The sequence below is a fragment of the Stenotrophomonas bentonitica genome, assembly GCF_013185915.1.
In the GTDB taxonomy this organism is placed as follows: domain Bacteria; phylum Pseudomonadota; class Gammaproteobacteria; order Xanthomonadales; family Xanthomonadaceae; genus Stenotrophomonas; species Stenotrophomonas bentonitica.
Window position 1 is genome coordinate 616,907 of record NZ_JAAZUH010000002.1, and the last position, 56,834, is coordinate 673,740.

Here is a 56,834-nt window from a genome sequence, read left to right on the forward strand (position 1 = left end):
CGGTCAACGAATTCGACCCGATCCTCGACCTGATGTACGACTACTGCGACGCGATGAAGCTGGACGTGGACACGCTCATCCACGAATCCGGTGCGGCGCAGCTGGAGGTCAACTTCACCCACGCCAATGCGATGGACCTGGCCGACCAGGTGTTCCTGTTCAAGCGCACCATGCGCGAGTCGGCGATGCGGCACGGGGTGTACGCCACCTTCCTGGCCAAGCCGATGGAAACCGAGCCCGGCAGCGCCATGCACATCCACCAGAGCCTGGTGCGGGTCAGCGACGGCCACAACGTGTTCAGTGGCGACACCGGCGGCGAGGAGTTCAGCCCGCTGTTCGGGCATTACCTGGCCGGGCTGCAGAAGTACGTGCCGGCGGCGATGGCGTTCTTCGCCCCGAACGTGAATTCCTACCGGCGGCTGGTGTTCGGCGAAGTTTCCCCGAGCAACGTGCACTGGGGCTTCGACAACCGCACCTGCGGCCTGCGGGTGCCGATGGACACGCCGGAGAACATGCGGGTGGAAAGCCGCTTCGCCGGCTCCGACGCCAACCCCTACCTGGCCATTGCCGCCACCCTGGCCGCCGGCCTGCTGGGCATCCGCGAGCGGGGCTCGCCGACCGCGCCGGTCAGCGGCAGCGCCAAGGAGCTCGGCTACGAGCTGCCGCGCTCGCTGGGCGAGGCGCTGGACGGGCTGGAAGGCTGCCCGGAGCTGCGCGAGATGCTGGGCGAGCGCTTCTGCCGGGCCTACGTGTCGGTCAAGCGCAAGGAATATGAGACCTTCTTCCGGGTGATCAGCTCCTGGGAGCGCGAGTTCCTGCTGCTGAACGTGTAAGCGGCCGAGCCGCCCGATCAGGCATGGCCGGGCGGGCGCCGTGCTGGGAAAATGGCCAGTTGCCCGTTAGGCTGGCACCGTCGTGCCGGTCTGGCCGGTTCCCCCACCTCGCTCCTGACCTGTGGAGAGTCCGATGAAGCTGCGTATCCTCACCCTCGGCATGGCCGTCACCCTGCTCAGCGCCTGCGGTGGCGCCAAACAGGACGACAGCAAAGTGCTGAACGTCTACAACTACAGCGACTACATCGCTGAAGACACCATTCCGAACTTCGAGAGCGCCACCGGCACCAAGGTGACCTACGACGTGTTCGACAGCGACGAGATGGTGGAAACCAAGCTGCTCGCCGGTGGCAGCGGCTACGACGTGGTGGTGCCGACGCTGAACTTCTTCGGCCGCCAGATCCAGGCCGGGGTGTTCCTGCCGCTGGACAAGAGCAAGATCCCGAACCTGGCCAATCTCGACCCGGAGATGATGAAGCGCATCGCGCAGCAGGATCCGGACAACAAGTACGGCGTGCCGTACATGATCGGCACCACCGGCATCGGCTACAACGTGGAGATGCTCAAGGAGCGTTTCGGCGGCAGCACCGAGATCGCCAACAGCTGGGACCTGATCTTCAAGCCGGAAAACATCGCGAAGATGAAGGACTGCGGGATCACGATCCTGGATACCCCGGCCGACATGATCCCAATCGCGCTGCATTACCTGGGCGAAGACCCGCACAGCCATGATCCGGCGGTGATCCAGAAGGCGGCCGACCTGCTCAAGAGCATCCGGCCGTACGTGCAGAACTTCCACTCTTCGCAGTACGTCGGGTCGCTGGCCAATGGCGGGACCTGCCTGGTGGTGGGCTGGTCGGGCGACATCATCCAGGCCCGCGACCGCGCGGCCGAGGCGGCCAACGGCGTGACCGTGGCCTACTCGATCCCGAAGGAAGGCGCGCCGCAGTGGTTCGACATGCTGGCCATTCCCAAGGACGCCAAGCATCCGGAAGCGGCCTACGCCTTCATCAACTACCTGCTCGACCCGAAGGTCGCGGCGGCCAACACCAACTTTATCCACTACGCCAACCCGGTGAGCGCGGCCACCCCGCTGGTGGATGAGGCGATCCGCAACGACCCGACCATCTACCCGCCGGCCGAGGTCGCCGCGAAGATGTTCACCTACTCGATCAACCCGCCGGAAGTGGACAAGCTGTACACGCGGCTGTGGACCGAGGTCAAGACCGGTCGTTGACCGCGTTCTGCAGGCAGGCCTGGATGTGCGGCAGCAACGCTTCGGCGTCGCGGCCGCCGTTGCACAGGTAGCTGGAACTGACCCGCTGCAGGTTGTACAGGCCGACGAAGAACAGACCGTGTTGCGGTGACACCCCGTACTCGCCCAGCGGGTAGCCTCGGGTGTCGAACACGTTGTCCAGCTCCAGCCACGACCAGTCCGGCGCGAAACCCGTCGCCAGCAGGACCGAGCGGATGCCCTCCGCTTCAAGATCGAGCCCGTCGCGCGCGTGCTCTGGTTCCCAGTCCAGGTAGACCTCTTCGGGCAGGTAGCGCGCATCATCGGTGCGCGCTTCCACCGCACCGGCGAAATGCGCATCGGCCACCGAATGGAGGCGTTGATACTCCACCCGGGTGGCCGCGATCGCGTCGCGCACCTGCGGCCGCACATCGTTGAACCGTGCCACCTGGCCCTGCAGTGCCTGCAGGCGACCCAGCAGCACCACCCCCTGCCGATGCATCGAGAGCAGGCTGATCGAACTGCCCTTGCCGTGTTCGCCCTTGCCCGACACCAGCGGAAACTCGGCGTTGCGCGCGCTGCGCAATGCCCCCGGCACCCCGGCCAACACCGCCGGATGTTGGCTTACATGCCGGTGGATCAGCCCCGACTGGATCCACCAGTCCAGCGAGTCCCGCCCGCGCAGGCGGCGCAGGTTCATCGCCCGCGAGGCGATCGACCAGTACACGCTGCGCCCGGCCGCGCGCAGGTCCTGGGCGATCTGCGCCCCGGACTGCCCACCGCCCACCACCAGCACACCGCCCTCGGGCAGCTGTCCGGCATGCCGGTAGTCGCCCGAGTGCAATACCGAAAGGCCGGGGCAGGGCACGAACGGCACCCGCGGCAACTGTGGTCGCCGGTACTCGCCGGTCGCCACCACCACCGCCCGCGCCCGCAGCGGGCCCTTCCGCGTCTCGATCCGGTACCCGTCCGCATCGCGCGTGACCCGGCGCACCGGGCACTGCTCGATCACCGGCAGCGCCTGCTCGCCGGCATAGCGTCCCAGCAGCGTGACGACTTCATCGCCGGTGGCGAATCCCTCCGGGTCGTTTCCGGTATAGACATATCCGGGCAGCGCCGTCGTCGCATTGGGCGTGTTGGTCTGGAACGAGTCCCAGCGCCGCCGCCAGGCGCAGCCCACGGTGTCCGCTTCCAGCACCAGGTGGCGCACGCCGGCACGCACCAGGGTCGCGCTGACCGCAAGTCCGGACTGGCCGGCCCCGATCACCACCACCTCCCACGGAACGGCCCCGTCGTCATCGGCCATGTTGAATGCTTCATCGGGTGCCCACCGGGTGTGCTGCAGCATGCGTCGTTCTCCCTGTTCGATCCTTGGATGACCGGGGAATGTCGTCGTCGCTGGCGAAACGGGTCAACGCGTGGAGGACCAGAATGTGATGCCGCCAGCCCTTCTGCGGATCGAAGCCGCGCAGGTGTGTCGCCGGTCAACATCCCGCGTTTTCCCGCATGTTCCGTGATCGGAAGCGTCACTCTCTCCAACGTTTTTGGACCCTTCCATCCGCCGCTGTAGGGGCAGCAGGTCAAGGGGGTATAACCACATGTTGAAGAAGGGTGCAGAAGTCGACCTCCCAGTGACGTGACCTGCTCGCTCTAAAGATTCCTCGGGTTGTCTGACAGACGACCAGTCGCCAGGCGGTTAGCGTCATGTGTTCGTGTGCTGAGACTGAGGGTCGTGCCCTGGATTTGCGAACCGCATCTCCTTGCGAACAGGAACGGCTGCACAGAAATGATCGAATGCATTGGATGAGTGCAATTGCGATCTTTGAGGTGAGGTTGATCATGGTAGAAATCGCCCCGCTGCTCTGGTCAATTTTTGATCGTGCAGTGAGCCGCCACCTACGTTACAGGATCAAAGATATGACCTCACGCATCATTGGCAAGATCAACTTGGATTCGTACGACTTCAGTACGGACGTAGCGTTTCTGAACTCCGTTGAGAAAAGTCCGGAGGAATACGACGAATTCGCTTTCGGGTACTGGAAGAACCTATCGCTCTATAACGGGTCCGGGCGAACTGATGACACGCAGTACCGCAATTGCGACGTTGCGAAGCCCACTGAGTACATGAGTGGATGTCCGTCGATCGCCAAGATGCTCTCCGACAACTTTGATCTATCGTTGGTCAAGATGGTTCGTGCCAGGAATTTGATCTCAGGTCTCGTCATTCCGCATCGAGACTTTGTAGAGCTCGATCCCAACGTTTCCTACTTCCGCGTCTTCATTCCGATTGAACTGAACCTGGATGCCTATCACTCGGATGAGTCCGGAGTGTTCCAGATGAAGCCGGGGGAGGTCTGGTTCCTGGATGCAGCGGTCAGCCATGCAGCCGTGAACTTCTCGAGCGAGAGCAGGATGTTCATCTGTCTCGACTTCGCTTTCGATGGCGCGTTCGCAGAGGACGAGATCTTCGCTGCATCTGCGCAGGTTTCGAGCAGCTCCCGCGACATCCACGTGCTGAGGCCAAGCCTGCCGCCGAATACTCTAAGTGAGATGATTGATACCTTCACACATGGCATTGATGCCGGCACCATCAAACAGCAGATTATTGAAGCTGCGAAGGTCCACTTTCGATTCAACGTCCCAACTGAATCCTGCTATGACTGGCTGATCAAGGCAGCGTTGGCGTCCCCAGTTGCGAGTGCCGATGTTGCCGAGCGGCTCAGGGGGATGAAGAGGTATCTCCTGGAGGCCCGTGGCATGAATGAACGATTCTCTCTCGATTCGCAGTGAGTTGCTGTGGATAGGTCGAACGTCATGTTGAAGCTTGCGCCGTTTGCGTTCCTCATCATGTGGGGCAGCGGCGCTGTGTTCGTGAAGCTGGGACTTGAAGAAGTGTCAGTCTGGCCCTTCCTGGCGGTCAGGGCAGGGGGGGCCTTCCTGGTGCTCACCGCAGTCTGCATCTTTGCATTCAGGGGGCAGATTGCTGCCCGACTGTTCGGATACCCTGCCGCGGTTCTAGGGAAGCTGTTGGCGGCTGGTATTCTTCTGCAGGTCGCGTATCAAGGCGCCTTCTTTCTTGCCATCAGCGAGGGAATGTCTCCGGGCTTGTTGGCCATCATTCTTGGGCTTCAGCCCATTCTTGCTTCGCTGATCGGCCGCGAGCATGCTGGCGTCAAGGGGTATCTGCTTCTGGTTTGCGGATTCATGGGCCTGGCCGTTTCAGTTGCAGGAACACGTGAGATTGGCGGGCTGGGCCTTGCAGGTGCAGCGTTCGGTGTCCTGTCCGTCGCTTCGATAAGCGCAGGTTCGGTCCTCCAGCAGCGCGTTACCGTACACCCGCTGGCGTCCTCCTTTCACCAAAGCCTGGTTGCAGCTGTGGTTTTTCTGGTTGTGATGCTGTTCACCGATGCTCTTTGGGCGCCGGGGGCGAAATTCGTGCTGGCTGCCTCGTGGATGATCGTCGTGGTTTCCACAGGCGCAACACTGCTTCTGCTCTACATGCTCAAGCATGATTCTGCGGGCAAGGTCGGATCATTGTTCTACCTGGTACCCGCCGTGGCGCTTGCATTTGACTACTTGATGTTCGGCCAGAGCGTGTCCTTGATGACAGTGGTGGGCGCTCTTGTTGTAGTGACCTCGATCATTCTCTATCGCAAGCATCAAACAGGAGCGAGCTCGGTCAAGCGGACGTCAGGGGGCTGACCCGGACGGCCACCGGCTCGCTGGGCGGTGCGCCTGCGTCCGGGACGTTCACACAGGGTCAGCGGGTGACCGGCTAGGGTCTGGCAAGGGGGCCGGGAGGGGCAGGGTAGGTGCTCGTTGCCCCGATCCGGTATCGCAGCTGTCGCCAACGGTCGCTAAAATGGGCCATTCCCCCACCTGATGCCGCTCCCGGAGCCGCTGCCCATGCCATTTGAAGCCAAGCCGGAAGGTGAGGTCGTCCCGGTCCTGGAGCCGGGCTATCTGTCCATCCGCGCGCTGCGCAAGGAATTCGACGGCTTCGTCGCGGTCGACGACGTCAACCTGGACGTGCGCAAGGGCGAGATCTTCGCCCTGCTGGGCGGGTCGGGCAGCGGCAAGTCGACCCTGCTGCGCTGCCTGGGCGGCTTCGAAACCCCCACCGCCGGCAGCATCCAGCTGGACGGCCAGCGCATCGACGCGCTGCCGCCGTACCAGCGGCCGATCAACATGATGTTCCAGTCCTATGCGCTGTTCCCGCACATGACCGTGGAGCAGAACATCGCCTTCGGCCTGAAGCAGGACGGGCTGGCCCGCGACGCCATCCAGCGCCGGGTCGGCGAAATGCTGGAGCTGGTGCAGCTGCAGAAGCTGGCCAAGCGCAAACCGCACCAGCTGTCCGGCGGCCAGCAGCAGCGCGTGGCGCTGGCACGGTCGCTGGCCAAGGGGCCCAAGCTGCTGCTGTTGGACGAGCCGATGGGCGCGCTGGACAAGAAGCTGCGCTCGCAGATGCAGCTGGAGCTGGTCAACATCATCGAAACCTCGGGCGTGACCTGCGTGATGGTCACCCACGACCAGGAAGAAGCGATGACCATGGCCACCCGCATCGCGGTCATGGACGCCGGCTGGATCCAGCAGGTGGGCAAGCCGGACGAGATCTATGAGCAGCCGGCCAACCGCTTCGTGGCCGGCTTCATCGGCTCGGTCAACCTGTTCGAAGGGTTGATCGACGAAGACCTGCCCGAATACGTGACCGTGCGCACCCCGCTGTTCCCGGCGCCGATCTACGTCGCGCATGGCATTACCTGCTATGAAGGGCAGGAGGTGGCGTTCGCGCTGCGCCCCGAGAAGGTGATGATCGGCAAGGACGAACCGGCCGGCGACACCAACAAGGCGCAGGGCGTGATCGAAGAGATCGCCTACTTCGGCAGCCACTCGGTCTACCACGTGCGCCTGCCCAGCGGCGCCAAGGTGCTGTCCAACTTCGCCAACTCGCAGCGCTGGGCCAGCGACGGCCTGACCTGGGGCGACAGCGTCTGGGTGCACTGGCGCGACAACGACGGCGTGGTGCTCACCGCATGAACGCCACCGGCTGGAAGCGCTGGCTCCCCGGTACGCGCAGCGGCGTGATCGCCGCGCCCTACCTGTGGCTGCTGCTGTTCTTCGCGGTGCCGTTCGTGATCATCCTGATGATCTCGTTCGCCCGCACCCAGGTCGGCTCGCCGCCGTACACCTGGCTGCTGGAGTACGTGGACGGTGCGTTCTCGCTCAAGCTGCACCTGGGCAATTACGCGGCATTGGTGAAGGACAGCCAGTACGCGCTGGCCTACCTCAGCTCGATCAAGATCGCGGTGATCGCCACGCTGTTCACGCTGCTGATCGGCTACCCGATGGCATACGTGATTTCGCGGATGTCGCCGGCCGCGCGCAACGTGGCGATGATGCTGGTGGTGCTGCCGTCGTGGACCTCGTTCCTGATCCGCGTATACGCGTGGATCGGCATCCTCGACCGCAACGGCCTGCTCAACCAGCTGCTGCTGAAGATCGGGCTGATCGATGCGCCGCTGCAGATCCTGTACACGCCCACCGCCGCCTACATCGGCATCGTCTACTGCTACCTGCCGTTCATGGTGCTGCCGCTGTATGCCAACCTGGTCAAGCTGGACAACCGCCTGCTGGAGGCGGCCTACGACCTCGGCGCCAAGCCGTGGCAGGCGTTCCTGCGCATCACCCTGCCGCTGTCGCGCACCGGCATCATCGCCGGCTGCATGCTGGTGATGATTCCGGCGGTGGGCGAATTCGTGATTCCGGAAATGCTCGGCGGCCCGGACACGCTGATGATCGGCCGCGTACTGTGGGGCGAATTCTTCAACAACCGCGACTGGCCGACTGCTTCGGCGGTGGCGATCGTGATGCTGGCCCTGCTGCTGGTGCCGATCCTGCTGTTCAACCGGGTGCAGCAGCGTGAGCTGGAAGGGAAGCTGACATGAGCATGGTGCGCCGCAGCCGCTGGCTGGGCTGGACGGTCCTCGGGCTGGGCTTTGCCTTCCTGTACCTGCCGATCCTGCTGTTGATGATCTATTCGTTCAACGCCTCCAAGCTGGCCACGGTGTGGTCCGGCTTCTCCACGCGCTGGTACGGCGAGCTGTTCAACAACCGGCAGATCCTCGATGCGCTGTGGATCAGCCTGAAGGTGGCGTTCTGGACCGCCAGCGCGGCCACGGTGCTGGGCACCATGGCCGCCATGGTGATGACCCGCTTCAAGCGCTTCCCCGGCAAGACCGTGTTCGGGGCGCTGATCACCGCGCCGCTGGTGATGCCCGAAGTGATCCTGGGCTTCTCGCTGATGACGCTGCTGGTGGCGATGGGCGGCATTCCCGGCTTCCCGAGCCGCGGGGTCGGCAGCATCTGGATCGCGCACGTGACCTTCACCCTCTCGTTCGTGACCGTGGTGGTGTCCTCGCGCCTGCAGGAGCTGGACCGGTCGCTGGAAGAGGCGGCGATGGACCTGGGCGCCAGCCGGCTGAAGGTGTTCTTCCAGATCACCCTGCCGATCATCGCACCGGCGCTGGTGGCGGGCTGGCTGCTGGCGTTTACCCTGTCGCTGGATGACGTGGTGATCGCAAGCTTCGTGGCCGGGCCGAACTCGACCACCCTGCCGATGAAGGTGTTCGCCTCGGTGCGCATGGGCATCAAGCCGGAAATCAACGCGCTGGCCACGCTGATGGTGCTGGCGGTGTCGGTGGCGGCGGTGGTGGGCTGGTTCATCACCTCGCGCAGCGAGAAGCGCCGCCAGCGCGACATGCAGATGGCGCTGCAGGACCCGGGTTGACCTGCCGCGACGCTGTGTCGCGCCCGCAGGACGGTCTTCGCCAATTCCAGCAACATCCGGCTCACAAAGGCAGGCGCACACTGGCGCCCTGTCTTTCGGAGCACCGCGATGACCGTCGAAATCGTCAACCCCGCCACTGGCCTGGTGACCTACCGCCATGAACTGCTGAAGGCCGCCGAGGTCGAACAGCGCCTGGCTGCGGCCGCCGGGGCCTTCCCGAACTGGGCCGCGAACACCCTGCAGGCGCGCGGCGCGATCCTGCGCGGCATCGCCGCCCAGCTGCGCGCGCGCAGGGACGATATCCAGCAGGCGATGACCACCGAGATGGGCAAGCTCAAGGGCGAGGCGCTGGCCGAGGTGGAGAAGTGCGCGCAGGCCTGCGAGTACTACGCCGACCATGCCGCCGACTACCTCAAGCCGCAGCTGATCGATACCGAGGCGCAGCGCAGCTACGTGCGCTACGAGCCGATCGGCTGCGTGTTCGCGGTGATGCCGTGGAACTTCCCGATCTGGCAGGTGTTCCGCTTCCTGGCCCCGGCGTTCATGGCCGGCAACGTGGCCCTGCTCAAGCACGCCAGCAACGTGCCGCAGTGCGCCGACCTGATCCTGGCAGTGTGCCGCGACGGTGGCCTGCCCGAAGGCGTGTTCGACGTGCTGCACATCGACAACGACCAGGCCGCCGAGGTGCTGCGCGACAAGCGGGTCAAGGCGGTCACCCTGACCGGCAGCGAGCGGGCAGGGCGCTCGATCGCGGCCAATGCCGGCGACCAGCTCAAGAAGTGCGTGATGGAACTGGGCGGCAGCGACGCCTTCGTGGTGCTGGACGACGCCGACCTGGACAAGACCGTGGCCGCGGCGGTGAAGTCGCGCTTCGACAACAGCGGGCAGACCTGCATCGCGGCCAAGCGTTTCATCGTGGTCGACGCGATCGCCGATGCGTTCGTGGAGAAGTTCGTCGCTGCGGCGGCGGCGCGCGTGTACGGCGACCCGCAGGACGAGAAGACCACGCTGGCTCCGATGGCGCGTGCCGACCTGCGCGAGGAACTGCACAAGCAGGTACAGGCCAGCGTTGCGGCCGGCGCCACGGTGTTGCTCGGTGGCGAGCCAGTAGCCGGCACGCACGCGGGTTATCCCGCCACCATCCTCGACAACGTGGTGCCGGGCATGCCGGCGTATGAGGAAGAGCTGTTCGGGCCGGTGGCGGCGATCCTGCGCGTGCGCGATGACGCCGATGCATTGCGGGTGGCCAATGACACCACGTTCGGGCTTGGTGGAAGCGTGTGGAGTGGGGATGCAGTGCGCGGCGAAGGGATCGCCAAGCGCCTGGAGTGCGGCGCCGCGTTCGTCAATGCCATCGTGAAGAGCGACGTGCGGCTGCCATTTGGTGGCAGCAAGCGCTCAGGGTTCGGTCGCGAGCTGGCCGACCATGGCATCCATGAGTTCATGAACATCAAGACGGTTTACGTGGCGTAACGTCCGCGTCGGATCAACCCTTCATCGGTAGCGCCGGCCGTTGGCCGGCCCAGGCGGTCTACAACCATTTCGCGCGCTTGAACAACCAATACAACCCGACACACACCGCGCCAACCCCCACGATCATCGCCGGATATGCCCACGACTTGTCCAGCTCCGGCATGTGCGCGAAGTTCATCCCGTACCAGCTGGTGATCAGCGTAGGCGCGGCCAGCAGCGCCGCCCACGCACCCAACCGCTTCACCGTCTCGCCCTGCGCCAGTGTCACCAGCGACAGGTTCACGTTGAGCGCCGTGCCCAGCATCTCGCGCAGGGTATCGATCACATCGCTGATCCGCACCGCATGGTCGTGCACATCACGGATATAAAGCTTCACTTCGTCGGGGATCAGCTCGCCGGGGTAGCGGCGCAGCTGCGCCAGCACGTCCTGCAGCGGCGCCACTGCCATCCGCATCTTGTTCAGTTCGCGCTTGAGCTCATACAGGCGCACCACGGTGCTGCGCTGGTAGCTGTCGGCGAAGATGTCCTTTTCCAGCGAATCCAGCGTGTCGCGGAAATCGGTGGTGATCGGCAGGTAGTTGTCGACCACGAAATCCAGCACGCCATACAGGCAGTACGAGGCCCCCATGGTCAGCAGCTGCGGTTCGCGCTCGACCCGGGCCCGCACCGGCGCATACGACAACGATGCGCCATGGCGCACCGTGACCAGGAAGCGGGGGCCGAGGAAGGCATGGGTTTCGCCATACTCGATGCGGTCGTGCACCCGCTGCGCGGTGGTGACCACCACGAACAGCGTATTGCCGTAGGCCTCCACCTTCGGGCGCTGGTGCGCGTTGCGCGCATCGTCGATGGCCAGGTCGTGCAGGCAGAATTCCTCCTGCAGCTTGAGCAGCACCGAATCGCCCGGGTCGTACAGGCCGACCCAGACGAATCCGTTGTTGCTGGCGATCACATCGCTGATGTCATCCAGTGCGATGTCGTGACGCTTGCCCTGGTCGTCGTAGTGCACGCAGTTGATGACGCAGGTCGGGTTGGCAGTGCTTTCCATGGACGACATCCTGCGTCAGCGACCCGTGACAGCCAGGTCACGACGGCCCAGCACCCACGCCAGCGCCACATGAACCGGCAGCATCAGCACGATCCACTGCAGGTTGATCTGCGGCTGCAGGGTCAGCCAGTGCAGCACCAGCCCGAGCGCGGACAGCGCGGCCACCGCCCACAGCAGCACCCGGAACCACGCGCGCGGGGTGCGCCCGCGCAGCAGGGTGACCGCGCCCGGCAGCAGCAGCAGGCACAGCGGCGACAGCTGCAGCAGGTTGCGGTTGGCCCAGGCTGCATGGTGCGCGCTGAAGCCCCACAGGAACGTCAGCAGCGCGCCGGCAATGCCGCAGAACAGCCACAGCGGCAGGGCCAGCCCGCCGAGCAGGCGCGGCCGGCGACGCAGCGCGACCACCCCGGCGGCCAGCACCAGCCCGCACAGCAGCCAGGGCCACCAGCGGCGCGCGAATTCGGCCGGCTCCGGTGCGATCCGATGCGGCAGCAGTTCCTGTTCGGACTGCACCAGCGGGCGGCCTTCGCTGTTGCGCACTTCGCGCAGGGCCGCGGCCAGGCGCATCGGCACGAACGCTTCCTGCCAGCGCGACAGCGGCTGGTCGGCGAACGGGCCCAGGCCGATGTCGAAGCCCAGCCACATCCACGGCGCCGGCGAGGCCAGCCGCACCGATTCGCTGCGGTAGGTGTTGCCGCGCGAGCGTCCGGACAGCTGCGAATGCAGTCCGCCGCCGAGCGCACCGTCGATCGCATCGCGGACCATGGTGGCGCAGTTGGCGGTGTAGTAGTCGTAGCGATAGCGCGCGTTTTCAGGCTTCGCGCGCTCGGCGAGCGAAGCGGCGAGGGTGCGGGCCTGCTCGGGGCTGAGGTCCAGCCACTGCAGGTTGGCGCCGCGACCGCTCTCCTGGTAGTAGGACAGGTCCTGCTCCAGCGGTAGCGCAACCAGGTAATACATCATGTCGCCGCGGATGAAGCGGCTGATGAAATCCGGTTCGCTGGGATCGAAGTAGCCGAAGTTGTACGAAGTGGCCTCACCCGTGACCGGGTCGACCACCACGATGGCGTCATGCCCGAAGCGCTCGAAGAAGATCGAGCCGGGCTGCATGGTGACGATGCCGATCCGCGGCGGTGGCGTTTCGGCCACCGCAATCGACGACAGGCTGGCCAGGACCAGCAGGAACAACAGGCGGCACAACGGCCACCGCATCAGCAGGGGCCGCATGGCGTGGGTCAATCCTCGATGGAGATGTCGGGCGGCAGCACGGTCACGTGGAACGCCTGCACGCGGCGCGCGTCGGCACGGGCCACCCGGAACACGAAGCGGTCCAGGGTGAGCTCATCGCCGGTTTCGGGCAGGTGCCCGATCGCCTCGGTGACCAGGCCACCGATGGTGTCGTAGTCGTCGTCGGAGAACCCGGCGCCGAAGCGCTCGTTGAAGTCCTCGATCGGGGTCAGCGCGTCGACCACGTACTGGCCGTCGGCCTGGATCGCGATCTGCGCGGTGTGGTCCTCGGCCTCGTCGTGCTCGTCGTCGATCTCGCCGACGATCTGCTCCAGCACGTCCTCGATGGTGACCAGTCCGGCAACGCCGCCGTACTCGTCGACCACGATCGCCATGTGGTTGCGCGACAGGCGGAATTCCTTGAGCAGCACGTTGAGCTTCTTGGCCTCGGGGATCAGCACCGCCGGGCGCAGCAGCTCGCGCACGTTGGCCGGCCCGTTGTCGGCGACCACGCCGCGCAGCAGGTCCTTGGCCAGCAGCACGCCCAGGATGTCGTCCTTGTTGTCGCCGTGCACCGGGAAGCGCGAATGGCCGGATTCGACCACCTGCTTCATCAGTTCCAGGAAGGGGGCTTCCACCGGCAGCGAGACCATCTGCGAACGCGAGATCATCACGTCGCCTACGGTGAGCTCGGCCACCGAGATCGCACCTTCCATCATCCGCAGGGTGTCGGCGGCAATCAGGCCGTCGTCGTGCGCGGTGTGCAGGACCGCCACCAGCTCGTCGCGGGTGTGGGGTTCGCCGGAGAAGGCAGAGGTCAGGCGTTCCAGCCAGCTGCGCTTCTTTTCATTTTGCTCCGAGAGGGAGCTACTACTGTCGTCTTCAGACATCTCTGCAAAAAAGGCACCCGGCGAGCCGGGCGTTGGGGCCAATATAGCAGGATGCGGGCCGCTGTCAGCGCTGGTCCACCGGGGTGTTCACGGACGGGGGCAGGGTGCCGGCAGGGGCGGCCGGGGTGTCAGTAGGGGCGGGCGCCTCCTCGTCCTCGGCCGGCAGGTCCAGGCTGTAGGTGCAGCCGGCCAGGGTCTTGCCGGGGTGGGACTTAACCGTGGACAGGCTCAGGATGATCGACTCGATCATCGGCTCGCCGGTGCGCGGGTCGGTCACATCGCGGCTCACCACCTCGCGGCCGGCCATGAACTTGTCCGGGTTGTCGACCCCGTCTTCCAGCTTCAAGGCCTTGGCCAGCGGGCGCGGGTCGGCCACGTCCAGGATCGCCATGATGCTGGCGCCGGACACGGTAACCAGCTCGGTGCGCTGGTCGAACACCGTGAGCGGCGTGGCCAGGCGGAACTCGCTCATGAACTGGTTGGTCTGCGGCAGCGGTGCCATGCCGTTGGCCACCGCCTTGAGCGGGTCGGCCACTACACCGGCCACGGCGTCATAGTCGGCCACGCGCTGGCGGCACTCGATGAGGGCGGCGAGGTCCAGGCGTGGCGTTGAGGTGGCGGAGGCCTCGGGGGCGGGCGCCTGCGGAGCTGCCTTTACCGGGGAGGAGGCCAGTACGGCGGCCAGGATCATCGGGCCCAGGCAGGCGGTGCGCAGCAGCGTCATGGTCTCAGCGCTCGCCGGCATAGGGGTCGGCGATGCCGAGGTCGGCCAGGATCTCGCGTTCCAGCTGCTCCATCGCCTCGGCTTCCTTGTCGTCCTCATGGTCCCAGCCGAGCAGGTGCAGCGCACCGTGTACGGTCAGGTGCGCGTAGTGCGCGTTTAGCGCCTTGCCCTGTTCGACCGCCTCGGTGGCCACCACCGGGGCGCAGATCACCAGGTCGCCCAGCAGCGGGAACTTGACCCCCTTGGGCAGGCCTTCGGGCAGTTCGGCCGGGAAGCTCAACACGTTGGTGGCGTAATCCTTGCCCCGGTAATGCCGGTTCAGCGACTGGCCTTCCTTCGCGTCCACCACCCGGATCGCCAGGTCGGCTTCGCGGATGCGGCCCTTCAGCGCGGCGGCCACCCACTTGCGGAAGCTCACCGCCGACGGCAGCCCGGCCCGGGGCAGGGCATAGCTGACGGCAACATCGAGGCGGACGGGGCCCTTGGTCATGGCAGATTCCGGTGTTTCACGACAGAAGACGCCCATTATTACGCGCACGCGCCCACCCGCGGTAGAGCCACGCCCTGCGTGGCTGCGCCGCCGGAAGCTTCACGCGTCCGGCTTGACCTGCTGCAGATCGCGCCGGTCATACGCGCCCACGATCCGCGCCACCAGCGGGTGGCGTACCACGTCGCGCGCTTCGAAGAACGTGAAGCTCACCCCGTCGACGTCGCGCAGCACCTCGACCGCGTCGCGCAGGCCGGACTTCACGTGCTTGGGCAGGTCGGTCTGGGTCAGGTCGCCGGTTACCACCGCAGTGGAGCCGAAGCCCAGCCGGGTCAGGAACATCTTCATCTGTTCCACGGTAGTGTTCTGCGCTTCGTCCAGGATCACGTACGCGTCGTTGAGGGTACGCCCGCGCATGTAGGCCAGCGGCGCGATCTCGATGACGTTCTTCTCCAGCAGCTTGACGACTTTCTCCACGCCCAGCATTTCATACAGCGCGTCGTACAGCGGGCGCAGGTAGGGGTCGACCTTCTGGCTCAGGTCGCCGGGCAGGAAGCCCAGCTTCTCGCCGGCCTCCACCGCCGGGCGCACCAGGATCAGGCGCTGCACGCGCGATTCGTTGAGCGCGTCGACCGCGCTGGCCACCGCCAGGAAGGTCTTGCCGGTGCCGGCCGGGCCGATGCCGAAGTTGATGTCATGGGTGGCGATCTGGTGCAGGTAGCGGGCCTGGTTGGCGCCACGCCCGCGCACCGTGCCGCGCTTGACCTTGATCGCCACGTCCTGCGCTTCGTAGCTGCGATCGACCAGCTGTTCGACATTGGCCTGGTTGAGCCGCAGGTGGATGGCGTGGCTGTCGAAGGGGGTGTCGGCCGCCTCCACGTACAGCGCTTCAATCAGCGCCTGCGCCTCTTCGGCGACGGCCTTGGGACCGGTCACCCGGAACACGTGGCCGCGGTTGGCGATCTCCACGCCCAGCTTCAGTTCGATCTGGCGCAGGTGTTCGTCGAACGGGCCGGCCAGGTTGGCCAGGCGTTCGTTGTCTTCAGGGGCCAGGGTGAAATCGCGGTGTGCCAGTGCGGTCATTGCGTCCGGCGGCCGCAGTCGCAACGACCGTGCCGCGTAATGAAAGGGGACAGACAGGGTAGCGCGCCCCGGGTGAGGGTCGCTACACGCCGAACGCCCCAACCGGTAGCGACACGCCACGCGTGTCCCAGGCGGTCCATCCCCAATCGACTTCTCCACACCCACTGTGCAACAGCACCTCAGCAACCTGTGGATAGCTCCCCGCGACCTTACTGCTGCAACGCTCCCAACCCCATGGTCAAAAAATGGACACAACCGCCCCGGTTTTCCACACCGCTTGTGGGCCGTTGCTGAAGAAACATGTGGATAACCCCGCACGCCCCAACAACCGCAAGGGTTACGAAAGCGTGATCATTTAGTGACCACCGTCCACGCTGCAGTGATCGACATGACCCGTCCTTCACGTGCGCATGCGCAAGGTGACGACTTCCGCCACCGCCCTGACCGCGCCCGGGATCCGCCGATGCCTGCAGTCCGCTACCTGCCCCTGCGTGGACTCCTGCTGGCGGTCGCCGGGTGCGCGCTGGCCGGCTGCAAACCCACCCCGCCCGCCGCACTCGGCACCCTTGAATGGGACCGCATCACCGTCCCCGCACCGGCCGCCGAAACCATCGTCGGCATCGGCGTGCGCGAAGGCCAGCAGGTGGCAGCCGGCGCCGCGCTGCTGCAGCTGGAGCCGATCCGAACCGCCGCGCAGCTGCAGGCACTGGAGGCGCAGGCCAGCCAGGCCGGGCAGGCGCTCCGGGAACTGCGCGATGGCCCCCGCCGCGAAGACATCGACCAGGCCCGCGCCACGCTCGCCTCCGCCCGCGCCGAGGCGGTGGACGCCTCGGCGTACTACCGGCGCCTGCAGCCGCTGGGCCGCCAGCAGCTGATCGCCGCGTCCGACGTGGACCGTGCCCGCGCCGCGGCCGGCAGCGCGGAGGGCGCAGTGCGTGCGGCCGAGCAGGCGCTGCTGGCGTTGGAGCACGGCACCCGTATCGAGCAGGTCGCGCAGGGCGAAGCCGCGTTGCAGGCCGCGCAGGCGCAGGCGGCCGCGCAGGCGGTGACCCTGCGCAAGCTCGACCTGGTGGCGCCGCGCGCCGGCCGGGTCGACGCGCTGCCCTACAAGCTGGGCGACCAGGCGCCGGTCGGCGCGCCGCTGGTGGTCCTGCTGGTCGGAGAACGCCCGTATGCACGGGTCTACCTGCCCGAACCATTGCGGCTGAAGGTCCGGGTCGGGCAAGCCGCGCAGGTGCACCTGCAGGGCCGCGACGGCGCACTGCCGGGTCGCGTGCGCAGCATCCGCAGCGATCCGACCTTTACGCCTTATTACGCGCTCAGTGGCGAAGACGTCGCGCGGCTGAGCTGGCTGGCCGAGATCGAACTGGACCCCGCCGACGACAAGGCAGCGCTGGCCGACCTGCCGGCCGGCGCGCCGGTACGGGTCGAATTTTGAACGCCGCGCCGCTGGCGATCCGGGCGCGTGGGCTGACCAAGCGCTTCGGCGCCCTCGCCGCGGTGGACCATGTCGACCTCAGCGTGCCGCGCGCCAACGTCTACGGATTCCTCGGCCCGAACGGCTCGGGCAAGTCGACCACCATCCGCATGCTGTGCGGCCTGCTCACGCCGACCGAAGGCGAGATCGAAGTGCTGGGCCTGCGCATTCCCGAACAGGCCGAAGCGCTGCGCCGTCGCATCGGCTACATGACCCAGCGCTTCTCGCTGTTCGAAGACCTCACCGTGCGCGAGAACCTGGAGTTCCTGGCGGCGGTGCAGGACATCCCGCGCGCCAAGGCCGCGCAGCGGATCGACACGCTGCTGCAGCAATACCGGTTCGAAGACCGCCAGAAGCAGCTGGCCAGTACCATGAGCGGCGGCCAGAAGCAGCGGCTGGCCCTGGCCGGGGCGGTCATCCACGAGCCGGAGCTGCTGTTTCTGGACGAACCGACCAGCGCGGTCGACCCGGAGTCGCGGCGCGATTTCTGGGAAAAACTCTTCGACCTGGCCGACGCCGGCACCACGCTGCTGGTCTCCACGCATTACATGGACGAAGCCGAACGCTGCCATCGGCTGGCCATCCTCGACCGTGGCGTGCTGGTCGCCGACGGCAGCCCGGCCGAACTGACCGCGGCACTGCAGGGGCGCACCCTGGAAGTGCATGCCGCGCAGCCGCGGCAGGCGCAGCGTGCACTGGCCGGCCTGCCGGGCGTGCTCAGCGTGGCCCAGATCGGCAACACCCTGCGCGTGCTGCTCGACAGCGGCGATGACGCGCAGCCGCGCCTGCAGCAGGCGCTGCGCGAAGACGGGCAGGGCGCGGAGGTGGTGCGCAGCGAGCCGAACCTGGAAGACGTGTTCGTGTCGGCCACGCGCGGCCGAGAAGCACAGGCCGACGCCGGGGCCGCGCGATGAACCTGCGCCGGCTGTGGGCGATCGTGCTCAAGGAGCTGCGACAGATGCGCCGCGACCGCATCACCCTGGCCATGATCGTCGGCATTCCGGTGATGCAGCTGGTGCTGTTCGGGTACGCGATCAACCTCAACCTGCGCAACCTGGATACCGGCATTGCCGACCAGGCCGGCACCTCGGCCTCGCGCGCGCTGCTGATGGACATGGTCGCCACCGGCGTGATCACGCCGACCCTGCACGTGGACACGCCCGAACAGCTGATGACCGCGCTGCGGCGCGGGCAGGTCAGCCTGGGCATCGTGATTCCGCCGGATTTCGAACGCCGTCGTTTCGACGGCCGCGAAGCGGTGCAGGTGCTGGTGGACGGCAGCGACACCGTGGTGCAGAGCGCGGCGGTGCAGCTGGCGCAGGTGCCGCTGGACACCCAGCCGCTGCGCAATGACCGGCCGCTGCGTGCCGGGGCGTCCGGGTCTGCGGGGCAGATCAGCGTGGTGGCGTTCTACAACCCGGAGCGGCGTTCGGCGGTCAATATCGTGCCGGGGCTGATCGGGATCATCCTGACCATGACCATGGTGATGTTCACCGCGGTGGCGATCGTGCGCGAGCGCGAGCGCGGCAACATGGAACTGCTGATCGCCACGCCGCTGAGCAGCAGCGAGCTGATGGTGGGCAAGGTGCTGCCGTACGCGGCGATCGGGCTGATCCAGACCACGCTGGTGCTGCTGCTGGGCATGTGGCTGTTCCAGGTGCCGGTGCGCGGCAGCGTGCTCGACGTCTACCTGGCGGCGGTGCTGTTGATCGCGGCCAACCTGTCGCTCGGCCTGCTGATCTCGACCAAGGCGCAGTCGCAGTTCCAGGCCATGCAGATGACGATGTTCGTGTTCCTGCCGTCGATCCTGCTGTCCGGCTTCATGTTCCCGTTCGCCGGCATGCCGCGCATCGTGCAGTGGGTGGCGGAGATCCTGCCGCTCACCCATTTCCTGCGCCTGGTGCGCGGCATCATGCTGCGCGGCGCGCGCTGGTGGGAGCTGTGGCCGGAAGTGCTGGCGCTGCTGGCCTTCATCGTGGTGATGATGACGCTGGCGATTCTGCGGTTCCGCAAGCGATTGGATTGATCAGGCACCGCAGCCACGCAGGGCGTGGCTCTACCGGTTTCGGCCGATGGTAGAGCCACGCCCTGCGTGGCTGCACCGTCCGATCACGCGACCACCAACCGCCCGCGCAATGAATTGCTGTACGCCTCGGTGATCTCCACGTCCACCAATTGCCCGACCAGACGCGCCTGGCCCGGGAAATTCACCGAGCGCATGTTCTCGGTCTTGCCGGTCAGCTCGTCCGCGTTGCGGCGCGACGGGCCCTCCACCAGCACCGTCTGCACCGTGCCGACCATCGCCTGCGAAATGGCCGCGGCCTGCTCGTTGATGCGCGCCTGCAGGCGCGACAGGCGTGCATGCTTCTCGGCGTCGGTGATCGTGTCTTCCAGGTCTGCCGCCGGGGTGCCGGGGCGACGCGAATAGATGAAGGAGAAGCTCTGGTCGAAGCCCACGTCTTCGATCAGCTTCATGGTCTTCTCGAAATCCGCCTCGGTTTCACCGGGGAAGCCGACGATGAAGTCCGAACTGATCGAAATCTCCGGGCGCACTGCACGCAGCTTGCGGATCTTGGCCTTGAACTCCAGCGCGGTGTAGCCGCGCTTCATCGCCGACAGCACGCGGTCGCTGCCAGCCTGCACCGGCAGGTGCAGGAAGTTGGCCAGCTGCGGCACGTCGCGGTAAGCGTCCACCAGCGAGTCGCTGAACTCCAGCGGGTGCGAGGTGGTGAAGCGGATCCGGTCCACCCCGTCGATTTCGGCGATGGTGCGGATCAGCAGCCCCAGGTCGGCGAATTCGCCGTCGCCATACGGGCCACGATAGGCATTGACGTTCTGGCCGAGCAGGTTGATCTCGCGCACGCCCTGCGCCGCCAATTGCGCCACTTCCACCACCACGTCCTCGAACGGGCGGCTGACTTCGGTGCCGCGGGTATAGGGCACCACGCAGAACGAGCAGTACTTGGAGCAGCCTTCCATGATCGAGACGAAGGCCGAGCCGCCCTCGGCGCGCGGTTCGGGCAGGCGGTCGAACTTCTCGATCTCCGGGAAGCTGATGTCGACCTGCGATTTCCCCGATTCGCGGCGCTGGCGGATCAGCTCCGGCAGGCGGTGCAGGGTCTGCGGGCCGAACACCAGGTCCACGTGCGGGGCGCGTTTGATGATCGCCTCGCCTTCCTGCGAGGCCACGCAGCCACCGACCCCGATGATCACGCCACGACCGTTGTTCTTCAGTGCCTTCCAGTAGCCGAGCTGGCTGAACACCTTCTCCTGCGCCTTCTCGCGGATCGAGCAGGTGTTCATCAGCAGCACGTCGGCCTCGGCCGGGTCGTCGGTCAGCTCCAGGCCTTCTTCGGCGGCGAGCACGTCGGCCATCTTGGTCGAGTCGTACTCGTTCATCTGGCAACCGTGGGTCTTGATGTACAGCTTGCCGCGCACCGGGCCGGCCACCTGCGGGCGGGCGCCGGGCAGGGGCAGCAGGTCGGGGCGGGGCGAATCGGTGGCAGGCACGGCGGTGCCGGCCGAGGTCGGCAGGGTCGAAGCTGGCGTCCCGTTCATGGCGCTTATTCCAGTCGGGTGGGCGGGCGCGCGGCCCTGGGCAGGGCGGCGGAATGGGCGGGCATTGTACCGGCTCCGGGGCCAGCCCCCCGGCGCGGAACGTGACGCGGTATGTGAATGTCGCGTCAAACCCTTGGCAAGGGCCCGCGAAACGGAGACACTCCGCGCCATGAAGGGGATTCTGGGGATCGCTGCGCTGGCCTTGGCTGCGCTGACCGCTATGCCGGCCAGTGCGGGCACCCTGTACAAGTGCGTGGGTGCCGACGGCGTCCCCAATTACGTCAGCAAGCGGGTCTCCGGCGCCAGCTGCAGCGTGGTCAGCAGTTACCGGCCGGACCGCAGCGCCCCGCGCCGCTACGTTCCGCCACCGGCCCCCGCGCCCGCCGCCCCGGTGGCCGTCGCAGCGGTCGACGGCGGCAAGGCGACCAGCGCCATCACGCCCGCTTCGGCCCCGGCCCAGCCCGCCACCGTGCTCACCGCGGCCTCGGCCCCGGCCCCGGCGGCCGCACCGTCCGGTGGCAAGGCGCCGCGCGTGGTCAACGGGCAGGTCTATTCCTACATGCAGGACGGGGTGCGCCACTACACCAGCCAGCGGCCGGCGCAGCTGGCCAGCCTTGGCCAGGTCCGCACCATCCGCTACAGCTACATCGAGCGCTGCTATGCCTGCGGCGCCAACCCGGGCGTCAACTTTGGCTCGGTCCGCCTCAACACCACCGCCTTCCAGTCCGAGATCTCCGCCGCCGCGCGCGAGTTCGGGGTGGAAGAAGCGATCGTGCGCGCCATCATCCATGCCGAATCGGCCTACAACCCGACCGCGCTCAGCCGTGCCGGCGCGCAGGGCCTGATGCAGCTGATGCCGCCCACCGCGCGTCGTTTCGGCGTCACCGATTCGTACGATGCCGCGCAGAACATCCGCGGCGGCGTGCAGTACCTGTCGTGGCTGCTCAAGCGCTTCAACGGCAACCTGACCCTGGCCGCCGCCGGTTACAACGCCGGCGAAGGCGCGGTCGACCGCCATGGTGGCGTACCGCCGTACAGCGAAACCCAGTACTACGTGAAGCGCGTGGCCCAGTTGGCCGAGCGCTATCGCGGTGCCACCAGCACGGCGCAATGATGTCCGGATCCCGTCGATCATCGGACTGAATGCGTTGTGCGCAGGACTTTGCTTCCGCTATAGTCGTTCCTGATTCATTGTGGACTGGCCCCCACCGGTCTGCTGGCAGCCTCAAGCTACCTAAATCAATATCGGAGTGCCGGATGGCCAACGATGGGGTAAACGATCCAGTAAACACTGGACGTCGACGATTTCTTTCAGCAACCACTGCAGTGGTGGGAGCGGTCGGCGTCGGTTTTGCAGCAGTTCCGTTCATCAAGTCCTGGAATCCCAGTGCCCGCGCCAAGCTGGCCGGTGCGCCCGTGACTGCCGACATCAGCGCGCTGCAGGAAGGCCAGCGACTGGTCATGGAGTGGCGAGGCCAGCCGATCTGGATCGTCAAACGCTCCAAGGCCATCCTCGAGGCGTTGCCCGGGCTGGATGGTCGCCTGAGGGACCCCGAGTCCAAGGTGGCTGACCAGCAGCCGGCCTACGTGCTCAAGCAGAACCCCGAATTCCGTTCGATCAAGGCCGAGGTCTCGGTCCTGGTCGGGCTGTGCACGCACCTGGGCTGCTCGCCGGAAATGATCGCCGAGATCCGCCCCGAGCCGTTCGACCCCGAGTGGAAGGGCGGCTACTTCTGCCCCTGCCACAAGTCGCGCTTCGACATGTCCGGCCGCGTCTTCCAGGGCGTCCCGGCGCCGATCAACCTGCTGGTGCCGCCGCACCATTACCAGGACGACAGCACCATCATCATCGGCGTTGATCCGCAGGGGGCAGCGTAAGCATGGCCAACATCCTTTCCCGTACCGCCACCGGCGTCTTCGACTGGGTCAACGCCCGTGCGCCCGGCCTGATGCCGGTGTACCGCAAGCATGTCAGCGAGTACTACGCGCCCAAGAACTTCAATCTCTGGTACTACTTCGGTTCGTTGGCGCTGCTGATCCTGGTCAACCAGATCGTGACCGGCATCTTCCTCACCATGCATTACAAGACCAGCGCGGCGGAAGCCTTCGCGTCGGTCGAGTACATCATGCGCGACGTGGAGTGGGGCTGGCTGATCCGCTACATGCACTCCACCGGGGCCTCGCTGTTCTTCATCGTGGTCTACCTGCACATGTTCCGCGGCCTGATGTACGGCAGCTACCAGAAGCCGCGCGAGCTGGTCTGGATCCTGGGCATGCTGATCTACCTGGTGCTGATGGCCGAAGCCTTCATGGGCTACGTGCTGCCGTGGGGGCAGATGTCGTTCTGGGGCGCGAAGGTCATCATCTCGCTCTTCGGCGCGATCCCGGTGATCGGCAACGGACTCACCGAATGGATCATGGGCGACTACCTGCCCAGCGACGCCACGCTCAACCGCTTCTTCGCACTGCACGTGATCGCACTGCCGCTGGTGCTGCTGCTGCTGGTCGTGCTGCACCTGGGCGCGCTGCACGAAGTGGGCTCCAACAACCCGGACGGCGTGGAGATCAAGAAGGGCCCGAAGGGCAACCGCTGGTCGCCGACCGCGCCTACCGACGGCATCCCGTTCCATCCGTATTACACCCTCAAGGACGGCGTGGGCGCCGGGTTCCTGCTGGTACTGGCGGCCTTCATCATCTTCTTCGCGCCCGGCTTTGGCGGGCTGTTCCTGGAGCACGACAACTTCACCGAGGCCAACCGCCTGGTCACCCCCGAGCACATCAAGCCGGTCTGGTACTACACGCCGTACTACGCGATGTTGCGCGTGGTGCCCAACAAGCTGGGCGGCGTGATCGTGATGTTCTCGGCCATCGCCATTTTGTTCCTGGTGCCGTGGCTGGACCGCGCACGGGTCAAGTCGTACCGCTACCGCGGGGTGCTGTCCAAGGCACTGCTGGGCGTGTTCGCGGTGTGCTTCATCTGGCTGGGCGTGATCGGCTCGGGCCCCGGCACCGACGCGCATGAAACCTATGTCGGACGCGTGCTGACCTTCCTCTACTTCGCCTTCTTCATCACCATGCCGATATGGACCAAGCTGGACAGGACCAAGCCGGTACCGGACCGGGTGACCATGCATGACTGACCACTGGATTGTCCGGCTGGCCTGCGCGGCCGCCCTGATGCTGGCGAGTACCGTGGCCGGTGCCGCCGAAGGCGGCAAGACCCTGCAGGCCGGCAACGACCTGGGCGACCGCGCGTCGCTGCAGCGCGGCGCGCAGCTGTACATGAACTACTGCTCCGGCTGCCACGCGCTCAAGTACCTGCGTTACTCGCGCATGGCCGCCGACCTGGGGCTGAGCGAAGAAGAGGTCATGAACAACCTCAACTTCACCGGCGTGCCGATCGGCGAACCGGTGCCGGTGACCATGCCGCACGCCCAGGCCGAGAAGTGGTTCGGCAAGATGCCGCCGGATCTCAGCCTGATCTCGCGGGTGCGCGGCAGCGACTGGATCTACACCTACCTCAAGTCGTTCTACCTGGACCCGACCCGGCCGCTGGGCTGGAACAATGCCTTGTTCCCCAATGCCTCCATGCCCAACCCGCTGTGGGAAATGCAGGGCCTGCAGCATGCGGTGAAAGGCAAGCCGGAAGCACCGGGCGCCGATGCGCCGGTGACCGGACTGACTCTGGCCCAGCCCGGCAGCCTCGACCCGGGGCAGTATGACCAGGCGGTGCGTGACATCACCAATTTCCTGGAGTACGCCGGCGAGCCGGCCGCGCTGAAGCGGCAGCAGCTGGGCGTGTGGGTGGTGCTGTTCCTGGCATTGCTGACCTTCCTGATCTACCTGTTGAAGAAGGAATACTGGAAGGACGTGCACTGAGGTCCTGTGATTGGCGGCGTCGATCGATGTGCCTGCATCGATCGGCCTACGTCTATCGGCCTATTGGCTTTTGTGATGGGCAGTTGCACACTCGGGACCTGTGACGACTGTCGGCAATGGGCCGGCGGCGCCGATGCAGTCGACGGATATCGGCTGCTGGAGAGCCTTTGATGGCGGCGAGCGTACGCATGCGGAATACCCTGACGCTGTTTTCCTCGAACGACGACGTGCTGTGCCATCGCGTGCGCCTGGTGCTGGCTGCCAAGGGCGTTACCTATGATTTCGTCCCGGTCGACCCGCAGAACCCGCCCGAGGACCTGATCGACCTCAACCCGTACCACTCGGTGCCGACCCTGGTCGAGCGCGAGCTGGTGCTGTACGCGGCCTCGGTGGTCAGCGAGTACCTCGACGAACGCTATCCGCACCCGCCGCTGATGCCGGTAGACCCGCTGTCGCGTGCGCGCATCCGCCTGGCGATGCTGCGCATCGAACACGACTGGGTGCCGCAGGTGCAGGCGATCCAGCTGGGCAACAAGACCCAGGCCGAAGCCGGTCGCAAGCGCCTGAAGGAACTGCTGACCAGTGCGGTGCCGCTGTTCAAGGCCAGCAAGTTCTTCCTCAACCCGGAAATGAGCCTGGCCGATTGCGCCATGGCGCCGATCATCTGGCGCCTGCAGTCGCTGGACGTGCCGTTGCCGAAGGACGGCAAGTCGATCGAAGACTACGGCAACCGCATCTTCCGCCATCCCGGCTTCATCCGCAGCCTCACCGACCAGGAAAAGAAGCTGCGCGAGCTGCCGGCCTGAGAACCGTTTCGCTGCGCGGACGCGTACACTTGCGGCATGACTGAAGACACTTTCCGCATGACCAGCCACCGCCCGTACCTGTTGCGGGCCCTGGTGGAATGGATCAACGACAACGACCTGACCCCGCACATCCTGGTCGACGCCGGCATGCCCGGCGTGCAGGTGCCGCCGAGCGCGGTGAAGGATGGTCGGGTGGTGCTCAACATCGCCGAACGCGCTGTGGTGCGCCTGCATATCGACAACGACAGCGTGAGCTTCTCGGCGCGCTTTTCCGGCACCAGCTACCCGGTGCAGGTGCCGATCTCGGCCGTGCTGGCGGTCTACGCCCGCGAGACCGGGCAGGGCATGGCGCTGCCGGACGACATTCCCGGCCACGAGCCGAGCCCGGACGATACGCTCCCGCCGGACGACACCCCGACCCCGGACGACACCCCGCCCAAGCCCAGCGGCCGTCCGCACCTGCGGGTAGTGAAATAAAAAATCGCCGCCCCATGGGCGGCGATTTCGTTTCCCTATACGTCTTCGGCGCCGCTGGTATCCACGCTGCGGCGGATCTCGCTGATGCGCGCCGCCGACGGCCCCACGAACGCCACCAGCTGGTCGCCACGCAGCACCATGCGGCCGGTGTGGCGGTCGATGCCGTCGTGCGAGTACTCGAAGCGGTAGGTGCGCTCCCAGCCCAGCCAGCCGTTCTCCTTGCGGCACACGCGGATGCTGCTGGCATGCACGGCCTGGTCCAGCCACTGCACGTCGGCGGCGCGGCAGGCATTGCGGCCCAGTTCGATCGCGCGCTCGGCGGCGGCGCGCGACGAATTCCAGAACGCGTAGGCGAAGGCACCGCCAATCATCAACAGGATCAAGCTGGGCATCGGCGGCTCGGCACGGCATCGGGGTCAGGAACCTCCAAGATGGCGACGAACCGGTCGCGGATCAACCCGGCTGCGGTTCGTCCACTTTGTTGGGCGGCTGCTGCGGCTGCTGCGGCGGGGGAGGCGATTGCGGCGACTGCGGCGGCACGGGGCGCGGCGGAACCACGCGCGGGAAGGTCAGCTTCTGCGGCGGCGGGGTCGCCGGTACGCCCGGCTGGGCGGTTGCAGGCGGTGGGGGAGTGGTCGGCGCATACGCGGGTACGGGCGCCGCCGCGGGTGTTGGCGCTGGCGGGTAGCTGGGCGTGTATCCCATCGGCGAGGTCGCCACCAGCTTCAGCAGGGCCGCCCAGTCCTGGCGGTTGAAGTTGCACTCATCCTCGCGGCCCGGCGTGCAGCCGACGCCGTACGGATCGTAGGAGCGGGCCGGCGGCAGTTGGATGCGGCCGTTGCGGTCCAGGGGCAGCTTGCGCATCGCCACCGTGTTCATGACGTTGCCGCCGATCAGGTACAGGGTGTGGTCGCCGCCCATGTTGGCCGCGATCACCACCTCGCAGTGCGATTTCCAGTTCGCCACCTTGCCCCCGCTGAGCTGCTGCACCAGCCCGGCGTAGCTCAGCGTTTCGTCGCGGTCGCGCAGGTAGCACAGCAGGTCGCCGGGGGAGGGCTTCTCCTGCGCCGGGTCGGTCATCCGGTACGGGCCGCTGTTCTGGTAGGCCGCGCGGATGTAGTCGATGTGGCGCGGCGAGCGGGTAAAGCCCGGCACGCCCGCACGGCTCATCACCCAGGAGATGAATGCCGCCGACCACGGGTTGTCGATCAGGAAGGCCCGGCAGTCACTGTCGCTGTAGCGTGTGCCGAACGGCTGCATGCAGCTGGTCGCGCCGGGCTGGCTGCCCATCGGGCCCAGGGTGCCGCTGTCGCGCCAGTAGGCGACCACGCGCTGCCAGGCCGGCATGCTGTCGTCGGAGAGGTACAGCCGCTCGGCTTCGCTGACGCCGAGGTTGGCGGCGCGTCCTTCGGCGTCGATGAAGGGCCGGTACCACAGGCGGTGCTCGTTGCAGGCGGTGCGCACGATGCTGACGGCCAGCGGGCTCAGTCCATAGCGCGGTGGGATGTCGCAGACTTCGGCGGCGGCAGCGGTGCCCGGCAGCAGCAGCGCTGCGGGCGAGAGGCAGGCAAGCAGGAGCAGGGGGCGCATACGCGCTCTCCAGGTGGGGGCCCGCACAGCGTCGCAAACACGACTTGCCCGCACCGTGAAAATCCGATGCGTGCCAACCCGACTACCGCGGCGGCTCACCCAGTTTCAACGACAGATCGATCGCCTGCACATGCTTGGTCAAGCCCCCGATCGAGATGCAGTCCACCCCGTCTTCGGCAATCGCGCGCAGCCCGTCCAGGTCCACGCTGCCGGACACCTCCAGCGGAATCCGCCCGGCGGCGATGCGCACCGCCTCGCGCCGCGTGGCGGCGTCGAAGTCATCGATCAGGATCCGGTCGCAGCCCACTGCCAGCGCCTCCCGCAGCTGGTCCAGGTCTTCCACCTCCACCACCAGCGGCAGCTGCGGCCACTGCGCGCGTGCGGCCTGCACCGCAGCGGTCAGCGACCCGGCGGCGCGGATGTGGTTTTCCTTGAGCATCACAGTGTCGAACAGGCCCTGCCGATGGTTGACGCCACCGCCACAGCGCACCGCGTACTTCTGTGCCACGCGCAGCCCCGGCAGGGTCTTGCGCGTATCCAGGATCCGCGTGCCGGTACCGGCCACGGCAGCCACGTAGCGGGCCGTGGTGGTCGCGGTGCCGGACAGCGTCTGCAGGAAATTCAGCGAGGTGCGCTCGGCACTGACCAGGCTGCGGTTGCGCCCGTGCAGGATCGCCAGCACCGTGCCGGCGGAGACCGTATCGCCTTCGGCGACCCGCCACTCGATCCGTACGTCCGGATCCAGCGCCTGGTGGGTCGCGTCGAACCACGGCCGACCGGCGATCACCGCGTCCTGCTTGCACAGCAGGTAGGCGCTGTCCGGGCGGTCCGGGAGCAGGGCGGCGGTGACGTCGCCGCTGCCGATGTCCTCGGCCAGGGCGCGGGCCACGTCGGCCTGGACCTGAGCCGGGGCCGGAGGCGTCAGCGGGGCCGGGCTCATTTTTCCGGGAAGTCGGCGATCTGCGCGGTGTCGATGGCCTCTTCGGCCAGCAGCACCGGAATGCCGTCGTCCACGCGGAACACCTGCTTGCGGTCGCGGGTCAGCAACGCCTCGCGCAGCTTTTCGCCCTGCGGGTCGCCGCTGACCTTGGTCACGGCACCGGCCGCGATGGCCTTGTTCAGGGCCTCAAGGCCCGTGGCGTCAAGGAGGGACAGGGGCTGGCGGGTCTGCGGCGAGCACAGCCGGTCGATGACGTTGCGGTTCATGGGGTTCTTCGTAATGCGTGGAAGGCGGCTAGAATACGTCTTTAAGGCAGGTGACGGCCAATGACCCCCAACCAATCCGCGCCGCTCGTCGGCATCGTCATGGGTTCCCGCTCCGACTGGGAGACCATGCAGCATGCGGCGCAGAAGCTCGACGCGCTCGGTGTTCCGTACGAAGTCAAAGTGGTGTCCGCGCACCGGACCCCGGACGTGCTGTTCACCTACGCCGAACAGGCCGGCCCGCGCGGCCTGCGCGCGATCATCGCCGGTGCCGGCGGCGCCGCGCACCTGCCGGGCATGATCGCGGCCAAGACCGCCGTGCCGGTGCTGGGCGTGCCGGTGCAGTCCAAGGCCCTGAACGGCATGGACTCGCTGCTGTCGATCGTGCAGATGCCGGCCGGCATCCCGGTCGCCACCTTCGCCATCGGCAATGCCGGGGCGTCCAATGCCGCGTTGTTCGCCGCCGCCATGCTGGCGCCGGAACAGGCCGCCATCGGCCAGGCGCTGGACGCCTTCCGCGCCCGCCAGACCGAAGACGTCATGGCCCACGACGACCCGCGCCAATGACCGTGAAGACCGTTGGCATCCTCGGCGGCGGCCAGCTCGCCCGCATGATGGTCCTGGCCGGCGCCCCAATGGGCCTGCGCTTTGAACTGTTCGACCCGGCCGCCGACGCGTGCGGCGGCCAGGTAGCGCCGCTGCAGGTCGCCGCGTTCGAGGACGACGCCGCGCTGGCGGCATTCGCCGAACGCGTGGACGTGGTCACCTTCGATTTCGAGAACGTGCCGGCGCGCAGCGCGCAGTTCCTGGCCGAGCGCGTGCCGGTGTATCCCAATCCGGACGCCCTGGCCGTCGCCCAGGATCGCCTGAGCGAAAAGACCCTGTTCGCAGGACTGGGCATTCCGCTGCCGCCGTTCGCCGACATCCGCAGCCGTGATGAGCTGGCCGCCAGGGTCGGCGAGTTCGGCCTGCCGTGCATCCTCAAGACCCGCCGCTTCGGCTACGACGGCAAGGGCCAGTTCCGCCTGCGCAGCGCCGACGACATCGACGCGGCCTGGGCCGAACTCGGTGGCCAGGTGGAGCGCACCGGCCTGATCCTGGAAGGCTTCGTCGCCTTCGAGCGCGAGGTCAGCGTGGTCGCCGTGCGCGGGCTGGACGGCGAGTTCCGCGCCTGGCCGGTGACCGGCAACTGGCACGTCAACGGCGTGCTCTCGGCCAGCGTGGCGCCGGCCAACCTGTCACCCGCGCAGTACGACGCCGCCATCGGCTACGCCCGCACCCTGGCCGAGAAGCTGGACTACGTGGGCGTGTTCGCCCTCGAACTGTTCTGCCGGGGCGAGGAACTGCTGGCCAACGAAATGGCGCCGCGCGTGCACAACTCCGGCCACTGGACCATCGAAGGCAGCGAAACCTCGCAGTTCGAAAACCATCTGCGCGCCGTGCTCGGCCTGCCGCTGGGCGACACCCGCATGCTCGGCCATGCCTGCATGCTCAACTGGATCGGCGAGATGCCCGATGCCGACGCCGTGCTGGCCCAGCCGAGCGGCCATTGGCACGACTACGGCAAGCAGCCGCGCGAAGGCCGCAAGGTCGGCCACGCCACCCTGCGCGGCGATGACGCGGCGCAGCTGGCGGCGGAGATCGAAGCGGTGGGCACCCGGCTGCAGCGAGCCGAACAGGTCGCTCCAGCGGTCGCAACGCTGCGCGGGTAATTACTCGCGCAGCTGCGAGGCCACGAAGTCCCACTTGACCAGCTTCCAGAACGCCTCGAGGTAACGCGCGCGGTCGTTCTGGTAGTCGATGTAATAGGCGTGTTCCCACACATCGCACGCCAGCAGCGGCGTGCTCTGTCCGGTCAGCGGCGTGCCGGCATTGCGCGTGGCCTGGATCGCCAGCGCGCCGGACGGGTGCTGCACCAGCCACACCCAGCCCGCGCCGAACAGGCCCAGCGCGACCCGCTCGAACTCCTCGCGCAGTCGCTTGGCATCGCCGAAGTGGCGGCTCACCAGTTCGCCCAGCCGCCCCTGCGGATCGCCGCCGGCGCGCGGCCCCAGGCACTGCCAGTAGAAGGCGTGGTTCCACGCCTGCGCCGCCGCGTCGAACAGGCTGCCCTGGCTCTGCCGCACGATCTCCTCCAGCGACAGCTCGGCCAGCTCGGTGCCATCAATGCGTGCGTTGACCGCTTCCACGTAGGCCCGATGGTGCTGTCCGTGGTGCAGGTCCAGGCTGGTGGCCGACAGGTGCGGCTGCAGGGCGGTACGGTCGTAGGGCAGGCGGGGCAGGTCGAAGGGCATGGGTCGCAGCAGGGCCAGTAGGATTACAATGATCGTTACAGGGAGTCTATCCGACCGCCGAGGTGGGGTGCCCCGTTGCGCAGGGAGAGTGTGGTGGCGGTGATGCAGCAGATCCAGGCCGAAGTGGAGCGTTACCCCCTCGTGTTGTTCATGAAGGGCACCCCGCAGTATCCCATGTGCGGTTTCTCCAGCCGGGCCGTGCAGGCCTTGATGGCCGCCGGCGCGGTCGCGCTGCGCACCGTCAACGTGCTGGAGGAACCCGAGATCCGCGCCAACCTGCCGCGCTTCTCCAACCTGCCCACGTTCCCGCAGTTGTTCATCAACGGCGAGCTGATCGGCGGCTGCGACATCGTGCTGGAACTGTTCGAATCCGGCGAGCTCAAGCGCATCGTCGAAGAGGCCTCGCAGCCATGAGCGCGGTCCCGTCCGTTGGGGTCGGGACCGGGGCGCTGGCCGACCGCGTCATTCTCATTGCCGGGGCCGGCGGTGGTTTCGGCAGCGCCGCTGCCGTGGCCTGCGCCGAAGCCGGGGCCACCGTGGTCCTGCTCGGGCGCAAACCGCGCCGGCTCGACCGCGTCTATGCGGCGGTCGAAGCCGCAGGGCCCGAGCCGCTGCTGTACCCGATGGACCTGGAAGGGGCCACCCCGGACGACTACGCCACCCTTGCCGAACGCCTGCAGTCCGAACTGGGCCGTCTCGACGGCGTGCTGTACTGCGCGGCCGACTTCCCGGGCCTGACCCCGTTCGAACACGCCGACCCGGCGGCGTTTGCACGGGCGGTGCACGTCAACCTGACCGCCCCGGCCTGGCTGGCCCAGGCCTGCCTGCCGCTGCTGCGCCAGCGCGACGATGCCGCGCTGGTGTTCACCGTGGACGATCCCGAGCGGGTAGGGCGGGCCTTCTGGGGCGGCTACGGTGCGGCCCAGCACGGCCTGCGTGGGCTGATCGCCGCGCTGCATGACGAGCTGGCGCGCAGCCCGGTGCGGGTCAGCGGCCTGCAGCCCGGCCCGATGCGCACCGCGCTGCGGGCCCGTGCCTTCTCGCTGGACGAGGACGGCGTTGCCCGCGAACCGGCCGTTCACGCCGCCGCCGCCGTCGAACTGCTGTCCGCCGCCGGCGTGGCGCATCGCGGCCAGGTACTGGCCTTGTCGTAACCAGCCGGACACACCGGCTTGGCACCCTGCCGGGGTGTACCCACGAACCTTGGCTCGCTACCGCACCTGAACGGCGGAAAGTGTCGCATTTGGTCCAATTCAGCCAAATGTGAAGAAGGCGTCACGATCGCGTTGTGATGGCGTGTGTTTTGTCGCCAAACCGTCATACAGCGGGCTTATCGTGTTAATCTAGTGTTAACCGTTGCGGCTGAAACCAGCCTGCGGCAAGGGAACCCAGATAAAAGTCCATGCAGCTGCCTGAACGGCTGCTGCTTGGGCGCGCTTTTTTTCCGTCATCGCCAACTCGCATCGAGGCTACTCCCAATGATCGACCCACGCTGTCTCCGGATGTCCAAGCTCACCCTTGGCCTCATGGCTGTACTTGCTGCCGCCCCCGCCTTCGCCCAGAGCACCTCTGCCGGTGTCGGCGGCCAGGTCATGTCCGCCGCTGGCCAGCCTGTCGCTGGCGCCGAAGTCACCATCACGCACGTCGAGTCGGGCACGGTCAGCCGCGCCACCACCGATGCTGCGGGTCGTTACAACGCGCGCGGCCTGCGCGTGGGTGGTCCGTACACCATCACCATCACCAAGTCCGGTGAAGGCACCAAGACCGAAGACGGCGTGTACCTGGGCGTGAACCAGACCGGTACCGTCAACGCCGCCCTGACCGGCGACGTCGCTGCCACCAACCTGGAAGCCGTGCAGGTCGTGGCCGTGGCCGGTGGCTCGGAAGTGTTCAGCTCCACCAAGATGGGCTCGGGCACCAACATCAGCCAGCAGCAGATCGAGGCAGCCCCGTCGATCGGCGGCAATATCCAGGACCTGATGCGTCTTGACCCGCGTGTGACCTTCATCGACCGCGCCTCGGGCTCGATCTCGGCCGGTGGCCAGAACCCGCGCTTCAACTCGATCAACATCGACGGCGTGTCCGCCAGCGACACCTTCGGCCTGGAAGGCAACAACATGCCGACCCGCCGCCAGCCGGTCGCCATGGAAGCCATCGAAGCGCTGGACATCAACCTGTCCAACTACGACGTCAGCATCGCTGCCGCCGCCGGCGCCACCGTCAATGCGGTGACCAAGTCCGGTACCAACGAATTCCACGGCTCGGTCTACGGCACCTACCGTGACGGCGACTGGTTCGGCGACAACCCGGAAGGCCAGCCGTTCAAGGGCTTCACCAAGGAAGAGACCTACGGCATGACCGTGGGCGGCCCGATCGTGAAGGACAAGCTGTTCTTCTTCGCCAACTACGAAAAGTTCAAGCAGGCCGCCCCGGGCGCCGACCTGAGCGGCACCGCGCTGGGCAAGGCCAACCCGCAGTTCACCCTGGCCGACGTGACCCGCGCGCAGCAGATTGCTGAAGGCTACGGCATTGCCGCCGGTGGCCTGGAAAGCAACGGCGACACCGAGATGGAAGAGTACGCGCTGAAGCTGGACTGGAACATCAGCGACGACCACCGTGCCAACATCCGTTACAGCAAGATCGACCAGAGCAAGCTGCGCATCAACGGCATGAGCACCAGCACGGCCTCGCTGAGCTCGTACTGGTACCAGCACGACAAGACCAACGAAAGCTACGTCGCCCAGCTGTTCAGCGACTGGAGCCCGAACTTCTCGACCGAGTTGAAGGCCTCGTACCGCGAGTACTCGGCGATCCGCAACGTGTCCACCGACGCGCCGAGCATCCGCATCTTCTTCCGCGGCACCCCGACTGCGCCGACCGGCGACTCGCTGTACCTCGGTACCGAAGTCAACTCGCAGAACAACATCCTGGAAACCAAGGCGTGGAACTACTACGCTGCCGGCACCTGGACCCTGGGTGACCACGACGTCAAGTTCGGTGCCTCGTACGACACCAACGACATCTACAACTACTTCGGCGCCAACTCGTGGGGTGCCTACACCTTCGCCGGCCTGGACGCCTTCGCTGCCGGCCGCTGGAGCAGCTACAACTACAACCCGGAGCGCAGCCCGGGCTCGATTCCGGCGGACTATAAGTACAGCAACCTGGCCCTGTTCGTGCAGGACACCTGGTACGTCAACAACAACCTGACCCTGACCCTGGGTGTGCGCGGCGACCGTGCCGACACCACCCCGGCCCCGGCCTACAACGCTGCGGCCTCGCAGTTCTTCGGCCTGAACAACAGCGAAGTGCTGAGCAACAAGTTCCTGATCCAGCCGCGCGCGGGCTTCAACTACACCTTCGACACCGACCGCCAGACCCAGCTGCGCGGCGGCGTGGGCCTGTTCCAGGGTGATGCTCCGCAGGTGTGGCTGAGCAACAGCTACTCGGCGACCGGCTTCAACAATTCGGTCTACACCTTCAACGCCTACAACCCGGCGCTGCCGTTCAACCCGAGCAAGGACAGCCAGCCGGTCCCGACCACCCCGGGCCTGAACCGCCAGAACGTGAACTTCGTCGGCAGCGACTTCAACATGCCGTCGGTGTACAAGGCAAACCTGGCCTTCGACCACGAACTGCCGTGGTACGGCGTCGTGGCCTCGGCCGAGCTGCTGGTCACCAAGGTCAAGGACGCCCTGTACTACAAGAACCTGAACCTGGGTGCGGTGCAGTTCCTGGGTCCGGACGGTCGTCAGATGTACTACGCCCAGTCGCGTAACGGTAACGCCTGGTCGAACAACGATGCCCGCTTCGGCCGCAACCCGGCATACGACGCCGTGTACGAAATCGCCAACACCGACAAGGGCCGCACCTCGCAGTTCACCGTCTCGCTGGCCAAGCCGTGGGCGCCGGACAGCGACTGGTCCTGGAACATCGGTTACACCTACACCGACGCGACCGAAGTCGGCACGCTGACCAGCTCCACCGCCAGCTCGGGCTGGGGCTACCAGTACGCCTTCAACGCCAACGACGAAGTCGAAAACACCTCGCGCTACCAGATCCGCGACCGCCTGTCGGGTGCGCTGAACTGGAAGCACAAGTTCTTCGGTGACTACGAAACCCGCGTTGGCCTGGTCTACGAAGGTCGCAGCGGCCGTCCGTACAGCTACGTGTACACCAACGACGCCAACGGCGACAGCCGTTCCGCGAACGACCTGTTCTACGTGCCGACCGGCCCGGGCGACGTGCTGTTCGGCAGCCTGGTGGGCAGCACCTTCACCCCCGACGCGAACATGGAGAAGTCGTTCTACGAATGGCTGGCCAACAACCCGCAGCTGGCCAAGTACGCGGGCAGCTACGCCCCGGCCAACCAGTTCCGCACCGGTTGGATCAACACCTTCGACCTGCGCGTCAGCCAGGAGCTGCCGGGCTTCATGAAGGGCCACAAGTCGGAGATCTGGATCGACGTCCAGAACATCGGCAACATGCTCAACAAGGACTGGGGCAACATCTACGACTACGGCTTCTTTGCCGATGCGCGCGTGGCTGCCCTGCAGGGCATCAAGGACGGCAAGTACGTGTACAACTTCACCGGCGCGGACACGCCGGCGGTGGCCAACAATGACGCAGACGGCTTCGACGTCGGTGTCTCGCAGTGGTCGGTCCAGCTGGGCTTCCGCTACCAGTTCTGATGAGCTGAAGGCGTGAAGGAGTAAAGAAACGGCCGGGGAAACCCGGCCGTTTTGCTTTTAAAGGGGGCAGCAGTAAAGTTGGCAGCCTTAGAGGCAGCAAAAAGAATGGAAATGACCATCATTGAAAAGCCGGCGCGCGCGCTGCCGGTGCAGGACGCGCGGATCTACCCGCGCGGTGGGCTGGACGTGCTTTCCCGTGCCGAAGTGGCGCGCCTGCGAGACGCCTCCGGCGGCGGCATGCACGAATTGCTGCGGCGCTGCGCGCTGGCGGTGCTGACCAGCGGCAGTGCCTCGGACGATCCGCGCGCGGCGCGCGATCTGTACCCCGACTTCGACATCCAGGTCGCCCAGCAGGACCGCGGCGTCCGCATCGACCTGGTCAACGCGCCGGCCATGGCCTTCGTGGACGGCGAGATCATCCGCGGCGTGGCCGAGCTGCTGTTCGCCGTGGTCCGCGACCTGGCCTACATGGCCATCGAGATGGGCCCGGCCTATGCGGCCGAGCTGGAGTCGTCCGAGGGCATCACCAACGCGGTGTTCGGGCTGCTGCGCAACGCACGCATCCTCAACCCGGGCGACCCGAACCTGGTGGTCTGCTGGGGCGGCCACTCGATCGGCCGCGACGAGTACCTGTACACCAAGCAGGTCGGCTACGAGCTGGGCCTGCGCGGGCTGGACATCTGCACCGGCTGCGGCCCGGGTGCGATGAAGGGCCCGATGAAGGGCGCCACCATCGCCCACGCCAAGCAGCGCAAGCACACCACGCGCTATATCGGCCTGACCGAGCCCGGGATCATCGCCGCCGAGTCGCCGAATCCGATCGTGAACCACCTGGTGATCATGCCGGACATCGAGAAGCGTCTCGAAGCGTTCGTGCGCATCGGCCACGGCATCATCGTGTTCGCCGGTGGCGTCGGCACCGCCGAAGAGATCCTGTACCTGCTCGGCATCCTGCTGCGCGAGGAAAACAAGGACCTGCCGTTCCCGCTGATCCTGACCGGCCCGACCGTGGCCGCGCCGTACTTCGAGCAGATCGACCGTTTCATCCGCCTGACCCTGGGCGATGCCGCCGCCGAGCGCTACCAGATCATCATCGGCGACCCGGTGGCCGTGGCCCGGCAGATGTCGGCCGGCATCAAGCGCGTGCGCGAGCACCGCCTGGCGCAGAAGGACTCGTTCTTCTTCAACTGGTCCATCGAGATTCCGTGGGAGTACCAGCAGCCGTTCGTGCCGACCCATGAAGCCATGGCCGCGCTCGACCTGCACCACGGGCGCCCGCCGCATGCGCTGGCGGCCGACCTGCGCCGCGCGTTCTCCGGCATCGTGGCCGGCAACGTGAAGGAAGACGGCATGCGCCGCATCGAGCAGTTCGGGCCGTTCGAGATCCACGGCGACGCCGACATGATGCAGGCCCTGGACGAACTGCTGCGCGCCTTCGTCGACCAGCGCCGGATGAAGATCTCCGGCGAATACCAGCCCTGCTACCGGGTGCTGGCCTGAGCTGAACGGGCAGGGCGGACGGGGAGTCCGCCCGGCCCCCTCACCGTACGGGTGTCAACGGTTTGACGCCCGTCGCCCTTGGGCGACCGTTCGTCCTTCCGGCGCTTGCCGCTGGACGGCGGGGCGTTCATTGTCCTGTCATCACGCTGGGGAGCGTCCCATGTCTTTACGCCGGTCCAAAGGCTTCACACTCATCGAATTGATCGTCACCGTTTCGGTGGTGGCTATTCTGGCTGCGATCGCCTTTCCGAACTTCCAGAGCCTGATCCGTTCCAACCGGCTCGCCACTGCCCACAACGAGGTGATCGGCCTGGTCAACCTCGCCCGCAGCGACGCGATCCGCAACAACCAGGGCGGGGCGGTCTGCGGCAGCAGCAACGGCACCAGCTGTGACGGGAAATGGAACCTGGGCATGCTGGCCTTCAGCGACAGCGATGGCGACGGCGCCTTCAGCAACGCCGAAACCGTGCTGCGCTACACCGCCGTCAACAGTGCCCTGGTCGTGACGGGTCCTGCCAACGCCCTGATCGCCTTCGACGGCCGGGGGCGTCGCCGCAACGGCACCGATCAGGAAGTGACCCTGCGTCCGCAGAAATGCGATAGCCAGCCGCTGCAGAGCACGATGACCATCAACGCCTCCGGCCAGGTCACGACCGTGAAGGGAGACTGCAAATGATCCGTAACCCTTACCGTCCGAGGGGCCGCCAGCGCGGCTTCAGCCTGCTTGAAGTGCTGGTCGCCGTGGTGGTGCTGGCGTTCGGCCTGCTCGGCTTCGCGCTGCTGCAGACCATGAACGTCCGCTACGTCCAGAGCGCCAACTACCGCACCCAGGCCACCAACCTCGCCTACGACCTGACTGAACTGATGCGCAGCAACCGGCATGCGTCCGAGTGGTACAGCAATGCCAGCTTCGCGTCGGGAACCAAGACCGCCGCCGGGGTATGCGCGCGTCCGATCAACAACGTCACGGTGGAGCAGAACATCGCCCGCTGGCAATGCCAGGTGGTCAAGGCCCTCGGCAACAACGCCTCGGCGAATGTCACCGTGGCCGCAGGTGTAGCGACGGTCCGGGTCAGCTGGGCCGATGAGCGCTGGAGCAGGACCGCGCCGGATGCAGCGACCACCTTCGAAATCGTGACCCAGCTATGAAAGGTCCGCTCATGATCCGCAGCCGCCAGGCCGGCCTGTCCCTCATCGAATTGATGGTCTCCCTGGTCATCGGTCTCATCCTGATGCTGGGCGTCACCCAGGTCTTCCTTGCTTCCAGCCAGGCATCGCGGCTTTCCGAAGGCGTGGCCCGCGCGCAGGAGAACGGCCGTTTCGCGCTGGACTTCCTCGAGCGCGACATCCGCATGGCCGGGCACATGGGGTGCGTGAATGACCAGGCGCACTTCATCAAGGAAACGGGCCTGCCCCGCAACAACCTGGTCGCTCCCACCGGCGCTGGCAGTCCGCTGGACTTCAGCGTAGCCATCCAGGGCTATGAAGCGCCCAGTACTGCGCCAACCGATACGCTCAACGTGGGCGGCGGCAGCGTGCCGGCCGGCCTGCCCGGGACCATCAGTGGCCTGACCCCGGCGCCGATGGCGGGCAGCGACGTGCTGGTCCTCCGATTCCTGGCGCCGGAGGGCGTGCCGGTGACCGCCATCAATGCACAGAAGCTGACGCTCGAACCTGCCAATGATCGCTGGAAGCGCCTCACGGAGAACGGCATTGCCACGCCGACCATGTTTGGCATCGCCAACTGTGAGAACGTCGATGTGTTCGCCGGGAGTCTGTCGGGCAACACGATCACCGCCGGCACCGTGGATCTCACCCGCTATTCGCCGCAGCCCGAGCCGACCGTGGTGTACCGCGCCGAGTCGATGGTGTACTACATCGGCGTCGGTACCAACGGTCCCGGGCTGCGCCGTGCGCGCGCCAATTCGGCTGGACAGTACACGATCAACGAAGAGCTGGTCGAAGGCATCGAGAACCTGCAGCTGATGTACGGTCTCGATAGTGCCGGGGCGATTACCGGCGCGAACCCGCCGGTCGGCAACATCACCCTGCAGAACGTGGCTTCCGGGGTTTCGGTCGACACCAACGCCACCGGTGCCGCTGCATGGCGGCGGGTGGGCCTGGTCCAGGTGGGACTGGTCGCGCGCAGCTCCGACCGTACCGGCAACGCCAAGCCCACCGATGCAGCCGCCCGGCTCGGCGTGCTGGGCATGACCTACAACCAGGATGCCGTCACCGATGGGCGTTATCGCACCGCCTATGAAGTGAGCGTCGCCCTGCGCAATCGCCTGTTCGGGAACTGACCATGAACCGTTCGCCGCACCTCCGTGCTTTCCCGCAAGCCCGCCACCAGCAGGGCGCCGTGCTGTATGTCGCGCTGATCATGCTGCTGCTGCTCGCCCTGATCGGCATCGCCGGCATCCAGGTCGCTGGCATGCAGGAAAAGATGGCGTCCAATTACCGCGCCTCCAGCCGCTCCTTCCAGAACACCGAAGGTGCCGTGCGCAACGCGGAGGACGCTGTGGAAGCGATCACCGACCGCGAGACGCCGGCCAACAGCAGCCTGGTTGACGTCACCAGCATCACCCAGAACTGCGAAGACGGATTTGACCCGGTCCAGTGGGGCAGGGATCTGACGAATGCCAAGGCGGCCGCGCCGACGGTGCGGGTGCGCCAGATCGACCAGTGCGGTGGCCCGGGCAGCAATTCGCAGGACCAGGGCCTGCCCATCGACCAGGCCACGGCCACCTTCCAGATTACCGCGTATGCGGCCGACGACCCGGCAAACCCGACGTCGCGCTCCGTCATCGACACCATTTTCAAGCTCTGAGGAACGCGGCCATGGCTACGCGCAGATTCAAGTGGACGGCCGCCGGTTCGGCGGTGGCAGTGATCGGCCTGGCATTTGTCGGCTACAACCTGATTGCCGCGCAGGGGCAGGGCATCCTGGCCCAGAAGCCGCTGAACATTCCGGCCGATACCACGCCGGCCTTCATCATGGCCGTGGATGACTCCGGCTCGATGACCTTCCAGACCCAGTTCCCCGGCCAGGACGGCGAGGGCTGCTGGAGTACCAGTCGGCTGAGCTTCTTTGACGCCAATGGCGTGGTGAACACATCGGGCAACTGCGATTACTTCTATCTGATGCCGGGGCCCCGCATCAGCGGCAGCTACTACGGCCTGCCGCCGTTCGACTCGCTTGGTTTCGCGCGCTCGTCCCAGTACAACCCTACGTATTTCAATCCGACGGTGAGGTATGAACCGTGGAAGGATGACAAGGACGTGTCCTTCGCCCCCTCCATCCCGTCGAAGGCGCGGATCGATCCCAAGCCGACTGCGGCCACCACTACCGTCAACCTGACCAGCAATTATTACGGCACCGAAACCTTCCGTATCCAGCGTGGCATGACGTACCAGGCGGGTGCGTACATCAACGGAACCTCGTACCGCAACGCTGGCACCTGGAACAACAACATTTCAGACACGCGGGTCGAGTACTGGCCGGCGACCTTCTTCGTCAAAGTGATAAACGGCACCAGTGACCCGTACCCGCAGCTGCCAGGCGAGGCCAACGCCTATGCCGGCGCGACCCGTGTGCAGGTGAGCGATGCGTGCGGCACCGGGTGTGCGATGTGGAAGTACACGCTCCCGGCCAGCGACAGCGACGCTGGTTCAAAGAACTTCGCCAACTGGTTTACGTACTATGGCAACCGCAACCGCGCGATGATCGCCGGCATGACGCGTTCGCTGTCGAACGTCGCCAACCTGCGCGTCGGCTACTTCCGGATCAACCAGAACGGCAGCTACGACACGGCCGCCAAGCGCCTGCCGATGCGCAAGATGAGCGTGGACACCGATCGCAAGGCGCTGTTCGACGAGATGCTTGCGCTGCCGGCCAGCGGCGGTACGCCCAACCGCCAGGCGGTGTATTCGGCGACCCAGCAGTTCACCCGCACCGATGATGCAGCGCCGGTGCTGGAGGTCTGCCAGAAGAACGCGGTGATGCTGTTCACCGACGGCTTCAGCAATGGCGGCACCAAGACGGTGGGCAACAATGACCAGACCATGGGGGCGCCGTTCTCGGACAGCTACTCCGACACCATGGCTGACATCGTCAGCAAGTACTACAACAACATCAACGGCCTGCCGCCGCTGCGTCCCGACCTGACCGCGGGCCAGGTGCCGGTGCCGGCGGCGTGCAAGGGCGGAAATCCCGACAAGCAGCTGGATTGCCAGACCAATCTCCACCTGAACTTCTACGGCGTTACCCTGGGTGCGCGTGGCAATCTGTTCAATCCGGACAACCCGCAGAACGCCTACACCACCCCCGCGATCTACAACAACTGGCCGCAGTGGGAGAATGACGCGCGCAGTACGGTCGATGACATCTGGCACGCCGCAGTCAATACCCGCGGCGAGTACATCAATGCCCGCACGCCGGCGGAAATCACCGACGCCATGCGCCGCGTGCTGTCGGCGGTGACTGCCGGCTCCTCGCCGTCGGGCGGTACCGGCTTCAGCGGTGCGCGCATCGGCGCGGGTTCGCTGACGGTCGCGCCGTACTACGAGTACACCAACGAGGGCACCGACTGGTTCGGCAAGTTGACGGCCACCAAGCTGTCGGTGGATCCGACCACGCGTTCGATCGTGCAGACGCCGTTCTGGGAAGCCAGTGAGAAGCTGCAGAGCGCGGCGTCCCGCAAGATCTTCTTCACGAAGAATGGCGCGACCCAGGAGTTCACTTCCGGCAACGTGAGCCTGGGCGACATCTGCAACAAGCCCACGCAGTATCCCGACATGTCGATCTGCAACACCACCCAGGAGCTGATCGATCGCAAGATCGACGTTGCCATGGCGGTGAGCTACCTGCGGGGCGATACCACCCGCGAAGTGCGCAATGGTGGCACCCTGCGCGATCGTACCACCCGTCTCGGCGACATCGTCACGTCCACGCCGTTCGTCAGTTCGCCCAAGGACGACTACGGGTACCGCCGCCTGGCGGATACGACGATGAGCAAGGCTTACGCGGAGTACCTGAAGAAGAAGGCAGACACCGCCAACTACATGATCTACGTCGGCGCCAACGACGGCATGCTGCACGCGTTCAACGGCGGCATGGACGCGAAGGGCGACACGGTTGCCGGTGGCGGTACCGAAGCGTTTGCCTACATTCCGAACACCGCACTCGGCAACATGGCCAATCTGCTGTTCCGCGCGGAGCCGGAAAAGAAGACGTCGCAGAAGTTCCAGCACCGCTATTTCGTGGACGGTCAGATTGCCGTCGGTGACACCTACTATGGCAATGCGTGGCGGACCACCCTTGTCGGCGCCTCCGGTGCCGGTGGTCGCGGCGTGTTCGCCCTGGATGTGACCCCGGGCAATGCGTTCGCAGCGACCTCGAAGAAGTGGGAGATCAGTGATCTCGATACCACCCTGGACCCCAAGGTGCGGAACAACATTGGCTTCGTGCTGGCCAAGCCGGTGATCGTGCCGGTCAAGGTGGGCACCGACCTGAAGTGGAAGGCCATCTTCGGCAACGGTTTCAACAGCGCCAATGGCAAGGCGGTGCTGTTCGTGGTGGATATCGCCGACGGTAGCGCAACCATGATCGAAGCGGTCGAGACCGGCACGGGCGTCCCGTCCGGCACCAACGGCCTGGGCAGCATCGTGGTGATCGATCGTTGGGGCGGCACTGACCAGAAGGTGCGCTCACGCGACGGCATTTCCGACACCGTGTACGGCACCGACCAGAAGGGCGCGGTGTGGAAGTTCGACCTGCGCGACATGTCGACGCCCACCCGGCCGCTGTTCACCAGCCTGCCGTCCACCGACAAGGGCCTGACCGTGCGCCAGCCGATCACCGGCGGCATCACCACCGGCACCGGCCCCAATGGCGGCCTGATGCTCTACTTCGGTACCGGCAGCTTCTCGTTCAATGAAGACGTGCGCGACAATTCGAAGCAGACCATCTACGGCGTGAACGATACCGATGCTGGCCCGACCAGCAGCACCGTGACCCGCGCCAATCTGATGGGGCGGACCGTCAATACCTCCGGCGACTCGCGGACGCTCACCGCCATTGCGGGCGCCCCCGCAAACGCGCGCGGGTGGTACATCGACCTGCCGGTCAGTACGCTCAAGGACGGGCTCAGCGAACGCGTTGTCAGCAATCCGACGCTGGCCAACGGTATCGTCAGCCTCTCCACCTACGCGCCGCAACCGTCCACCTCGGGTGGCTGTGCCGCAACGGGCATCAACTGGTTCTTTGCGCTGACCCCGTTGACCGGTGAGGGCGCGCTGGGCCGTGCCACCCTGAACTCGCCGGGCGGTACGGGCTTCGCAGTCGGCACCGCCGGACTCAAGAACCGGAGTCCAGGCAGCGCGCCCGTGCTCAACAACACCCCGTTCGCACTTCCGCGCGTGCCGGTGGCATCGCTGAGTGGTGGCGGTGGCGGTGGCGGTGGCGGTGGCGGCGGTGGCGGCGGTGGTGGGCCGGCACCTGCACCTCCGGGCGGCGCCGGCTGCTACATGGGCTACCCCAATGGTCCTGATATCGTCTACGTCCCCTATCCGTGCGGTCGCCAATCGTGGAGGCAGATCCAGTGAGCAAGACTTCCTTCCCGCAAGGACGCCGTCCGTACAAGGTCGTCGGCTTTACCCTGATCGAACTGATGGTCACCGTCGCCGTGGTCGCTATCCTGGCGTCCATCGCGTACCCGTCCTACACCAGCCAGGTGCGCAAATCCAAGCGCGCCGCGGCCAAGGCCGAACTGGTGGAGTACGCGCAGCGCGCCGAGCGCCATCACACGCTCAACAACAGCTACTCCAGCTTCACGTTCGCCGAGAGCGGCGCCACCACGATCGCCTCGCCGCGCGATGGCAGCAGGGCGATCTACCAGGTGACCTTCAACGCACCCACCGCCAATACCTTCACGATCACTGCGGTCCCGCAGGGCGACCAGGCCAAGGATCCCTGCGCGACGATCTCGGTGAACCAGGCAGGGGTGAAGACCCCCGCCAACACCAGTGCGCAGGAGTGCTGGTAAACGCGTGGGGGATCTTGCAACGCCCTCGATGAACGTCTAGAATTCGCGTCCCCGCCCGAATAGCTCAGCCGGTTAGAGCACTTGACTGTTAATCAGGGGGTCGTTGGTTCGAGTCCAACTTCGGGCGCCAGTATCTGCAGAAGCCGCGAGCAATCGCGGCTTTTGTCGTTTCAGGGCGGGCAGTCGGTGCTGTCGCGTATCCGCGGTGCCCGGGTCCGGCCCACGTTGTTGACGATCACCTGGCCGCGCAGCGCGCCCGCCGCGCAGATGTCCACGGTCATCGGGCTGCCGCTGCTGCGGCCGTCGCGCTGGAAGTGCAGGCGCCGTCGTCCGTGGCTGGACGTGGCCCGCAGCGCCGGGTCCAGATAGCCGGGGCGGAACTGGAAAATGTCCTCTTCGGCGGGCGCAACGCTGGCGTCACCGTGGTCCCGATGAATCAACCAGCCGCGGCTCCAGTCGTTGCCGCAGGTGCGGCCATCTGCGCTCGGGCACACCGCCACCGGTTCATGGCGTGTGATCGCGGTGCTGCGGGCGCTGTTGAATACCGACACCAGCTGCATGCGCAGGCTCTCGGCGCGCATGCGGGACACGGTGGCGCTGAACGAAGGCAGGGCCAGCAGGCACAGCAGGGCGACGATGGCGAGCGCCAGGCTCAGCTCCAGCAGGGTCATGCCGCGCAGATGGCGGGAGGGGCGGCGCCGTAATTGCATGCGGGGATCCGCGAGGACAGGCCCTTTACCCTGAGCCCCGCCGACGCCCATGCCCATCGGCGGTCAACGCCTTCCCGGGTAGTCCTCCCCCTCAGCCAGCCGTCACCCAACCCCCCGGTATAATGGAAGGCCCGGTCTATGGCGGCACCATGAGCGATCGCTTCGAACTTGTATCTCCGTACTCCCCGGCGGGCGACCAGCCGGCGGCGATCGAGAAGCTGACGGCCAACTTCGAGGCCGGCATCGCCAAGCAGACCCTGCTGGGCGTGACCGGCTCGGGCAAGACCTACACCATCGCCAACGTGATCCAGCAGGTGCAGAAGCCGACCCTGGTGATGGCACCGAACAAGACCCTGGCCGCGCAGCTGTACGGCGAGTTCAAGGCGTTCTTCCCGCACAACGCGGTGGAGTACTTCGTCAGCTACTACGACTACTACCAGCCCGAAGCCTACGTGCCTTCGTCGGACACCTTCATCGAGAAGGACAGTTCGATCAACGAACACATCGAGCAGATGCGCCTGGCGGCGACCAAGACCCTGCTGTCGCGCCCGGATGCGATCGTGGTCGCCACCGTCTCGGCCATCTACGGCCTGGGCGCGCCCGAAGATTACCTGTCGCTGCGCCTGATCCTGTCCACCGGCGAGCGCATCGACCAGCGCGACCTGATCAACCACCTCACCCAGCTGCAGTACACCCGCAACGAGTACGAGCTGCATCGCGGTACCTTCCGCGTGCGCGGCGAGGTGATCGACATCTTCCCGGCCGAGTCGGACAGCGAAGCGGTGCGCATCGAACTGTTCGACGGCGAGGTCGAGCAGATCAGCATGTTCGACCCGCTCACCGGCGAAAGCCTGCGCCGCCTGCAACGCTACACCGTGTACCCCAAGACCCACTACGCGACCACCCGCGAACGCGTGCTGTCGGCGGTGGATACGATCAAGGCCGAACTCAAGGTGCGGCTGGAGCAGCTGTACGAGCAGAACAAGCTGGTGGAAGCGCAGCGCCTGGCGCAGCGCACCCAGTTCGACCTGGAGATGATGGCCGAGGTCGGCTTCTGCAACGGCATCGAAAACTACTCGCGGCACCTCACCGGCAAGGCCGCCGGCGAGCCGCCGCCGACCCTGTTCGACTACCTGCCGCCGGACGCGCTGCTGGTGATCGACGAATCGCACGTCACCATTCCGCAGATCGGCGCGATGTACAAGGGCGACCGCTCGCGCAAGGAAACGCTGGTGGAATTCGGGTTCCGGCTGCCGTCGGCGCTGGACAACCGACCGCTGCGTTTCGAGGAGTGGGAGGCGCGCTGCCCGCGCAGCATCTATGTCTCGGCCACGCCCGGGCCGTACGAACTGCGCGAGGCCGCTGACGAAATCACCGAACTGGTGGTGCGCCCGACCGGCCTGATCGACCCGGTGGTGGAAATCCGCCCGGTCGGCACCCAGGTCGATGACCTGATGAGCGAGGTCACCGAGCGCATCAAGCTCGGCGACCGCGTGCTGGTCACCACGCTGACCAAGCGCATGGCCGAGAACCTCACCGAATACCTCACCGAACACGGCATCCGCGTGCGCTACCTGCATTCGGACATCGACACGGTGGAGCGCGTTGAGATCATCCGCGACCTGCGCCTCGGCAAGTTCGACGTGCTGGTCGGCATCAACCTGCTGCGCGAAGGCCTGGACATGCCGGAAGTGTCGCTGGTGGCGATCCTCGATGCCGACAAGGAAGGCTTCCTGCGTTCGACCGGCTCGCTGATCCAGACCATCGGCCGCGCCGCGCGCAACCTTCGTGGCAAGGCGATCCTGTACGCGGACAAGATCACCCGTTCGATGCAGGCGGCGATCGAAGAAACAGACCGGCGTCGTGCCAAGCAGGAGGAGTACAACGAAGCGCACGGCATCGTGCCCAAGTCGGTACTGCGCCCGATCGTGGACGTGCTGGAAGGCGCGCGCTCGGAAGCGGCCGAAAAGGAAGCGCGTGGCAAGGGCAAGGGGCGCGGTGGCAAGGTGGCCGAGGACGCGGTGGATTACCGCACCCTGGAGCCAGCGCAGATCGCCAAGCGGCTGCAGGCGCTGGAGCAGCAGATGTACCAGCATGCACGCGACCTGGAGTTCGAAGATGCCGCACGCGTACGCGACCAGATCCGGCAGCTGAAGGAGCTCAGCCTGGGCTGAACAATCGGTTGTTAAAAACCTTCACAAAAGTGTTGCTCTTCACGCAGGACGTCCGTAATATACGCGGCCTGCACCGACGCAAACGCAGCGGGGCAGCGAGACAAACGGGCGGTTAGCTCAGCGGTAGAGCACTACCTTGACATGGTAGGGGTCACAGGTTCGAACCCTGTACCGCCCACCACTCCAGTCCCAGCGACTGCGGTGGAACAACAGAAAAGCCGGCCATCAGGTCGGCTTTTTTGCTTTCTGCGTCCTGCGCCAGCGGGACTTCCCGACACCCTGTTGCGCACCCGGCCGATGGCACGGGCAACACGGCGTGCCCACGCTGTGCGTTCCATCGCAGCGGGTGAGCTGCATGTCATGCGTGTCGCACCGGTCCCCTCGAATTTTCGCCGCGCCGTTGCCGATGTTCGGCAAAGCGGCCGCGGCGGCGCTGCTGTGCGGCGCCTGCGGGGTGGTGTTCGCGCCGGTGCTGATGCCAGTGGTCGCGGCGTGGTGCGCGCTGTGCGCCGGCGTCCTGCTCTGGTGCAGCTGGGGGCGTGGACGCTGGTGCGGCGCGTTGCTGGTGGGCATCGGCTGGACCACGGTGCAGGGGATTGCCGGACTGGACCTGCAGCTGCCGGCCCACGCGACCTCCCGCGAGTACACGGTGCAGGGCAGGGTGGTGGACCTGCCGCAGCATGGTCCACGCAGTACCCAGTTCCGTTTTCACGTTGACGACGTTCCGGCCCAGCCGGACAGCCTGCGCGGTCGCGAGCTGGCGCTGGCCTGGTACGACGCCGCGCCCACCCGCGCGCCTGCACCGCGCCTGGCCGTGCAGGCCGGTGCCCGCTGGCAGTTCCAGGCGCGCCTGCGCCCGCCACGGGGACTGCGCAACCCCGGCAGTTTCGATGCCGAACGGCATGCGCTGCTGCAGCGGCTGGCCGGCACCGGGCATGTGCGCGCGGGCAGGGCGCTGGGCCCGCCGATGGGACTGCCGGCCTGGCGCGAGCGCATGGCCGCGGCCATCGCCGTGCAGGTGCCGGGCCCCGGCGCGCGCTTCGTGCAGGCGCTGGCGCTGGGCGACACCCGGGCGCTGGGGCAGCGCGACTGGGATGACCTGCGCGCGCTGGGCCTGACCCATCTGATCGCCATTTCGGGGTTCCACGTGGGGCTGGTCGCGGGGTTTTCGGCGGCGTTGGCGTCGCTCATATGGCGGGCGGTCTCGATGCTGGGCCTGTACTGGCCACGGCCACTGGCCGCCGCCCTGGCGGCCGTGGCCGGAGCCGCGATGTACGCCGCAGCGGCCGGCTTCGCCCTGCCGACCGTGCGCACGGTGTTGATGATCGCGGTGGTGGCGCTGGCCCGCTGCACGCGGCGGCCAGGTTCGGTCGGCCAGTCGCTGGCGCTGGCGGCATTGGCGGTGCTGCTGGTCGACCCGCTGTCGCTGCTGGCGCCGGGGTTCTGGCTCAGTTTCGCCGGCGTGCTGTGGCTGGTCTGGTGCCTGCCGGGGCGCGACCTGCACTGGCTGCGCACCTTCCTGGCCGCGCAGGGCGTGGCCACGCTGGCGCTGCTGCCGCTGACCGTGGCGCTGTTCGGCCAGGCCTCGCGCGCCGGGCCGCTGGTGAACCTGCTGGCGATCCCCTGGTGGAGCCTGGTGGTGGTGCCGCTGTCGTTGCTGGGTACAGGACTGGAAGCCCTATGCGAAGGCGCCGGACGCTGGCCATGGCGCGCGGCCGCCGCCTGCTTCGAGGCGAGCTGGTGGCTGTTCGGCATCGTCGCGCAGCAGCCTTGGGCGTTGTGGTGGGCACCCGTGGCGGGCGCAGGCGCCGTACCGGCAGCCCTGTTCGGCGTGTTCTGGCTGCTGCTGCCGCGTGCCGCAGGGGCGCGTGTTCCGGCCCTGCTGCTGTGCCTGCCGCTGCTGTGGCCGGCCCGCGACCGCCCTGCGCCCGGCGAGGTCGAACTGCTGGTCATGGACGTGGGCCAGGGCCTGGCGGTGTGGGTACGCACCCATCGCCACCGCATGCTGTACGACGCCGGACCGGCGGCAGAGGGCGGCTTCGACGCCGGCGAGCGGATCGTCGTGCCGACCCTGCACGCGGTGGGCGAAGCCGGCCTGGACCGCGTACTGCTCAGCCACGGCGACCGCGATCACGCGGGCGGCATGCCGGCCGTGCGCCTCCACTTCGGCACTCCGCCACTGCATGCCCCGGCCGGTGCGGTGCGCGCCGACCTCACGCCCTGCCAGCGCGGGGACCGCTGGCGCTGGGACCAGGTCGACTTCAGCGTCCTGCACCCGCCAGCGACGATGGCCTACGCCGGCAATGCCAGCAGCTGCGTGCTGCGCATCCAGACCGTCCACGGCGCCGTGCTGCTGACCGGCGACATTGGCCACGCCGAGGAAGCGCGCCTGCTGGCGGCCGCCCCCGGCGCGCTGCGCGCCGAGGTCGCGCTGGTGGCCCACCACGGCAGCGCCGGGTCCTCCAGCCCCGACTGGGTGCAGGCGGTGGCGCCACGCCTGGCCATCGTCTCGGCCGGGCACGGCAACCGCTTCGGCCACCCGCGCCGCGAGGTGGTGCAGCGTTGGCGCGCGGCCGGGGCCGAGGTGCTGGGTACCGCCGACAGCGGCGCGTTGCGGATATGGCTGGGCCGGGACGGGCTGCAGATCCGCGAACAGCGTCTTTTCGAACGCCGTTGGTGGGATGCCGCGGAGCGGGCGCGGTCGGCTGCTATCCTATCGGCGGTCATAAACACGGCCAATGGGCCGGAGGGTTGAAACGTGTGGGAACTGGTCAAGGCCGGTGGCTGGCCGATGCTGCCGCTGCTGCTGTTGGGCGTACTGGCTTTGGCGATTGTCCTGGAGCGTTTCTGGACCTTGCGGCGCAATGAGGTCCTGCCCCCGGGGCTGGGCCAGGAAGTGCGCAACTGGGCCGCGCGCGGCAAGCTCGACCCCACTCACATCCAGTCGCTGCGGGCCAACTCGCCGCTGGGCGCACTGCTGGCCGTGGCGCTGGAAGCGCGCAACCGCCCGCGCGACCAGATCCGCGAGCGCATCGAAGATGCCGGCCGGCACCTGGTGCACCGCATGGAGCGTTTCCTGAACGCGCTGGGCACGATCGCCTCGGCCGGTCCGCTGCTGGGCCTGCTCGGCACCGTGGTCGGCATGATCCAGATGTTCATGGGCATCCTCGACCACGGCGTGGGCGACGTGAACCAGCTGGCCGGCGGCATCGGCAAGGCGCTGGTGTGCACCGCCACCGGCATGATCGTGGCCATTCCGGCGCTGATGTTCCATCGCTACTTCAAGGGCCGCATCGGCGGATACGTGATCGAGATGGAAATGGAGGCGTCGGCCCTGCTCGACGCGTTGGACGGCCGCCCCAGCGTTCTGAACACGCCGCCCCGCGCCGGCGCCGCGTCTGCGGCCGCTGCGCCTGTCACGGCCAAGGGCTGACGGATGCGCATCCGCAACGACCGGGTCCAGGACGAGGTGCATATCGATCTGGTACCCCTGATCGACGTCATCCTCGTGCTGATCATCTTCTTCGTGGTCACCACTACCTTCGACGCGCGCTCGACCCTGCAGCTGCAGCTGCCGACCGCCAGCCAGCAGGACACCACCGAGCCGCCGCGCTCGCTGAGCGTGCTGGTCAACGCCGAAGGCCGTTACTTCATCAACGACCAGGAAGTGCTGCGCACCGACGTCGAGTCGGTCAAGCAGACCATTGCCGCCGTCGCCGGCAGCGACCGTGAGCAGACCGTGCTGCTGCGCGCCGACGCGCGCACTCCGTACCAGGCCGTGGTCACGGCCCAGGACGCCCTGGGCCAGCTCGGCTTCCGCCGCATCGCCATCGCTACCGCGCCGGAGGTGCGTCCATGAGTAAACAACACGCACCGGTCTGGCCGATCTACAAACGCCTGCTCGGATACACCCGCGCCTACTGGGTGTTCATGGTCGCCGCCGTCATCGCGATGGTGGTCGAAGCGCTGGCCGGCTACCACTTCACCAAGCTGATGGAGCCGCTGGTCAACCGCGGCTTCGTCAATCCCGAGCCGCGCATGGCGGTGATCCTGCCGCTGACCATCCTCGGGCTGTTCATGATGCGCAGCCTGGCCACCCTGGTCAGCGACTACGCGCTGGCCCGCACCGGGCGCAGCGTGGTCCGCGACCTGCGCGAGCAGGTGCTGTCCAAGTACCTGCACCTGCCGTCGTCGCACTTCGACAGCGAAGCCACGCCGGTCATGGTCAGCCGCCTGAACTACGACACCGAGCAGGTCACCCAGGCCAGCGCCGACGCGCTCAAGACTTTGGTCGCCGATACCCTGACCATCATCGCCATGCTGGTGGTGATGCTGCAGATGAGCGTCAAGGTCACCGTGGCGATGCTGGTGGTGGTGCCGCTGATCGGCGTGATCGTGTCGTTCGTGGGCAAGCGCTACCGGCGCATCAGCCGTGGCATCCAGGACGGCATGGGCAGCATGGCGCAGACCGCCGAGCAGTCGCTGGCCGCGCAGCAGGAAGTAAAGGTGCATGGCACCCAGGCGCATGAGATCGCGCGCTATTCGCGCCTGGCCAACCGCATGCTCGGCCTCAACATGAAGGTGGAAACCACGCGCGCGCTGGCCTCCAGCACCGTACAGTTCCTGGCCGCGCTGGCGCTGGCGGTGATCGTGTGGGTGTCCACCCGCGAGGCACTCGCCGGACGCTTGAACGCCGGTCAGTTCATGGGCCTGATGACCTCGATGATGGCCATCATTCCCTCGCTGCGCCGCCTGACCAGCGTGCAGACCTCGATCTCGCGCGGCGTGGCCGCCGCCGAACGCCTGTTCGGCATCCTCGACCTGCCGGTCGAGCGCGACCAGGGCAGCACCCGTGCCCAGCGCGTGCGCGGCGAACTGTCGTTCGAGCACGTGATGCTGCGCTATCGCGAGGACACCGGCATCGCGCTGGACGACATCACCTTCGAAGCCAAGCCGGGCACCGTCACCGCCATCGTCGGCCGCTCCGGCAGCGGCAAGACCAGCCTGATCCGCCTGGTGCCGCGCTTCTACGAACCCAGCGGCGGCTGCATCCGTCTCGACGGCGTGCCGCTGGACGACTACCCGCTGGCCGACCTGCGCCGCCAGGTCGCGATGGTCGGGCAGAAGGTCATGCTGTTCGACGACACCGTGGGCGCCAACATCGCCTACGGCATGGATGCCACCGACGAACAGATCCGCAAGGCCGCCGAAGCCGCCAACGCGTGGGAGTTCATCGAGCGCATGCCGCAGCAGCTGCAGACCCCGGTCGGTGAGAACGGTGCGCTGCTTTCCGGTGGCCAGCGCCAGCGCCTGGCGATCGCCCGCGCGATCCTGCGCGACGCGCCGGTGCTGATCCTGGACGAAGCCACCGCCGCGCTGGACAACGAATCCGAGCGGCTGGTGCAGGACGCACTGCAGCGCCTGATGCCCGAACGCACCACGCTGGTGATCGCGCACCGCTTGTCCACCATCGAACACGCCGACCAGGTGCTGGTGATGGACCATGGCCGCATCGTCGAGCGCGGCACCCACAGCGAGCTGCTGGCGCTGGGCGGGTTGTACGAACACCTGCACAAGATGCAGTTCCGCGAAAGGCAGCCCTGATGGCGTCCAAGGGGTCCCAGACGCCGTCGTACTGGTATGACGGCAGTGCGGTTCCGTTCGCGGCGCGCGTGCTGGCGCCGGTGTATGGCGGCGTGGTGGCGTTGCGCAGGGCGCTGTACCGGCGCGGCTGGTTCAAGCGCCACGCATTGCCGGTGCCGGTGATCGTGGTCGGCAACGTGACCGCCGGCGGTACCGGCAAGACGCCGCTGACCATCGCGCTGGTCGACCGCCTGCGCGAAGCCGGCTGGAAACCCGGCGTGGCCAGCCGTGGCTACGGCCGCGAAGAGGCCAAGACCGCGCGCTGGGTGGATGCGGATACCGAAACCGCGCTCGGCGGCGACGAGCCGGTATTGATCGCCTGGAAAACCGGCGTGCCGGTGCGGGTCGACGCCGACCGCGTGGCGGCCGGCAAGGCGCTCATCGAAGCCGGCTGCGACATCATCGTCTGCGACGACGGCCTGCAGCACTACCGGCTGGCGCGCGACGTCGAAATCGAAGTGGTCGACGCGCAGCGCCGCTATGGCAACGGCCGGCTGATCCCGGCCGGTCCGTTGCGCGAACCAGCCAGCCGCGCGCGCGACTGCGACTTCCGCGTGGTCAACCTGGGCCAGGCCAGCGCCGACCCGGCTGCGCTCGCGTCGTGCGGGTTCGGCGAATGGGCGATGCAGATGCATATCGACCGCGCCCAGCCGCTCAGTGGCGGCCGTGCCCGCGCGCTGTCGCACTTCCGTGGCCAGCGCGTGCATGCGGTGGCCGGCATCGCGCACCCGCAGCGCTTTTTCGACATGCTGCGCGCGCAGGGCATCGGCGTGGTTCCGCACGCCTTCGCCGACCACCACGCCTACCAGCCGGCCGACCTGCGCTTCGGCAGCGAGCTGCCGGTGCTGATGACCGAAAAGGACGCGGTGAAGTGCAAGGTGTTCGCGAACGAATGGCATTTCGCCGTGCCGTTGTCGGCCGACCTGCCGGCCGCCTTCTGGGTCGCACTGCTCGACCGCGTGGATAAACTCGGCAAGCGCTGAGCGCTGCCGTTTCGTTGCGTTTTTACCGGAGGTGCCCCGATGAGCCAGCCCGTCGATTTCGTTGTCGCCATTCCGGCGCGCTACGCCGCTTCGCGCCTGCCCGGCAAACCGCTGCGGCTGCTCGGCGGCACCCCGCTGGTGCTGCACGTGGCCGAACGCGCCCTGCAGGCCGGGGCACGCGAGGTCTGGGTGGCCACCGACGACACCCGCATCGCCGACGCGCTGCAGGGCCTGCCCACGGTGAAGGTGGCGATGACCGACGCCAGCCACGCCTCGGGCACCGACCGCCTGGCCGAGTGCGCACGGCAGGCAGGCTGGTCGGACGACACCCTGGTGGTCAACCTGCAGGGCGACGAACCGTTCGCGCCGGCCGACGGCATCCGCGCCGTGGCCGAAGCGCTGGTCTACAGCGGGGCCGACATGGCCACCCTGGCGACCCCGGTCGAAGACGCCGAGACCCTGTTCGACCCGAACGTGGTCAAGGTCGTGCGCCAGCAGAACCTGGACGCGCTGTACTTCAGCCGCGCGCCGATCCCGTGGGACCGCGACGGCTTCGCGCGCTCGCGCGACAGCCTTTCCGGGCCGCACTGGCTGCGCCATATCGGCATCTATGCCTACCGCGCCGGGTTCCTGCAGCGCTTTGCCGCGCTGCCGCCGGGCCGGCTCGAACAGCTGGAATCGCTGGAGCAGCTGCGGGTGCTGGAAGCCGGGCACCGCCTCAGCGTGGCGCTGTCCCCGGCAGCCTTCCCGCCGGGCATCGACACCCCGGCCGACCTGGAGCGTGCCGAGGCCTGGCTGGCCCGTCGTCAAATTGACGGTGGCACGACGGTTGCATGACGCGCAGTCCTGCATAATCACCGCATGAACGTACAGCTCGTCCAGGACCTTCCCGAATTCGCCACGTGGCTCAACGCCGCGCCGACCACCCTGACCGAGCTGCGTGGTCGCCCGGTCGTACTTGCCTTCGTCAACGCCGGGTCGGTCTGGTGTGCGCAGCGCCTGGCCGAGCTGGGCCAGTGGCAGTCGCGCAATCCGGGCAAGCTGCAGCCGTTGATCCTGCAGGTGCCGCGCTTCGACTTCGAACGCCAGCCCGAGCAGGCGTTGAAACTGCTGCGCCGCCAGGGCGTGGGGTCGCCGGCACTGCTCGATGCGGACTGGGATGGCTGGCGCCGTTTCAACGTGACCGCCTGGCCGACCCTGGTGCTGCTGGACGCGCAGGGCAGGGAAGTGGACCGCCTGGTCGGCTTTGGCGACGACCTGGACCGCGCGCTCAACGCGCTCTGCCAGGGCATCGCCAGCCCGCTCGACGGCGACGCGCCGCGCCTGCGCGAGCTGAGCCCGGAGCCGCGCCTGCCGCTGCTGTTCCCGTCCGCGCTGGCGGTGAGCACCGAGCGGCTGTACATCGCCGACAGCGGCCACCACCGCATCCTCGAATGCAGCCATGCCGGCCGCGTGCTGCGCCAGTTCGGGCTGGGCACCGCCGACATGATGGACGGCGGCCCCGGCGAGGCCGCCTTCAACCGGCCGCAGGGGCTGGCGCTGGAGCGTGAGTGGCTTTACGTGGCCGACACCGGCAACCATGCGCTGCGCCGCGTGCACCTGCTGACCGGCCAGGTCGACACCCTGTGCGGCAACGGCCGCCCGGGCGACCCGCGCGAAGTCGCGGTGGCCGACCCGCGCCAGGCGCCGCTGAACCACCCGCAGGGCATCGCCGTGGCCGACAACCAGGTCCACATCGCGATGGCCGGCGACAACCGCATCTGGAGCTACCACCTGGGCCAGCGCACGCTGTCCTGGCGGGCCGGCTCCGGCGCGATGGACGAGCGCGACGGCAGCGGCCACCTGGCCGCCTTCGCGCAGCCGACCGCGCTGGCCGCGGTGCAGCAGGTGCTGTACGTCTGCGATGCACTGGGCTCGTCGATCCGTTCCATGCAGCTGCGCGGCGACCTGGTCCAGACCCTGGTCGGGCAGGGGCTCTGGTCGTTTGGCGAACAGGACGGCCCGCGCACCACCGCGTTGCTGCAGTACCCGCAGGCGATCGCGATGAGCCCGGACGCCCCGGTGCTGTGGATCGCCGACGCCGGCAACGGCCGCCTGCGCACCCTGCGCCTGGGCGGCGGCGAACTGAGCACGGTGGAACTGCCGCGCCGCCTGCATGGCCCGTCCGGGCTGGCACTCGGCGGCGGGGCGGTCTGGATTGCCGAAACCGACGCGCACGCCGTGCTGCGGTTCGACCCGGTCAGCGGCGTACTGAGCGACGTGCCGATCAGCGAATGACCCTGCCCACCGCACCGGCCTTCGACGGCAAGGCATTCGCGGCCCACCTGAGCACCGCGCCCGGCGTGTATCGCATGTACGCCGCCGACGACACCCTGTTGTACGTCGGCAAGGCGCGCGCGCTGCGCAACCGGGTCGGCAGCTATTTCAACGGCGCGCCCAAGACCACGCGGATCATGTCCATGCTGTCGCAGGTCGCGCGCATGGACGTCACCGTCACCCGCTCCGAGGCCGAAGCGCTGCTGCTGGAAAACCAGCTGATCAAGTCGCTGTCGCCGCGTTACAACGTCTCGCTGCGTGACGACAAGACCTACCCGCATGTGCTGCTGACCCGCGAAGAGTGGCCGCGCATCGCGCTGCATCGCGGCCCGCGTGCGGTACCCGGGCGCTACTTCGGCCCGTACCCGGGCGTGACCGCGGTGCGCGAAACGCTCAACCTGATGCACAAGCTGTTCAAGCTGCGCAACTGCGAGGACAGCGTGTTCCGCAACCGTTCGCGGCCGTGCCTGCAGTACCAGATCGGTCGCTGCAGCGCGCCCTGCGTGGCGCTCGTCGCGGAAGCCGACTACGCAGAGTCGGTGCGCCGCGCGTCGCTGTTCCTGGAAGGCAAGAGCGACCAGCTCGCGCGCGAACTCGGCACCCAGATGCAGGCCGCCAGCGAGGCGCTGGAATTCGAGCAGGCCGCGCGCCTGCGCGACCTGGTCACCTCGCTGCGCAGCATGCAGACCCGCCAGTACGTC

At 67.0% G+C, this 56,834-nt stretch carries 52 protein-coding genes and 2 tRNA genes (2 of these 54 running past the window's edge); 40 read left to right on the plus strand and 14 right to left on the minus strand.

Features of this window, described 5'->3' with window-relative positions; genetic code table 11:
* On the plus strand, positions 1–833 hold the 3' portion of the coding sequence (locus HGB51_RS13885) for a glutamine synthetase family protein (RefSeq protein WP_084738857.1). The gene continues 619 nt to the left of window position 1, outside the view; 833 of the gene's 1,452 nt are visible here — the last part of the coding sequence; the start codon falls outside the window, past its left edge; its stop codon occupies positions 831–833.
* A gap of 133 nt (positions 834–966) precedes the next feature.
* Positions 967–2,070, plus strand: coding sequence for a polyamine ABC transporter substrate-binding protein (locus tag HGB51_RS13890; RefSeq protein ID WP_070206918.1), 1,104 nt, complete (start codon positions 967–969; stop codon positions 2,068–2,070).
* Here HGB51_RS13890 and HGB51_RS13895 read toward each other — a convergent pair.
* A complete protein-coding gene (locus tag HGB51_RS13895; protein ID WP_070206919.1) occupies positions 2,054–3,415 on the minus strand; it encodes an NAD(P)-binding domain-containing protein in 1,362 nt (453 codons plus the stop codon). The genes HGB51_RS13890 and HGB51_RS13895 overlap by 17 nt on opposite strands.
* Before the next feature lie 455 nt (positions 3,416–3,870).
* Here HGB51_RS13895 and HGB51_RS13900 point away from each other — a divergent pair, with 455 nt between their 5' ends.
* The 6 genes from HGB51_RS13900 (at position 3,871) to HGB51_RS13925 (ending at position 10,330) form a co-directional block, all read left to right on the plus strand.
* Positions 3,871–4,857, plus strand: a complete 987-nt coding sequence (locus HGB51_RS13900; protein WP_171966864.1) for an aspartyl/asparaginyl beta-hydroxylase domain-containing protein — start codon at positions 3,871–3,873, stop codon at positions 4,855–4,857.
* Positions 4,858–4,881: 24 nt separating this feature from the next.
* Positions 4,882–5,769, plus strand: coding sequence for a DMT family transporter (locus tag HGB51_RS13905; RefSeq protein WP_084738859.1), 888 nt, complete (start codon positions 4,882–4,884; stop codon positions 5,767–5,769).
* A gap of 204 nt (positions 5,770–5,973) precedes the next feature.
* Positions 5,974–7,107 carry an ABC transporter ATP-binding protein gene (locus HGB51_RS13910; protein ID WP_070206956.1) on the plus strand — a complete coding sequence of 378 codons (1,134 nt, stop codon included), beginning with the start codon at positions 5,974–5,976 and terminating at the stop codon, positions 7,105–7,107.
* On the plus strand, positions 7,104–8,015 hold the full coding sequence (locus HGB51_RS13915) for an ABC transporter permease subunit (protein ID WP_070206920.1): 912 nt from the start codon (positions 7,104–7,106) through the stop codon (positions 8,013–8,015). The genes HGB51_RS13910 and HGB51_RS13915 overlap by 4 nt, the downstream gene beginning before the upstream one ends.
* Positions 8,012–8,857, plus strand: coding sequence for an ABC transporter permease subunit (locus HGB51_RS13920; protein ID WP_070206921.1), 846 nt, complete (start codon positions 8,012–8,014; stop codon positions 8,855–8,857). The genes HGB51_RS13915 and HGB51_RS13920 overlap by 4 nt, the downstream gene beginning before the upstream one ends.
* Positions 8,858–8,965: 108 nt before the next feature.
* Entirely contained in the window at positions 8,966–10,330 is a 1,365-nt protein-coding gene (locus tag HGB51_RS13925) for an NAD-dependent succinate-semialdehyde dehydrogenase (protein ID WP_070206922.1), read from the plus strand.
* Positions 10,331–10,388: 58 nt separating this feature from the next.
* On the opposite strand, the gene HGB51_RS13930 is transcribed toward HGB51_RS13925, so the two are convergent.
* From HGB51_RS13930 to HGB51_RS13955, 6 genes are all read right to left on the minus strand, one after another.
* On the minus strand, positions 10,389–11,378 hold the full coding sequence (locus HGB51_RS13930; protein WP_425505386.1) for a magnesium and cobalt transport protein CorA: 990 nt from the start codon (positions 11,376–11,378) through the stop codon (positions 10,389–10,391).
* Positions 11,379–11,393: 15 nt separating this feature from the next.
* Positions 11,394–12,587: a lipoprotein N-acyltransferase Lnb domain-containing protein gene (locus HGB51_RS13935; protein ID WP_070206957.1), complete on the minus strand. Its 1,194-nt coding sequence runs from the start codon at positions 12,585–12,587 to the stop codon at positions 11,394–11,396.
* 23 nt (positions 12,588–12,610) lie between these two features.
* Positions 12,611–13,492 carry a CorC family transporter gene (locus HGB51_RS13940; protein ID WP_070206924.1) on the minus strand — a complete coding sequence of 294 codons (882 nt, stop codon included), beginning with the start codon at positions 13,490–13,492 and terminating at the stop codon, positions 12,611–12,613.
* Between the two features lie 64 nt (positions 13,493–13,556).
* On the minus strand, positions 13,557–14,183 hold the full coding sequence (locus HGB51_RS13945; protein WP_084738863.1) for a hypothetical protein: 627 nt from the start codon (positions 14,181–14,183) through the stop codon (positions 13,557–13,559).
* Between the two features lie 37 nt (positions 14,184–14,220).
* A complete protein-coding gene (gene ybeY / locus HGB51_RS13950; RefSeq protein WP_070206925.1) occupies positions 14,221–14,706 on the minus strand; it encodes an rRNA maturation RNase YbeY in 486 nt (161 codons plus the stop codon).
* 99 nt (positions 14,707–14,805) lie between these two features.
* Positions 14,806–15,786, minus strand: coding sequence for a PhoH family protein (locus HGB51_RS13955; RefSeq protein WP_070206926.1), 981 nt, complete (start codon positions 15,784–15,786; stop codon positions 14,806–14,808).
* A gap of 463 nt (positions 15,787–16,249) precedes the next feature.
* On the opposite strand from HGB51_RS13955, the gene HGB51_RS13960 reads away from it, so the two are divergent.
* Genes HGB51_RS13960 through HGB51_RS13970 form a run of 3 tightly spaced genes read left to right on the plus strand, consistent with a single transcriptional unit; the run spans position 16,250 to position 19,289 of the window.
* Complete coding sequence (locus tag HGB51_RS13960; RefSeq protein WP_070206927.1) at positions 16,250–17,224, plus strand: HlyD family secretion protein; 975 nt, start codon at positions 16,250–16,252, stop codon at positions 17,222–17,224.
* 17 nt (positions 17,225–17,241) lie between these two features.
* Positions 17,242–18,177, plus strand: a complete 936-nt coding sequence (locus HGB51_RS13965; protein ID WP_070206959.1) for an ABC transporter ATP-binding protein — start codon at positions 17,242–17,244, stop codon at positions 18,175–18,177.
* Positions 18,174–19,289 (plus strand): ABC transporter permease, encoded by a 1,116-nt coding sequence (locus tag HGB51_RS13970; RefSeq protein WP_070206928.1) that lies wholly within the window; start codon positions 18,174–18,176, stop codon positions 19,287–19,289. The genes HGB51_RS13965 and HGB51_RS13970 overlap by 4 nt, the downstream gene beginning before the upstream one ends.
* A gap of 83 nt (positions 19,290–19,372) precedes the next feature.
* Here HGB51_RS13970 and miaB read toward each other — a convergent pair whose 3' ends face one another.
* Positions 19,373–20,821 (minus strand): tRNA (N6-isopentenyl adenosine(37)-C2)-methylthiotransferase MiaB, encoded by a 1,449-nt coding sequence (gene miaB / locus HGB51_RS13975; protein WP_070206929.1) that lies wholly within the window; start codon positions 20,819–20,821, stop codon positions 19,373–19,375.
* Positions 20,822–20,990: 169 nt separating this feature from the next.
* On the opposite strand from miaB, the gene HGB51_RS13980 reads away from it, so the two are divergent.
* The 6 genes from HGB51_RS13980 (at position 20,991) to HGB51_RS14005 (ending at position 25,983) form a co-directional block, all read left to right on the plus strand.
* A complete protein-coding gene (locus HGB51_RS13980) occupies positions 20,991–21,935 on the plus strand; it encodes a lytic transglycosylase domain-containing protein (protein WP_070206930.1) in 945 nt (314 codons plus the stop codon).
* A 143-nt stretch (positions 21,936–22,078) separates the two neighbouring features.
* Positions 22,079–22,699, plus strand: coding sequence for a ubiquinol-cytochrome c reductase iron-sulfur subunit (petA, locus tag HGB51_RS13985; protein WP_070206931.1), 621 nt, complete (start codon positions 22,079–22,081; stop codon positions 22,697–22,699).
* A 2-nt stretch (positions 22,700–22,701) separates the two neighbouring features.
* Positions 22,702–23,961 (plus strand): cytochrome b, encoded by a 1,260-nt coding sequence (locus tag HGB51_RS13990; RefSeq protein ID WP_070206932.1) that lies wholly within the window; start codon positions 22,702–22,704, stop codon positions 23,959–23,961.
* 37 nt (positions 23,962–23,998) lie between these two features.
* Positions 23,999–24,700, plus strand: coding sequence for a cytochrome c1 (locus HGB51_RS13995; protein WP_246233641.1), 702 nt, complete (start codon positions 23,999–24,001; stop codon positions 24,698–24,700).
* Between the two features lie 170 nt (positions 24,701–24,870).
* The gene (locus HGB51_RS14000; RefSeq protein WP_070206934.1) at positions 24,871–25,506 is read left to right on the plus strand and encodes a glutathione S-transferase N-terminal domain-containing protein; all 636 of its coding nucleotides are present in this window, start codon (positions 24,871–24,873) and stop codon (positions 25,504–25,506) included.
* Between the two features lie 36 nt (positions 25,507–25,542).
* The gene (locus HGB51_RS14005; protein ID WP_070206935.1) at positions 25,543–25,983 is read left to right on the plus strand and encodes a ClpXP protease specificity-enhancing factor; all 441 of its coding nucleotides are present in this window, start codon (positions 25,543–25,545) and stop codon (positions 25,981–25,983) included.
* A 35-nt stretch (positions 25,984–26,018) separates the two neighbouring features.
* Here HGB51_RS14005 and HGB51_RS14010 read toward each other — a convergent pair whose 3' ends face one another.
* From HGB51_RS14010 to HGB51_RS14025, 4 genes are all read right to left on the minus strand, one after another.
* Entirely contained in the window at positions 26,019–26,375 is a 357-nt protein-coding gene (locus tag HGB51_RS14010) for a DUF3301 domain-containing protein (protein ID WP_070206936.1), read from the minus strand.
* A 61-nt stretch (positions 26,376–26,436) separates the two neighbouring features.
* Positions 26,437–27,573, minus strand: coding sequence for a DUF2272 domain-containing protein (locus HGB51_RS14015; protein WP_070206937.1), 1,137 nt, complete (start codon positions 27,571–27,573; stop codon positions 26,437–26,439).
* 82 nt (positions 27,574–27,655) lie between these two features.
* Positions 27,656–28,513, minus strand: a complete 858-nt coding sequence (nadC, locus tag HGB51_RS14020) for a carboxylating nicotinate-nucleotide diphosphorylase (protein ID WP_070206938.1) — start codon at positions 28,511–28,513, stop codon at positions 27,656–27,658.
* On the minus strand, positions 28,510–28,779 hold the full coding sequence (locus HGB51_RS14025; protein ID WP_070206939.1) for a Trm112 family protein: 270 nt from the start codon (positions 28,777–28,779) through the stop codon (positions 28,510–28,512). The genes nadC and HGB51_RS14025 overlap by 4 nt, the downstream gene beginning before the upstream one ends.
* A gap of 60 nt (positions 28,780–28,839) precedes the next feature.
* Here HGB51_RS14025 and purE point away from each other — a divergent pair, with 60 nt between their 5' ends.
* On the plus strand, positions 28,840–29,343 hold the full coding sequence (gene purE / locus HGB51_RS14030; RefSeq protein WP_070206940.1) for a 5-(carboxyamino)imidazole ribonucleotide mutase: 504 nt from the start codon (positions 28,840–28,842) through the stop codon (positions 29,341–29,343).
* Positions 29,340–30,488, plus strand: a complete 1,149-nt coding sequence (locus HGB51_RS14035; RefSeq protein WP_070206941.1) for a 5-(carboxyamino)imidazole ribonucleotide synthase — start codon at positions 29,340–29,342, stop codon at positions 30,486–30,488. Before purE ends, HGB51_RS14035 begins: the two co-directional genes overlap by 4 nt.
* Here the strand turns inward: HGB51_RS14035 and HGB51_RS14040 are convergent, their stop codons facing one another.
* A complete protein-coding gene (locus HGB51_RS14040; RefSeq protein ID WP_070206942.1) occupies positions 30,489–31,070 on the minus strand; it encodes a superoxide dismutase in 582 nt (193 codons plus the stop codon).
* Between the two features lie 93 nt (positions 31,071–31,163).
* Here HGB51_RS14040 and grxD point away from each other — a divergent pair, with 93 nt between their 5' ends.
* From grxD to HGB51_RS14095, 11 genes are all read left to right on the plus strand, one after another.
* A complete protein-coding gene (gene grxD / locus HGB51_RS14045; protein ID WP_070206960.1) occupies positions 31,164–31,484 on the plus strand; it encodes a Grx4 family monothiol glutaredoxin in 321 nt (106 codons plus the stop codon).
* Positions 31,481–32,224, plus strand: coding sequence for an SDR family NAD(P)-dependent oxidoreductase (locus HGB51_RS14050; RefSeq protein WP_070206943.1), 744 nt, complete (start codon positions 31,481–31,483; stop codon positions 32,222–32,224). Before grxD ends, HGB51_RS14050 begins: the two co-directional genes overlap by 4 nt.
* Before the next feature lie 324 nt (positions 32,225–32,548).
* Complete coding sequence (locus tag HGB51_RS14055; RefSeq protein WP_484600367.1) at positions 32,549–35,761, plus strand: TonB-dependent receptor; 3,213 nt, start codon at positions 32,549–32,551, stop codon at positions 35,759–35,761.
* Between the two features lie 111 nt (positions 35,762–35,872).
* Positions 35,873–37,261, plus strand: coding sequence for a nucleotide 5'-monophosphate nucleosidase PpnN (gene ppnN / locus HGB51_RS14060; RefSeq protein WP_070206945.1), 1,389 nt, complete (start codon positions 35,873–35,875; stop codon positions 37,259–37,261).
* A 160-nt stretch (positions 37,262–37,421) separates the two neighbouring features.
* Positions 37,422–37,937: a GspH/FimT family pseudopilin gene (locus HGB51_RS14065; protein ID WP_070206946.1), complete on the plus strand. Its 516-nt coding sequence runs from the start codon at positions 37,422–37,424 to the stop codon at positions 37,935–37,937.
* The gene (gene pilV / locus HGB51_RS14070; RefSeq protein WP_070206947.1) at positions 37,934–38,410 is read left to right on the plus strand and encodes a type IV pilus modification protein PilV; all 477 of its coding nucleotides are present in this window, start codon (positions 37,934–37,936) and stop codon (positions 38,408–38,410) included. The genes HGB51_RS14065 and pilV overlap by 4 nt, the downstream gene beginning before the upstream one ends.
* Entirely contained in the window at positions 38,407–39,564 is a 1,158-nt protein-coding gene (locus HGB51_RS14075) for a PilW family protein (RefSeq protein ID WP_070206948.1), read from the plus strand. Before pilV ends, HGB51_RS14075 begins: the two co-directional genes overlap by 4 nt.
* 2 nt (positions 39,565–39,566) lie before the next feature.
* Positions 39,567–40,091, plus strand: coding sequence for a pilus assembly PilX family protein (locus tag HGB51_RS14080; RefSeq protein ID WP_070206949.1), 525 nt, complete (start codon positions 39,567–39,569; stop codon positions 40,089–40,091).
* Positions 40,092–40,102: 11 nt separating this feature from the next.
* Positions 40,103–43,867, plus strand: a complete 3,765-nt coding sequence (locus tag HGB51_RS14085; protein ID WP_070206950.1) for a pilus assembly protein — start codon at positions 40,103–40,105, stop codon at positions 43,865–43,867.
* A complete protein-coding gene (locus HGB51_RS14090; RefSeq protein ID WP_256123588.1) occupies positions 43,864–44,307 on the plus strand; it encodes a type IV pilin protein in 444 nt (147 codons plus the stop codon). Before HGB51_RS14085 ends, HGB51_RS14090 begins: the two co-directional genes overlap by 4 nt.
* 53 nt (positions 44,308–44,360) lie before the next feature.
* Positions 44,361–44,437 (plus strand) — tRNA-Asn (locus tag HGB51_RS14095).
* 40 nt (positions 44,438–44,477) lie between these two features.
* On the opposite strand, the gene HGB51_RS14100 is transcribed toward HGB51_RS14095, so the two are convergent.
* A complete protein-coding gene (locus HGB51_RS14100; RefSeq protein ID WP_171966887.1) occupies positions 44,478–45,017 on the minus strand; it encodes a GspH/FimT family pseudopilin in 540 nt (179 codons plus the stop codon).
* A 149-nt stretch (positions 45,018–45,166) separates the two neighbouring features.
* Here HGB51_RS14100 and uvrB point away from each other — a divergent pair, with 149 nt between their 5' ends.
* The 10 genes from uvrB to uvrC form a co-directional block, all read left to right on the plus strand.
* Positions 45,167–47,191 carry an excinuclease ABC subunit UvrB gene (gene uvrB, locus HGB51_RS14105; RefSeq protein WP_171966865.1) on the plus strand — a complete coding sequence of 675 codons (2,025 nt, stop codon included), beginning with the start codon at positions 45,167–45,169 and terminating at the stop codon, positions 47,189–47,191.
* A gap of 106 nt (positions 47,192–47,297) precedes the next feature.
* Positions 47,298–47,372: transfer RNA gene (locus HGB51_RS14110), tRNA-Val, on the plus strand.
* A gap of 174 nt (positions 47,373–47,546) precedes the next feature.
* Positions 47,547–49,946: a DNA internalization-related competence protein ComEC/Rec2 gene (locus HGB51_RS14115; RefSeq protein WP_070209312.1), complete on the plus strand. Its 2,400-nt coding sequence runs from the start codon at positions 47,547–47,549 to the stop codon at positions 49,944–49,946.
* 3 nt (positions 49,947–49,949) lie between these two features.
* Positions 49,950–50,624: a MotA/TolQ/ExbB proton channel family protein gene (locus HGB51_RS14120; protein ID WP_070209311.1), complete on the plus strand. Its 675-nt coding sequence runs from the start codon at positions 49,950–49,952 to the stop codon at positions 50,622–50,624.
* Positions 50,625–50,627: 3 nt separating this feature from the next.
* The gene (locus HGB51_RS14125) at positions 50,628–51,050 is read left to right on the plus strand and encodes an ExbD/TolR family protein (protein WP_070209310.1); all 423 of its coding nucleotides are present in this window, start codon (positions 50,628–50,630) and stop codon (positions 51,048–51,050) included.
* A complete protein-coding gene (msbA, locus tag HGB51_RS14130) occupies positions 51,047–52,795 on the plus strand; it encodes a lipid A export permease/ATP-binding protein MsbA (RefSeq protein WP_070209309.1) in 1,749 nt (582 codons plus the stop codon). Before HGB51_RS14125 ends, msbA begins: the two co-directional genes overlap by 4 nt.
* Positions 52,795–53,817, plus strand: coding sequence for a tetraacyldisaccharide 4'-kinase (lpxK, locus tag HGB51_RS14135; protein WP_070209308.1), 1,023 nt, complete (start codon positions 52,795–52,797; stop codon positions 53,815–53,817). The genes msbA and lpxK overlap by 1 nt, the downstream gene beginning before the upstream one ends.
* 39 nt (positions 53,818–53,856) lie before the next feature.
* Positions 53,857–54,654, plus strand: coding sequence for a 3-deoxy-manno-octulosonate cytidylyltransferase (gene kdsB / locus HGB51_RS14140; RefSeq protein WP_070209307.1), 798 nt, complete (start codon positions 53,857–53,859; stop codon positions 54,652–54,654).
* 24 nt (positions 54,655–54,678) lie between these two features.
* The gene (locus tag HGB51_RS14145) at positions 54,679–56,094 is read left to right on the plus strand and encodes a hypothetical protein (RefSeq protein ID WP_070209306.1); all 1,416 of its coding nucleotides are present in this window, start codon (positions 54,679–54,681) and stop codon (positions 56,092–56,094) included.
* Positions 56,091–56,834: the 5' end (the start) of an excinuclease ABC subunit UvrC gene (uvrC, locus tag HGB51_RS14150; protein WP_070209305.1), read on the plus strand. 1,104 nt of this gene lie beyond the right edge of the window; the window shows 744 of its 1,848 coding nt (coding positions 1–744); it begins with the start codon at positions 56,091–56,093; its stop codon lies off the right edge, out of view. The genes HGB51_RS14145 and uvrC overlap by 4 nt, the downstream gene beginning before the upstream one ends.

Excerpts from the sequence above, each read along its gene's own strand:
- HGB51_RS13890 (WP_070206918.1), top strand. The coding sequence starts at position 967 with ATGAAGCTGCGTATCCTCACCCTCGGCATGGCCGTCACCCTGCTCAGC.
- HGB51_RS13895 (WP_070206919.1), bottom strand. The coding sequence starts at position 3,415 with ATGCTGCAGCACACCCGGTGGGCACCCGATGAAGCATTCAACATGGCC.
- HGB51_RS13900 (WP_171966864.1), top strand. The coding sequence starts at position 3,871 with ATGAGTGCAATTGCGATCTTTGAGGTGAGGTTGATCATGGTAGAAATC.
- HGB51_RS13905 (WP_084738859.1), top strand. The coding sequence starts at position 4,882 with ATGTTGAAGCTTGCGCCGTTTGCGTTCCTCATCATGTGGGGCAGCGGC.
- HGB51_RS13910 (WP_070206956.1), top strand. The coding sequence starts at position 5,974 with ATGCCATTTGAAGCCAAGCCGGAAGGTGAGGTCGTCCCGGTCCTGGAG.
- HGB51_RS13915 (WP_070206920.1), top strand. The coding sequence starts at position 7,104 with ATGAACGCCACCGGCTGGAAGCGCTGGCTCCCCGGTACGCGCAGCGGC.
- HGB51_RS13920 (WP_070206921.1), top strand. The coding sequence starts at position 8,012 with ATGAGCATGGTGCGCCGCAGCCGCTGGCTGGGCTGGACGGTCCTCGGG.
- HGB51_RS13925 (WP_070206922.1), top strand. The coding sequence starts at position 8,966 with ATGACCGTCGAAATCGTCAACCCCGCCACTGGCCTGGTGACCTACCGC.
- HGB51_RS13930 (WP_425505386.1), bottom strand. The coding sequence starts at position 11,378 with ATGGAAAGCACTGCCAACCCGACCTGCGTCATCAACTGCGTGCACTAC.
- HGB51_RS13935 (WP_070206957.1), bottom strand. The coding sequence starts at position 12,587 with ATGCGGTGGCCGTTGTGCCGCCTGTTGTTCCTGCTGGTCCTGGCCAGC.
- HGB51_RS13940 (WP_070206924.1), bottom strand. The coding sequence starts at position 13,492 with ATGTCTGAAGACGACAGTAGTAGCTCCCTCTCGGAGCAAAATGAAAAG.
- HGB51_RS13945 (WP_084738863.1), bottom strand. The coding sequence starts at position 14,183 with ATGATCCTGGCCGCCGTACTGGCCTCCTCCCCGGTAAAGGCAGCTCCG.
- ybeY (WP_070206925.1), bottom strand. The coding sequence starts at position 14,706 with ATGACCAAGGGCCCCGTCCGCCTCGATGTTGCCGTCAGCTATGCCCTG.
- HGB51_RS13955 (WP_070206926.1), bottom strand. The coding sequence starts at position 15,786 with ATGACCGCACTGGCACACCGCGATTTCACCCTGGCCCCTGAAGACAAC.
- HGB51_RS13960 (WP_070206927.1), top strand. The coding sequence starts at position 16,250 with ATGCCTGCAGTCCGCTACCTGCCCCTGCGTGGACTCCTGCTGGCGGTC.
- HGB51_RS13970 (WP_070206928.1), top strand. The coding sequence starts at position 18,174 with ATGAACCTGCGCCGGCTGTGGGCGATCGTGCTCAAGGAGCTGCGACAG.
- miaB (WP_070206929.1), bottom strand. The coding sequence starts at position 20,821 with ATGAACGGGACGCCAGCTTCGACCCTGCCGACCTCGGCCGGCACCGCC.
- HGB51_RS13980 (WP_070206930.1), top strand. The coding sequence starts at position 20,991 with ATGAAGGGGATTCTGGGGATCGCTGCGCTGGCCTTGGCTGCGCTGACC.
- petA (WP_070206931.1), top strand. The coding sequence starts at position 22,079 with ATGGCCAACGATGGGGTAAACGATCCAGTAAACACTGGACGTCGACGA.
- HGB51_RS13990 (WP_070206932.1), top strand. The coding sequence starts at position 22,702 with ATGGCCAACATCCTTTCCCGTACCGCCACCGGCGTCTTCGACTGGGTC.
- HGB51_RS13995 (WP_246233641.1), top strand. The coding sequence starts at position 23,999 with ATGCTGGCGAGTACCGTGGCCGGTGCCGCCGAAGGCGGCAAGACCCTG.
- HGB51_RS14000 (WP_070206934.1), top strand. The coding sequence starts at position 24,871 with ATGGCGGCGAGCGTACGCATGCGGAATACCCTGACGCTGTTTTCCTCG.
- HGB51_RS14005 (WP_070206935.1), top strand. The coding sequence starts at position 25,543 with ATGACTGAAGACACTTTCCGCATGACCAGCCACCGCCCGTACCTGTTG.
- HGB51_RS14010 (WP_070206936.1), bottom strand. The coding sequence starts at position 26,375 with ATGCCCAGCTTGATCCTGTTGATGATTGGCGGTGCCTTCGCCTACGCG.
- HGB51_RS14015 (WP_070206937.1), bottom strand. The coding sequence starts at position 27,573 with ATGCGCCCCCTGCTCCTGCTTGCCTGCCTCTCGCCCGCAGCGCTGCTG.
- nadC (WP_070206938.1), bottom strand. The coding sequence starts at position 28,513 with ATGAGCCCGGCCCCGCTGACGCCTCCGGCCCCGGCTCAGGTCCAGGCC.
- HGB51_RS14025 (WP_070206939.1), bottom strand. The coding sequence starts at position 28,779 with ATGAACCGCAACGTCATCGACCGGCTGTGCTCGCCGCAGACCCGCCAG.
- purE (WP_070206940.1), top strand. The coding sequence starts at position 28,840 with ATGACCCCCAACCAATCCGCGCCGCTCGTCGGCATCGTCATGGGTTCC.
- HGB51_RS14035 (WP_070206941.1), top strand. The coding sequence starts at position 29,340 with ATGACCGTGAAGACCGTTGGCATCCTCGGCGGCGGCCAGCTCGCCCGC.
- HGB51_RS14040 (WP_070206942.1), bottom strand. The coding sequence starts at position 31,070 with ATGCCCTTCGACCTGCCCCGCCTGCCCTACGACCGTACCGCCCTGCAG.
- HGB51_RS14050 (WP_070206943.1), top strand. The coding sequence starts at position 31,481 with ATGAGCGCGGTCCCGTCCGTTGGGGTCGGGACCGGGGCGCTGGCCGAC.
- HGB51_RS14055 (WP_484600367.1), top strand. The coding sequence starts at position 32,549 with ATGATCGACCCACGCTGTCTCCGGATGTCCAAGCTCACCCTTGGCCTC.
- ppnN (WP_070206945.1), top strand. The coding sequence starts at position 35,873 with ATGACCATCATTGAAAAGCCGGCGCGCGCGCTGCCGGTGCAGGACGCG.
- HGB51_RS14065 (WP_070206946.1), top strand. The coding sequence starts at position 37,422 with ATGTCTTTACGCCGGTCCAAAGGCTTCACACTCATCGAATTGATCGTC.
- pilV (WP_070206947.1), top strand. The coding sequence starts at position 37,934 with ATGATCCGTAACCCTTACCGTCCGAGGGGCCGCCAGCGCGGCTTCAGC.
- HGB51_RS14075 (WP_070206948.1), top strand. The coding sequence starts at position 38,407 with ATGAAAGGTCCGCTCATGATCCGCAGCCGCCAGGCCGGCCTGTCCCTC.
- HGB51_RS14080 (WP_070206949.1), top strand. The coding sequence starts at position 39,567 with ATGAACCGTTCGCCGCACCTCCGTGCTTTCCCGCAAGCCCGCCACCAG.
- HGB51_RS14085 (WP_070206950.1), top strand. The coding sequence starts at position 40,103 with ATGGCTACGCGCAGATTCAAGTGGACGGCCGCCGGTTCGGCGGTGGCA.
- HGB51_RS14100 (WP_171966887.1), bottom strand. The coding sequence starts at position 45,017 with ATGCAATTACGGCGCCGCCCCTCCCGCCATCTGCGCGGCATGACCCTG.
- uvrB (WP_171966865.1), top strand. The coding sequence starts at position 45,167 with ATGAGCGATCGCTTCGAACTTGTATCTCCGTACTCCCCGGCGGGCGAC.
- HGB51_RS14115 (WP_070209312.1), top strand. The coding sequence starts at position 47,547 with ATGTCATGCGTGTCGCACCGGTCCCCTCGAATTTTCGCCGCGCCGTTG.
- HGB51_RS14125 (WP_070209310.1), top strand. The coding sequence starts at position 50,628 with ATGCGCATCCGCAACGACCGGGTCCAGGACGAGGTGCATATCGATCTG.
- msbA (WP_070209309.1), top strand. The coding sequence starts at position 51,047 with ATGAGTAAACAACACGCACCGGTCTGGCCGATCTACAAACGCCTGCTC.
- lpxK (WP_070209308.1), top strand. The coding sequence starts at position 52,795 with ATGGCGTCCAAGGGGTCCCAGACGCCGTCGTACTGGTATGACGGCAGT.
- kdsB (WP_070209307.1), top strand. The coding sequence starts at position 53,857 with ATGAGCCAGCCCGTCGATTTCGTTGTCGCCATTCCGGCGCGCTACGCC.
- HGB51_RS14145 (WP_070209306.1), top strand. The coding sequence starts at position 54,679 with ATGAACGTACAGCTCGTCCAGGACCTTCCCGAATTCGCCACGTGGCTC.